The organism is Ligilactobacillus faecis (genome assembly GCF_029889745.1).
Taxonomy (GTDB): Bacteria; Bacillota; Bacilli; order Lactobacillales; family Lactobacillaceae; genus Ligilactobacillus; species Ligilactobacillus faecis.
Map to the genome: position 1 here is coordinate 1,867,124 of NZ_CP123639.1, position 57,671 is coordinate 1,924,794.

At 40.2% G+C, this 57,671-nt stretch carries 55 protein-coding genes and 2 pseudogenes (2 of these 57 running past the window's edge); 52 read left to right on the forward strand and 5 right to left on the reverse strand.

Going from position 1 to position 57,671, the window contains the following annotated elements; all coding sequences use genetic code 11:
* The 5 genes in view from dapD to QFX10_RS08550 are tightly spaced (at most 13 nt apart) and all read left to right on the forward strand, a layout consistent with a single transcriptional unit that may run on beyond the window.
* Nucleotides 1-157, forward strand: partial view of a 2,3,4,5-tetrahydropyridine-2,6-dicarboxylate N-acetyltransferase gene (gene dapD / locus QFX10_RS08530; RefSeq protein WP_280605811.1) — the final stretch only. 554 nt of this gene lie to the left of the window's left edge; only the last 157 of its 711 coding nucleotides appear in the window; the start codon falls outside the window, past its left edge; the stop codon is at nt 155-157.
* A gap of 4 nt (nt 158-161) precedes the next feature.
* Nucleotides 162-1,319: an N-acetyldiaminopimelate deacetylase gene (locus QFX10_RS08535; RefSeq protein WP_280605812.1), complete on the forward strand. Its 1,158-nt coding sequence runs from the start codon at nt 162-164 to the stop codon at nt 1,317-1,319.
* A 3-nt stretch (nt 1,320-1,322) separates the two neighbouring features.
* Nucleotides 1,323-2,240: a 4-hydroxy-tetrahydrodipicolinate synthase gene (gene dapA, locus QFX10_RS08540; RefSeq protein ID WP_280605813.1), complete on the forward strand. Its 918-nt coding sequence runs from the start codon at nt 1,323-1,325 to the stop codon at nt 2,238-2,240.
* A 1-nt stretch (nt 2,241) separates the two neighbouring features.
* The gene (dapB, locus tag QFX10_RS08545) at nt 2,242-3,021 is read left to right on the forward strand and encodes a 4-hydroxy-tetrahydrodipicolinate reductase (RefSeq protein ID WP_280605814.1); all 780 of its coding nucleotides are present in this window, start codon (nt 2,242-2,244) and stop codon (nt 3,019-3,021) included.
* A 13-nt stretch (nt 3,022-3,034) separates the two neighbouring features.
* Nucleotides 3,035-4,111, forward strand: coding sequence for an aspartate-semialdehyde dehydrogenase (locus QFX10_RS08550; protein WP_280605815.1), 1,077 nt, complete (start codon nt 3,035-3,037; stop codon nt 4,109-4,111).
* A 52-nt stretch (nt 4,112-4,163) separates the two neighbouring features.
* Here QFX10_RS08550 and QFX10_RS08555 read toward each other — a convergent pair whose 3' ends face one another.
* The gene (locus tag QFX10_RS08555) at nt 4,164-4,514 is read right to left on the reverse strand and encodes a hypothetical protein (protein WP_280605816.1); all 351 of its coding nucleotides are present in this window, start codon (nt 4,512-4,514) and stop codon (nt 4,164-4,166) included.
* An 18-nt stretch (nt 4,515-4,532) separates the two neighbouring features.
* Nucleotides 4,533-5,492, reverse strand: a complete 960-nt coding sequence (locus QFX10_RS08560) for a nucleoside hydrolase (RefSeq protein WP_280605817.1) — start codon at nt 5,490-5,492, stop codon at nt 4,533-4,535.
* Between the two features lie 566 nt (nt 5,493-6,058).
* Between QFX10_RS08560 and QFX10_RS08565 the strand changes: the two genes are divergently transcribed.
* From QFX10_RS08565 to fabI, 20 genes are all read left to right on the forward strand, one after another.
* Nucleotides 6,059-6,547 (forward strand): DUF3013 family protein, encoded by a 489-nt coding sequence (locus tag QFX10_RS08565; RefSeq protein WP_280605818.1) that lies wholly within the window; start codon nt 6,059-6,061, stop codon nt 6,545-6,547.
* Between the two features lie 18 nt (nt 6,548-6,565).
* Nucleotides 6,566-7,456, forward strand: coding sequence for a 50S ribosomal protein L11 methyltransferase (gene prmA / locus QFX10_RS08570; RefSeq protein ID WP_280605819.1), 891 nt, complete (start codon nt 6,566-6,568; stop codon nt 7,454-7,456).
* A 5-nt stretch (nt 7,457-7,461) separates the two neighbouring features.
* Nucleotides 7,462-8,220: an RsmE family RNA methyltransferase gene (locus QFX10_RS08575; RefSeq protein WP_280605820.1), complete on the forward strand. Its 759-nt coding sequence runs from the start codon at nt 7,462-7,464 to the stop codon at nt 8,218-8,220.
* Nucleotides 8,221-8,256: 36 nt separating this feature from the next.
* Nucleotides 8,257-8,583, forward strand: coding sequence for a hypothetical protein (locus QFX10_RS08580; protein ID WP_280605821.1), 327 nt, complete (start codon nt 8,257-8,259; stop codon nt 8,581-8,583).
* Between the two features lie 114 nt (nt 8,584-8,697).
* Complete coding sequence (locus tag QFX10_RS08585; RefSeq protein WP_280605822.1) at nt 8,698-10,917, forward strand: RelA/SpoT family protein; 2,220 nt, start codon at nt 8,698-8,700, stop codon at nt 10,915-10,917.
* An 18-nt stretch (nt 10,918-10,935) separates the two neighbouring features.
* Nucleotides 10,936-11,382: a D-aminoacyl-tRNA deacylase gene (gene dtd, locus QFX10_RS08590; RefSeq protein ID WP_280605823.1), complete on the forward strand. Its 447-nt coding sequence runs from the start codon at nt 10,936-10,938 to the stop codon at nt 11,380-11,382.
* Between the two features lie 13 nt (nt 11,383-11,395).
* A complete protein-coding gene (locus QFX10_RS08595) occupies nt 11,396-12,010 on the forward strand; it encodes an HAD-IA family hydrolase (RefSeq protein WP_280605824.1) in 615 nt (204 codons plus the stop codon).
* A 366-nt stretch (nt 12,011-12,376) separates the two neighbouring features.
* Complete coding sequence (gene fabZ, locus QFX10_RS08600; protein ID WP_280607268.1) at nt 12,377-12,814, forward strand: 3-hydroxyacyl-ACP dehydratase FabZ; 438 nt, start codon at nt 12,377-12,379, stop codon at nt 12,812-12,814.
* 78 nt (nt 12,815-12,892) lie between these two features.
* Entirely contained in the window at nt 12,893-13,339 is a 447-nt protein-coding gene (locus tag QFX10_RS08605) for a MarR family winged helix-turn-helix transcriptional regulator (RefSeq protein ID WP_280607269.1), read from the forward strand.
* A 14-nt stretch (nt 13,340-13,353) separates the two neighbouring features.
* Nucleotides 13,354-14,334, forward strand: a complete 981-nt coding sequence (locus QFX10_RS08610) for a beta-ketoacyl-ACP synthase III (RefSeq protein WP_280605825.1) — start codon at nt 13,354-13,356, stop codon at nt 14,332-14,334.
* Between the two features lie 120 nt (nt 14,335-14,454).
* A complete protein-coding gene (locus QFX10_RS08615) occupies nt 14,455-14,706 on the forward strand; it encodes an acyl carrier protein (protein WP_280605826.1) in 252 nt (83 codons plus the stop codon).
* Entirely contained in the window at nt 14,703-15,632 is a 930-nt protein-coding gene (locus QFX10_RS08620; RefSeq protein WP_280605827.1) for an ACP S-malonyltransferase, read from the forward strand. Before QFX10_RS08615 ends, QFX10_RS08620 begins: the two co-directional genes overlap by 4 nt.
* Nucleotides 15,633-15,634: 2 nt before the next feature.
* Nucleotides 15,635-16,366, forward strand: a complete 732-nt coding sequence (gene fabG / locus QFX10_RS08625) for a 3-oxoacyl-ACP reductase FabG (protein ID WP_280605828.1) — start codon at nt 15,635-15,637, stop codon at nt 16,364-16,366.
* Between the two features lie 18 nt (nt 16,367-16,384).
* Nucleotides 16,385-17,620: a beta-ketoacyl-ACP synthase II gene (gene fabF, locus QFX10_RS08630; RefSeq protein WP_280605829.1), complete on the forward strand. Its 1,236-nt coding sequence runs from the start codon at nt 16,385-16,387 to the stop codon at nt 17,618-17,620.
* Nucleotides 17,621-18,037, forward strand: coding sequence for an acetyl-CoA carboxylase biotin carboxyl carrier protein (locus QFX10_RS08635; RefSeq protein WP_280605830.1), 417 nt, complete (start codon nt 17,621-17,623; stop codon nt 18,035-18,037). It begins immediately after the preceding gene.
* A complete protein-coding gene (locus tag QFX10_RS08640; protein WP_280605831.1) occupies nt 18,030-18,428 on the forward strand; it encodes a hotdog family protein in 399 nt (132 codons plus the stop codon). The genes QFX10_RS08635 and QFX10_RS08640 overlap by 8 nt, the downstream gene beginning before the upstream one ends.
* Nucleotides 18,429-18,439: 11 nt before the next feature.
* Entirely contained in the window at nt 18,440-19,810 is a 1,371-nt protein-coding gene (accC, locus tag QFX10_RS08645; protein ID WP_280605832.1) for an acetyl-CoA carboxylase biotin carboxylase subunit, read from the forward strand.
* Entirely contained in the window at nt 19,807-20,661 is an 855-nt protein-coding gene (locus tag QFX10_RS08650) for an acetyl-CoA carboxylase carboxyltransferase subunit beta (protein WP_280605833.1), read from the forward strand. Before accC ends, QFX10_RS08650 begins: the two co-directional genes overlap by 4 nt.
* Nucleotides 20,654-21,427: an acetyl-CoA carboxylase carboxyltransferase subunit alpha gene (locus QFX10_RS08655; protein ID WP_280605834.1), complete on the forward strand. Its 774-nt coding sequence runs from the start codon at nt 20,654-20,656 to the stop codon at nt 21,425-21,427. Before QFX10_RS08650 ends, QFX10_RS08655 begins: the two co-directional genes overlap by 8 nt.
* Before the next feature lie 16 nt (nt 21,428-21,443).
* On the forward strand, nt 21,444-22,208 hold the full coding sequence (gene fabI / locus QFX10_RS08660; protein WP_280605835.1) for an enoyl-ACP reductase FabI: 765 nt from the start codon (nt 21,444-21,446) through the stop codon (nt 22,206-22,208).
* Between the two features lie 65 nt (nt 22,209-22,273).
* Here the strand turns inward: fabI and QFX10_RS08665 are convergent, their stop codons facing one another.
* A complete protein-coding gene (locus tag QFX10_RS08665; RefSeq protein WP_280605836.1) occupies nt 22,274-23,146 on the reverse strand; it encodes an N-acetylmuramoyl-L-alanine amidase family protein in 873 nt (290 codons plus the stop codon).
* A gap of 198 nt (nt 23,147-23,344) precedes the next feature.
* On the opposite strand from QFX10_RS08665, the gene pyrH reads away from it, so the two are divergent.
* From pyrH to QFX10_RS08700, 7 genes are all read left to right on the forward strand, one after another.
* On the forward strand, nt 23,345-24,067 hold the full coding sequence (gene pyrH / locus QFX10_RS08670; RefSeq protein ID WP_280605837.1) for a UMP kinase: 723 nt from the start codon (nt 23,345-23,347) through the stop codon (nt 24,065-24,067).
* A gap of 6 nt (nt 24,068-24,073) precedes the next feature.
* Nucleotides 24,074-24,637, forward strand: a complete 564-nt coding sequence (frr, locus tag QFX10_RS08675) for a ribosome recycling factor (protein WP_280605838.1) — start codon at nt 24,074-24,076, stop codon at nt 24,635-24,637.
* 118 nt (nt 24,638-24,755) lie between these two features.
* The gene (gene uppS / locus QFX10_RS08680; protein WP_280605839.1) at nt 24,756-25,529 is read left to right on the forward strand and encodes an undecaprenyl pyrophosphate synthase; all 774 of its coding nucleotides are present in this window, start codon (nt 24,756-24,758) and stop codon (nt 25,527-25,529) included.
* 60 nt (nt 25,530-25,589) lie between these two features.
* Complete coding sequence (locus QFX10_RS08685) at nt 25,590-26,390, forward strand: phosphatidate cytidylyltransferase (protein ID WP_280605840.1); 801 nt, start codon at nt 25,590-25,592, stop codon at nt 26,388-26,390.
* A gap of 32 nt (nt 26,391-26,422) precedes the next feature.
* Nucleotides 26,423-27,703 (forward strand): RIP metalloprotease RseP, encoded by a 1,281-nt coding sequence (rseP, locus tag QFX10_RS08690; protein ID WP_280605841.1) that lies wholly within the window; start codon nt 26,423-26,425, stop codon nt 27,701-27,703.
* A gap of 22 nt (nt 27,704-27,725) precedes the next feature.
* Complete coding sequence (locus tag QFX10_RS08695) at nt 27,726-29,432, forward strand: proline--tRNA ligase (protein WP_280605842.1); 1,707 nt, start codon at nt 27,726-27,728, stop codon at nt 29,430-29,432.
* A gap of 76 nt (nt 29,433-29,508) precedes the next feature.
* The gene (locus QFX10_RS08700) at nt 29,509-33,852 is read left to right on the forward strand and encodes a PolC-type DNA polymerase III (protein ID WP_280605843.1); all 4,344 of its coding nucleotides are present in this window, start codon (nt 29,509-29,511) and stop codon (nt 33,850-33,852) included.
* Nucleotides 33,853-33,982: 130 nt separating this feature from the next.
* Here QFX10_RS08700 and QFX10_RS08705 read toward each other — a convergent pair.
* Nucleotides 33,983-35,398: pseudogene (locus QFX10_RS08705) on the reverse strand (IS1182 family transposase).
* Nucleotides 35,399-35,643: 245 nt separating this feature from the next.
* Between QFX10_RS08705 and QFX10_RS08710 the strand changes: the two are divergent.
* The 14 genes and pseudogenes from QFX10_RS08710 to QFX10_RS08775 form a co-directional block, all read left to right on the forward strand.
* A pseudogene (locus QFX10_RS08710) lies at nt 35,644-35,901 on the forward strand (YjcQ family protein); the annotation flags it as partial.
* A 256-nt stretch (nt 35,902-36,157) separates the two neighbouring features.
* On the forward strand, nt 36,158-36,769 hold the full coding sequence (locus tag QFX10_RS08715) for an IS607 family transposase (protein WP_280605844.1): 612 nt from the start codon (nt 36,158-36,160) through the stop codon (nt 36,767-36,769).
* 406 nt (nt 36,770-37,175) lie between these two features.
* Complete coding sequence (locus tag QFX10_RS08720; protein ID WP_280605845.1) at nt 37,176-38,081, forward strand: RluA family pseudouridine synthase; 906 nt, start codon at nt 37,176-37,178, stop codon at nt 38,079-38,081.
* 148 nt (nt 38,082-38,229) lie between these two features.
* Complete coding sequence (gene pyrR, locus QFX10_RS08725; RefSeq protein ID WP_280605846.1) at nt 38,230-38,772, forward strand: bifunctional pyr operon transcriptional regulator/uracil phosphoribosyltransferase PyrR; 543 nt, start codon at nt 38,230-38,232, stop codon at nt 38,770-38,772.
* 149 nt (nt 38,773-38,921) lie between these two features.
* On the forward strand, nt 38,922-40,205 hold the full coding sequence (locus QFX10_RS08730) for a solute carrier family 23 protein (RefSeq protein ID WP_280605847.1): 1,284 nt from the start codon (nt 38,922-38,924) through the stop codon (nt 40,203-40,205).
* Between the two features lie 16 nt (nt 40,206-40,221).
* Entirely contained in the window at nt 40,222-41,154 is a 933-nt protein-coding gene (locus tag QFX10_RS08735; RefSeq protein ID WP_280605848.1) for an aspartate carbamoyltransferase catalytic subunit, read from the forward strand.
* Nucleotides 41,151-42,443 (forward strand): dihydroorotase, encoded by a 1,293-nt coding sequence (gene pyrC, locus QFX10_RS08740; protein ID WP_280605849.1) that lies wholly within the window; start codon nt 41,151-41,153, stop codon nt 42,441-42,443. The genes QFX10_RS08735 and pyrC overlap by 4 nt, the downstream gene beginning before the upstream one ends.
* Nucleotides 42,440-43,525, forward strand: a complete 1,086-nt coding sequence (locus tag QFX10_RS08745; protein WP_280605850.1) for a carbamoyl phosphate synthase small subunit — start codon at nt 42,440-42,442, stop codon at nt 43,523-43,525. The genes pyrC and QFX10_RS08745 overlap by 4 nt, the downstream gene beginning before the upstream one ends.
* Nucleotides 43,518-46,700, forward strand: coding sequence for a carbamoyl-phosphate synthase large subunit (carB, locus tag QFX10_RS08750; RefSeq protein WP_280605851.1), 3,183 nt, complete (start codon nt 43,518-43,520; stop codon nt 46,698-46,700). The genes QFX10_RS08745 and carB overlap by 8 nt, the downstream gene beginning before the upstream one ends.
* Before the next feature lie 39 nt (nt 46,701-46,739).
* Nucleotides 46,740-47,678 carry a dihydroorotate dehydrogenase gene (locus QFX10_RS08755; protein ID WP_280605852.1) on the forward strand — a complete coding sequence of 313 codons (939 nt, stop codon included), beginning with the start codon at nt 46,740-46,742 and terminating at the stop codon, nt 47,676-47,678.
* The gene (gene pyrF / locus QFX10_RS08760) at nt 47,668-48,384 is read left to right on the forward strand and encodes an orotidine-5'-phosphate decarboxylase (protein WP_280605853.1); all 717 of its coding nucleotides are present in this window, start codon (nt 47,668-47,670) and stop codon (nt 48,382-48,384) included. Before QFX10_RS08755 ends, pyrF begins: the two co-directional genes overlap by 11 nt.
* Nucleotides 48,385-48,399: 15 nt before the next feature.
* On the forward strand, nt 48,400-49,014 hold the full coding sequence (pyrE, locus tag QFX10_RS08765; protein WP_280605854.1) for an orotate phosphoribosyltransferase: 615 nt from the start codon (nt 48,400-48,402) through the stop codon (nt 49,012-49,014).
* Nucleotides 49,015-49,131: 117 nt separating this feature from the next.
* Nucleotides 49,132-50,064 carry an LCP family glycopolymer transferase gene (locus tag QFX10_RS08770; RefSeq protein WP_280605855.1) on the forward strand — a complete coding sequence of 311 codons (933 nt, stop codon included), beginning with the start codon at nt 49,132-49,134 and terminating at the stop codon, nt 50,062-50,064.
* Nucleotides 50,065-50,567: 503 nt separating this feature from the next.
* Nucleotides 50,568-51,518 carry a LysR family transcriptional regulator gene (locus tag QFX10_RS08775; RefSeq protein WP_280605856.1) on the forward strand — a complete coding sequence of 317 codons (951 nt, stop codon included), beginning with the start codon at nt 50,568-50,570 and terminating at the stop codon, nt 51,516-51,518.
* Between the two features lie 168 nt (nt 51,519-51,686).
* On the opposite strand, the gene QFX10_RS08780 is transcribed toward QFX10_RS08775, so the two are convergent.
* Nucleotides 51,687-52,310 carry an MgtC/SapB family protein gene (locus QFX10_RS08780; protein ID WP_437178590.1) on the reverse strand — a complete coding sequence of 208 codons (624 nt, stop codon included), beginning with the start codon at nt 52,308-52,310 and terminating at the stop codon, nt 51,687-51,689.
* 274 nt (nt 52,311-52,584) lie between these two features.
* Between QFX10_RS08780 and QFX10_RS08785 the strand changes: the two genes are divergently transcribed.
* The 6 genes from QFX10_RS08785 to QFX10_RS08810 all read left to right on the forward strand — a co-directional run.
* Complete coding sequence (locus tag QFX10_RS08785; RefSeq protein ID WP_280605857.1) at nt 52,585-53,514, forward strand: manganese-dependent inorganic pyrophosphatase; 930 nt, start codon at nt 52,585-52,587, stop codon at nt 53,512-53,514.
* A gap of 96 nt (nt 53,515-53,610) precedes the next feature.
* On the forward strand, nt 53,611-54,372 hold the full coding sequence (locus QFX10_RS08790) for a DeoR/GlpR family DNA-binding transcription regulator (RefSeq protein WP_280605858.1): 762 nt from the start codon (nt 53,611-53,613) through the stop codon (nt 54,370-54,372).
* A gap of 133 nt (nt 54,373-54,505) precedes the next feature.
* Complete coding sequence (locus QFX10_RS08795; protein WP_280605859.1) at nt 54,506-55,048, forward strand: biotin transporter BioY; 543 nt, start codon at nt 54,506-54,508, stop codon at nt 55,046-55,048.
* Between the two features lie 163 nt (nt 55,049-55,211).
* Nucleotides 55,212-56,372 (forward strand): pyridoxal phosphate-dependent aminotransferase, encoded by a 1,161-nt coding sequence (locus tag QFX10_RS08800; RefSeq protein WP_280605860.1) that lies wholly within the window; start codon nt 55,212-55,214, stop codon nt 56,370-56,372.
* 71 nt (nt 56,373-56,443) lie between these two features.
* Nucleotides 56,444-57,223 carry a glutamate racemase gene (gene murI, locus QFX10_RS08805; RefSeq protein WP_280605861.1) on the forward strand — a complete coding sequence of 260 codons (780 nt, stop codon included), beginning with the start codon at nt 56,444-56,446 and terminating at the stop codon, nt 57,221-57,223.
* A gap of 54 nt (nt 57,224-57,277) precedes the next feature.
* On the forward strand, nt 57,278-57,671 hold the 5' end (the start) of the coding sequence (locus QFX10_RS08810; RefSeq protein ID WP_280605862.1) for a DMT family transporter. It continues 512 nt past the right edge of the window; 394 of the gene's 906 nt are visible here — the first part of the coding sequence; the start codon lies at nt 57,278-57,280; the stop codon falls past the right edge of the window.

A 57,671-nucleotide genomic window follows, 5' to 3' on the forward strand; every position in this document is an offset into this window, starting at 1 on the left:
AGTCGGCAAAGGTGCTGTCGTAGCCGCAGGTGCGATCGTAACTAAAGACGTCGAACCTTATAGTGTCGTAGCTGGGGTGCCGGCGACCTTTGTCAAATATACTGATGAAAAGATAAAGGAAAAGACTGGTCTTGAAGAAGATTTGAGAAAGTTGTGAGTCGATGGGATTAACAGAAAAACAGCTAAGGCAGATCTATCAAGATCTTCATCAAATACCAGAATTAGCGCTAGAAGAGTATCAGACAAAAGCTTATTTAACTAAAGTCATTCGCTCATTTGACCAAAGCTTTTTAGAGATCTATGAGCCAGAAGTTTTGCCAACCGCGCTTTTAGTTTTAGTCAAAGGGTTTGATCCTGAAAGGACGATCGGCTACCGGGCCGATATCGATGCTTTACCAGTTGAAGAAAAAACAGGATTAGCGTATGCGTCGCTTCATCCAGGGGTAATGCATGCTTGTGGTCACGATGTGCATATGACAGTTGCTTTAGGACTTTTAGCGCATTTTGCAGAAAAAAGACCTAAAGATAATATGCTTTTCTTTTTTCAACCAGCAGAAGAAAGTAAAAATGGGGGTAAACTAGCTTATGAAGCTGGCATTTTTCAAGGTAAGTGGCGACCTGATGAATTTTATGGTCTACATGATGCGCCTGAACTACCAGCTGGTGCGATCGGGTGCAATTTAGGCACGCTTTTTGCAGGCACGACTGAAGTTGATATCACTTTGACTGGCAAAGGTGGTCATGCAGCCTATCCACAAAAGGCAAATGATATGGTCGTTTGTGCAAGTGAATTGATCGTGGCTGCGCAAACGATCGTAGCTAGAAATGTTGATCCGACCCAAGGGGGGGTCTTGACTTTTGGGGAACTAAAAGCTGGAACGATCAGAAATGTGATCGCTGGTGAAGCTCAGATCAAAGGTACGATCAGAGGAATGACCCAAGAGATGATCACCTTGCTACAAAGACGTTTAAAAATTTTAGCTGAAGGGATCGCGCAAAGTTTTGAAGCTAAATTAGACCTGCGGCTTGAACAAGGAGGCTATTTACCCGTTGAAAATGATGAGAAATTGACGCGCTTTTTGATCGAATATGCTAAAAAAACACCAACACTCGAATTTATTGAGACAACACCCAAAATGACAGGCGAGGATTTTGGCTACCTACTTTCTAAGATCCCTGGAACGATGTTTTGGTTAGGTGTAAATGCGAAAGCTTCGTTACATAGTGCGCATTTAGCCCCAGACCAAACCGCGCTAGCTAAAGGCGTCATTGCGATCAGTGGCTTTTTAGAAGCAAGAATGCAAGCAAAGGAAGTGTAACAGTTGGAATTAAATCAAGCAGAGATCATCACCGCCTTAGTGACACCATTTGACAGTCAAAATCACCTTGATCTAACAGTTTTAAAACATTTGACCAAACATTTAGTTCAAACTGGGAGCCAAGGATTTGTGATCGGAGGAACGACAGGTGAGACCCCAACGTTGACGCATGCAGAGAAGTTGACGTTGTATCAAAAGTTTAGTCAGTTTGTACCTGCAGATCTACCAGTGATCGCGGGCTGTGGTACTAACAATACGCAAGCGACCCTGGAATTTATCAATGAAGTTGCCCAGATCGAACGGATCGATTACGCTTTAGTCGTTGTGCCTTACTATAATAAGCCAGACCAAGATGGTATGAAAGCGCACTTTGAGTATTTGAATGAACATAGTAAATTACCGATCATTATTTATAATATTCCAGGACGAACAGGCGTTAAGATGGAAAAAGAAACGATCGTGGAACTTGCTCAACTTGAAAAGATCGTCGGGATCAAGCAATGTGGTCCGTTAGAAGATCTACGTTATATTTTAGAGAAGACAGAAGACTTTGTAGTTTTTACTGGTGAAGATGCTCAGGCATTAGCGGCTAAAGAATTAGGTGCAACAGGAGTTATTTCAGTAGCAGCCCATATTTATGGTAAAGAGATGACTAAGATGTATCGCTTATTGGCAACAGGTGAAGTCGCTAAAGCAAAAAGCTTACAAGAAAAGCTCTTACCTAAGATGCAAGCGTTGTTCATGTACCCTTCTCCTAGCCCAGTCAAAGCTGTTTTAAAAGCCCAAGGTTTTGCCGTTGGCGGGTTACGTTTGCCGTTACTAGCTTTAAACAAAGAAAAGAAAGCAAATTTAGCACAAGCTTTAGGCTTAGCTAAAGATGCGTTAGAACATGAATTATCATTAGAATTAGAGGTAAAGTGAAATGGTCAAGATCTTAGTTGCCGGTTTTTCTGGTTCGATGGGTCAACAAGTTTTGCAGTTGATCGAAAAAACACCTGAATTTGAATTAGTTGCAGTTTATGCGCCACAAGCATCTGAAAAAGATCGAGCTCGTTATAATTTAAAAGAGACAGTCAAGATCTATTCGCATTTAGAGGAGATCGAGCGTCAAGCCGATGTCTGGGTCGATTTTACGACACCAACGGCAGTTTATGAAAATGTTTCATTTGCTTTGGAACACGGGATGGCACCGGTTGTCGGAACGACTGGTCTGACTGATGAGCAAGTCCAGACACTACAGGCATTAGCTCAGACTAAAGGTCTTGGTGGATTGATCGCGCCTAACTTTGGGATGTCTGCGGTCCTTTTGATGAAGTTTGCAAAAGAAGCTGCGAAATATTTCCCTGATGTTGAGATCATCGAAATGCACCATGCAGATAAAAAGGATGCTCCTTCAGGGACGGCATTGAGTACTGCTAAAGAGATCGCTAAAAATCGTCTTCCCCACCATCAAGGGGCGCCGACCGAAGTCGAAACACTTGCCAATGTACGCGGGGGAGATTATCAAGGGATCAAGCTCCACTCAGTTCGTTTACCAGGATACGTTGCTCACGAGCAAGTTTTGTTTGGTGGGAAAGGTGAAGCTTTGACGATCCGACAAGATTCATTTGAGCGCAGTTCATTTATGGGTGGTGTCAAAGTAGCTTTGGAAAAAGTTTTAGAGTTAGATCAGCTTGTAGTTGGTTTAGAAAATATTTTGTAAAAGAGGAAAAAAGATGAGAGAATATACAGTTGCGATCTTAGGAGCGACCGGTGCAGTCGGGACTCGCTTATTAGAACAGTTAGAAAAATCAACGATCCCAGTCAAAGAGCTTAAATTACTGGCTTCAAAACGTTCAGTCGGAAAAAAATTGCGTTTCAAAGGTCAACAGATCGCAGTTTCTGAAGCAACACCAGATGCATTTACTGGTGTTGACCTAGTTTTAGCTTCGGCTGGCGGAGCTGTTTCGAAGCGCCTTTTACCCGAAGCAGTCAAACGTGGTGCTGTTTGTGTTGATAATACGAGTGCTTTTCGCATGGAAAAAGAAGTTCCGTTAGTCGTACCAGAAGTTAATGAAGAAGCTTTGAAAGAGCATCGTGGGATCATTGCTAACCCAAATTGTTCAACGATCCAGATGGTCGTAGCGTTAGAACCGATCCGTCAAAAATATGGACTCAAACAAGTGATTGTTTCAACTTATCAAGCAGCTTCAGGTGCAGGACAATCGGCTTTAGAGGCGATGAAAACAGAAGCCCGTAACTATCTTTCTGGTCAAGAGATGCACGGAGAAGTCTTTCCTGTCAAAAGTGAACCAAAGCATTATCCGCTAGCTTTCAATCTCTTACCGCAGATCGATGTTTTTGAAGAAGATGGATATACTCACGAAGAGTGGAAGATGATCCACGAAACGAAAAAGATCATGTCAGGTGAGATGAATGATCCAACATTAAAGGTAACTGCGACATGTGTCCGTGTTCCAGTTGTGATCGGGCACGGAGAATCAGTTTATTTTACAACAAAAACGCCTGATGTGACTGTTAAAGATCTGCGTGCGCTTTTAGAAGTAGCTCCAGGAGTGGTGGTCCAAGATGATCCCAAACAACAACTCTATCCGCAACCGTTGACGGCAGAAGGCTCACGGGCAACTTATGTTGGTCGTTTACGGGCTGATCATGAAAATCCCGGAAGTTTTAATATGTGGGTCGTTTCCGATAACTTGCTGAAAGGAGCAGCCTGGAATACAGTTCAGATCGCTGAACGTTTAGTTGCAAATGAACTAGTCTCTGTTCCAGAAGATCCATATTTAGGTTGAGAAATACGCCAAATAAGACACCTAGACCGAATTAGTCTAGGTGTCTTATTTTTTAAGTTCTAAAAACAAAAAGTCCCGCAAAGACCCCAGTAACTAAACTTACTGTACAAAGTGCTAAACTGACCCACGGATTAGCGATCAAATAGCGAAAATTACGTGCAGCCATGAAAAAGATCAAGATTGAACTGATCAAAAAAAGTAAATAGATCACTTTTAAAGGGGCAAAGATAAATAAAGTAAAGAGTGCACAGAGTAAAAGTAAATTCCGAAAGTTTTTATACCAAAGGAGCGTCCCAAAAAAGGCTTGTTGATATGAAAAACTTCGATCGCGGGGCAAAGCACTAAATTTTACGATAACTAAAAGCAACCAAAAAATATAAAGTGAGATACCAAGGATCACCATCAGCTTCACCTCGATGCACTAGTGTTCACTGAATAATTTTGTCAAGCGTTCCATAAAGCGTGCTACAAAACGTTCTTTATCAACATTGACAGCTGCTTTAGTCGTCAATGCAGGTTCGTTGATCCGTGTTTCATCGCCGATCGTCCGACCAGCATAAGGTCCTTCGGTATCGACTTTCATATTTAAGTCAAGCGTTGTCACCAAGGTTGGATCGATCGCAGCAGCTACGGCTAAAGGATCGTGAAGCGCACATCCAGCAAGGTGAGCATTAGCGACTTTATAAGCATTGATATAGTAGTCAGTCAAATCAGCATATTTTTCACCTGAAAGTGTCTTTAAGTCACGCCATTGTTGAGTTTCTTTAGGTGTAAGTAAAGTCCTTGTCGTAACGTCTAAGCCGATCATCGTCAATGGTAGTTTGCTACGGAAAACTTCATCGGCAGCTTCAGGATCTTGATTGATATTGGCTTCGGTCACTGGTGAAACGTTACCTGGGACAGTCAAAGCGCCACCCATCAAGGTGACTTTTCCGATCAGATCAACGATCGTTGGATCTTTTTTGATCGCAGCGGCTAAGTTTGTCAATGGACCAGTTGGAACGATCACAAGATCTTTACCATATTTGTGTGCAGCTTCGATCAAGAAATCAACACCTGGAAGTGTTTCGGGCGTACGGTCAGCTTTTTTGAGTTCAACTTCACCGATCCCGTTTTTCCCGTGGATCAAAGCGCTGATCGGCATAACTTCAAAGTTATCTTTAGTTGAAGCATGGGAAAGACCCGTATAAACCGGAACATCAGGGCGACCTAGCAACTCAAGTAAGTCAAGACTATTTTGGACTCCATCTTCAACAAGGATATTTCCGTAAGAACCAACGATCCCGATCAGATCGCATTCTTCTGATGCAAGTGCATAGGCGATCGCTAACGCGTCATCGATCCCAGTATCAAGATCAAGGATCATTTTACATTTTGCCATATTAAAACCATTTACTATATAAAATGTGAACAAACATAGTAGGTCGTGTTTGTGAAAGTGATATAGCTTTTCCTTCCTTAAATAGTATTTACTACTGTCAACATAGCTAGAGATGGCGTTAAAGGTATTTTCTTTAAGCTTGACGCTACTAGATCACCAGCTAACTTTAGAATTTCTGGGAGACTTTTGTTTTGTGTGAAATTCTTTATTTGATAAAATGTTGGATCTTCCTAGTATCGGCTCCACATTTTGCCTTTCTAGCAGACACTATAGGATATTTGGCGCAGTGACCATAGTAATAGCTATTTAGTTGAAAGTTAGTAATTCATACTTTTAGTTTATCAGAAATTGTTGATTTTGTACTTATTTATCGGTAAAAAATTAATAAAATATTGATAAAAAACATAAATCATCCGTAAAAACTGCGATGACAAAAAATTACTTTAGGCAACAGTTAGCTTTTTTCAAGAAAAACGTATGCTATAATGGATAATAATGATTTTTAAATTAAATTTAAGATAACGACCAAATGAGCTCAGCTAAAAATGCTGTTGAAGGTGGAATATATGGAAAAAATAGATCTTTTGACTTTTCTAGAAGATGAAAGCGAACAATTAGATTTTGACGGTCAAGTCGAAGTCTTTTGGGATAAAAAGCATAAACTTTTTGAGATCGAATTGACTTTTTATGCTGAAAATAAAAGTGGCCAAGTGATCGAAGATGTCGCTGGGGTCAGTTCAGAAGAACCGATCATCTCATTTAGTGATAGTATTTTATTATATTCAAAAGAGACTCCGGTCGAGTTTGAGGCTACAGACTATTTAGTTTGTTTACCGTATGCTGGTAAAAAAGGTTGGACTTTAGCAGAAGGTAAAGCGTTCTTTAGTTATTTACAAGTTGTTTTAGATAATGGAAGTTCTGATCTTTTAGATTTCTTAAATGATTCAATGACAGATGTTTTTGAACTCACCTGGTCAAATGTTGAATTTGAAAAATTTATTTTAGATGCTAAAAAACATACGCCTAACGGGCAGTTACCTTATCCAAAATTTTAATGAATGGATGTGAAACGATTGGATTGGATAAAATTAGCGATCACAACGACAAATGAAGCAAGCGAAGCAGTGATCAACCTTTTGCTTGAAAACGGAGCTGGTGGAGTCCAGATCGAAGACGAACAAGATCTTGATAATATAGTTTTAGCTACTTATTTTCAAGCAGACAGTCCATTGAATGAATTGACAAGTGAACTCGAACAAAAGATCAAGGATCTAAGTCGATTTGGACTTGAACCAGGACAAGCCAAAGTTGAATTAGCTACGTTAGATGACGCTAACTGGATCGATGTTTGGAAAAAATATTATCATCCAGTACGGTTAACACGTTATTTGACGATCGTACCAAGTTGGGAAGAGTATACACCGGTTGACCAAGATGAAAAAGTTATCGTATTAGATCCCGGAAGAGCATTTGGAACAGGGACACATCCAACGACCCGATTAGCTTTACAAGCGTTAGAAACTGTCATTCGTGGAGGCGAAACGTTGATCGATGTTGGAACTGGTTCTGGTGTTTTAAGTATTGCAGCGCGTTATTTAGGAGTCGGACCGATCTTTGCTTACGATGTAGATGAAGTCGCTGTTTCAGCAGCAAAAGAGAATTTTGAGTTGAATCAGATGACAAAAGATATCGTCTTAGCCCCTAACGATCTTTTAAGCGGGATCGATCAAAAAGTCGATCTGATCACGGCTAATATTTTGGCAGAGATCATTGAGCCTTTGATCCCACAGGCAGTGACTTGCTTACGTCCTGGGGGGATCTTTATCACTTCAGGGATCATCAAAGATAAAAAAGATCAGATCGTAACTAAATTAACAGCGCATGGGTTTGTGGTCGACCAGATCTTGAATATGAAAGATTGGTATGCAGTTATCAGCCATGTTCCAGGTGAAGATGAGGATTAAAAGAAATGCAACGTTATTTTGAAACTGAACTTTTAGATGTCAAAAATTTTGAATTACCAAAAGAGATCTATAAACATGCGATCGTAGTGATGCGAGCTAAAGTCGGTGATCACTTTGAACTTGTCACTGCTGATCAAAAAGTTCATCTGATGGAAGTGACTGCGATCACTAAAACCGCGGCTACAGCTAAAGAAGTTGAAGTATTTGAACAACTGACAGAACTTCCAGTCGAAACGACGATCGTTTGTGGTCTTTCCAAAGGTGATAAAGCTGAATTTATCGTTCAAAAAGGTACGGAATTAGGTGCGGATCACTTCGTCTTCTTTAAAGGTGAATACTCTGTTGCTAAGTGGGATGATAAAAAGCAAAAGAAAAAGCTTGCTCGTTTAGAAAAGATCGCTTTAGCAGCAGCCGAACAATCACATCGGACAACGATCCCGACAGTAGCGTATCTTTCTAGTCTCCAAGAGCTAACATTAGCTGCAGATGAAAAAGGCCTGATCGCTTACGAAGAGGCGGCTAAAGAAGGCGAAAAGGGAGCTTTAGTGACACTCTTAAAAGAAATCAAAGTAGCGCCCAAAGAAACTAAACGCCCTAAACTGCAAGTGATCTTTGGACCTGAAGGTGGTTTAGCTTTTCAAGAAGTAACAGCGTTAGAAGAAAGAGGCTATATCCGTGCGGGGCTTGGACCACGGATCATGCGAGCTGAAACGGCTCCTCTTTATCTATTGTCTTCACTTTCATTTGCGCTAGAACTAAGGTAAAATATAATTAATAATTTGATGAAGTAGGTAATATTGATGCAAGCAAGTAAATTATCATTTCAACGTATTGTTTGGTATTTAGCCTTTGCGCTACTGTTTAGCTTTGTGATCCCGATCTTTTTTAATTGGTTTGGGGTCGATGAGATCACGATGATGGAGATCATTTTATTTGGGATAAATGTCGTCTATGTGATCGCAACGGGGATCTACGCTGGTAAACGAGCTGAAAAATTATGGCTATTAGCTCTATTTCCAGTTTGTTATGCGATCGGCTGTGACTTTTTCTTTGATAGTCACGCGATCTATTTTGCCGTAGTATATTTGATGCTGGCTGGCTTTTCCTACGGTATGGTCAGGGATTAACAACATATTGTAGCTAAGACAGTAGGCACTTTTTGCGAAGGTAAAAAGTGCCTCTTGCATCTTTATGGATAAAAAAATAGGAAAGGAAATGCTGTTTTTAACAGTGGTGCGAGTATGGAAAAAGACGTGATCTGGAGCGCAGAAGATGTGATCAATAAGTGTAAAGAGTATATGAATGAAGAACATGTAGCGATCGTGCAAAAAGCCTGCGATTTTGCTACTTATGTTCACCGTGAACAATTTAGGAAGTCAGGTGAACCTTATATCGTTCATCCGATCCAAGTGGCTGCGATCTTAGCTGAATTGAAGATGGATCCAGAAACTGTTAGTGCGGGCTTTTTACATGATGTTGTCGAAGATACACCAGTTATTTTAGCTGATATTGGGGAATTATTTGGAAAAGACATCGAAGTGATCGTTGATGGGGTGACCAAACTCAGTAAGATCCGGTATAAATCTCACCGTGAGCAGTTAGCTGAAAATCACCGTAAATTATTACTTGCGATGTCAAAAGATCTGCGAGTGATCATTGTTAAATTGGCTGACCGTTTGCATAATATGCGCACTTTGAAGCACTTACGTCCAGATAAGCAACGACGGATCGCAAATGAGACTTTAGAGATCTATGCTCCATTAGCAGATCGTTTGGGGATCAGTACGATCAAATGGGAATTAGAAGATACTTCTTTACGCTATTTGAACCCACAACAATACTATCGGATCGTCCATTTAATGAACTCAAGACGTGATGAACGCTTGCAATACATCAACCAAGCGATCCAAGAGATCAAAGATGCGATCGCTGATCTAAAACTTGATTGCGAGATCTATGGTCGACCAAAACATATCTATTCTATTTACCGCAAGATGCGCGATCAACATAAACAATTTAATCAGATCTATGATCTTTTAGCGATCCGTGTGATCGTTAAGTCGATCAAAGATTGTTATGCTGTTTTGGGGGCGATCCATACAAAATGGACACCGATGCCAGGGCGTTTCAAAGACTATATCGCGATGCCAAAAGCTAATATGTATCAGTCTTTGCACACAACTTTGATCGGTCCGAAGGGGACCCCCTTTGAAGTCCAGATCAGAACAGAAGAGATGCATCGTGTGGCTGAATATGGTATTGCAGCTCACTGGGCTTATAAAGAAGGGAAAACAGATGGTGTCAAGGCAACATCGACTGGTGAAAAGTTAAATTTATTCAAAGAGATCATTGAATTGCAAAATGAAGCTAGTGATGCTAATGATTTTATGGAAAGTGTCAAAGGAGATCTCTTTTCAGATCGAGTCTATGTTTTCACTCCTAAAGGTGATGTTTTCGAATTACCTAAGGGCGCTGGTCCATTAGATATGGCGTATTCGATCCACACTGAGATCGGAAATCATACGACAGGAGCTAAAGTCAATGGTAAGATCGTCCCGCTTGATTATCAAGTGAAAAATGGTGATATCGTTGACATTTTGACCTCGCAAAATTCAGCTGGACCTAGCCGTGATTGGCTTGACTTAGTGCATACGAATAAGGCACGAAATAAAGTCAAACGCTTTTTCAAACAGCAAGATCGTTTACAAAATATCGATCGTGGGAAAGATATTCTAGAGACAGCTCTTTTAGAAGATGGCTACGCTGTTCATCAAGTTTTGACGGCTAAAAATATCGACCGCGTCTTAGAAAGAAGGCATATTTCGACTGAAGATGATATGTATGCTGCGATCGGCTTTGGTGAGTTACAACCAGCTGGGATCGTCAATATCTTGACGCAAGATATTCGCGAAGAGCAGGAGTTAAAACGTAAACAACAACAAGAAAAAGAACTGTTGGAAGATCATAAAGGGATCAAGAATGTTTCTGCTGATAAAAAGAAAAAACATGAAGAAGGCGTTTTGATCGAGGGGATCGATAATCTCTTAGTGCGCATGAGCCATTGTTGCAGTCCGATCCCTGGGGATGATATCGTCGGTTATATCACCAAAGGTCGTGGTGTCTCAGTTCATCGGATCGATTGTCCAAACGTTAAAAATGCTGAAAAAAATGGGACGCGGTTGATCGACGTTAGTTGGAATGTTTTACCAGATGCAAGAACACATTATGATACTGACCTTGAGATCCAAGGCTATAATCGTTCAGGTCTATTGAATGACGTCTTGCAAGCGATCAACAATACGACTAAACAGTTGAATTCGATCAATGGACGGATCGACCATAATAAGATGGCCACGATCGATGTGACTGTCGGGATCCGAGATAAAGTTCATCTACAACGTGTAATGGATGGGATCAAACGTGTGCCTGATGTTTATGTTGTGAAAAGAACGATCCACTAAAAGAGGTAAGGGAAAAGTATGCGCGTAATATTACAGAGAAGTAAAAATGCTAAAGTTTCGATCGCAGGCGAAGTCGTAGGGCAGATCGATCATGGACTCGTTTTGTTAGTCGGCTTTACAGCGACTGATAGTCGTGATGAGATCGAATATTTAGTTAAAAAGATCGTAAATTGTCGGATCTTTAGCGACGAAGATGGAAAACTCAATTTAAATGTCAAGCAAGTTCAAGGTGAGATCCTCTCAGTCTCGCAATTTACCTTATACGCAGACACTAAAAAAGGAAATCGTCCAAGCTTTAGCAAAGCCCAAGCTCCTGAGCAAGCTCAAGCGAACTATGAACTCTTTAACGAAATGCTAGCTCAAACAGGAGTATCTGTAAAAACAGGTAGTTTTGGTGCTGATATGCAAGTAGAGTTGGTCAATGATGGTCCTGTAACGATCATTTTTGATACTGATAATAAGTAAAGTAGGCAAAAGCATGAAATATCAAAATTATTTTTTTGACTTTGATGGAACGTTATATGATACGTATCCTGGAATGGTCAAGGCTTTTTGTGAAGCTTTTTCAAAGCAAGGCAAAAAGCTTGATCCAAAAGAAGTTTATCAAGTGATGCGAAGTAGATCGGTACGTGAAGCTTATCGGCGTTATACTACACCTGAATTAGATGAGGCAAAGCTTCATGCTGATTACAAAAACTTTGAAGCTCGCTATCAAAAAGAAGCTCACCCTTTTTCTGGAGCTCAAAAGCTTCTGGAAAAGATCAAGGCAAGCGGTGGGCAAAGTTTCTTATTGACTCACCGAGATAAAAGTTCACTTGCACTTTTAAAGCGTGATGGCTTAGTTGGTTTTTTCTGTGATTTTTCAACGGCAGATGATGGTTTTAAAAGAAAGCCAGATCCAGAAGCCTTAAATTATCTTGTCTCAAAATATGGACTAGTGACAAGTGAAAGTGTCATGGTCGGAGATCGAAGTTTAGATATCGAAGCAGGACACAATGCGTTGATGGCAGGGGTCTTATTTGATCCTGATAAAAAGATCCCTGCAACTTTAGAAGTTGAACAACGAGTGCAAAATTTAATTGAGATCATGTAGTAAAAAGGGGCGAGGAAATTTATCCTCGCTCTTTTTTTGTGAATAAATTTTGATAATCAAAATAATTTTGAAATTTAATGATCCATTTTTGATAGTTATTAACTAATTTTTATATAAAAAATATTTATAAATATTGTCGATCATTTTCTAGAATTAGACCTTGGTCTACAGGTTTTGACAGCGTTTATTTCATGATATCAAAGTATTTTAAGGTCAGTTGATAAAATATACAAAATTTGATATTTCTTAGAAGAACTGCGCTAAAATTGAGTTGACAGTTAAAAATAAATATAATATTATTTTGTCATCGAATAGTTTGATATTCGAAATACTTTTTTAGAGTGGGGTGATAATTTGGGAAAAATAATGGATGCACAAACTATTATGGAGTTGATCCCTAATCGTTATCCACTTTGTTATATCGATTATGTTGAAGAACTCGTCGTAGGTGAAAAGGTGATCGCAGTCAAAAACGTAACGATCAATGAGCCATTTTTCCAAGGACATTTTCCTAAAAATCCAGTGATGCCAGGGGTCTTGATCATTGAAACGCTTGCGCAAGCAGCTTCGATCATGATCTTAAAAGATCCCGCTTTTCAAGGTAAGACGGCCTATCTTGGGGCGATCCATAATGCGCGTTTTCGTAAGATCGTCCGTCCAGGTGATGTCTTACGTTTAGAAGTAACACTGACTAAGCAAAAAGAAAATATGGGTCTAGTAGATGCCAAAGCTTTTGTAGGGACAAAGAAAGTCTGTACTGCCGAATTGATGTTTATCGTTGGAAACGGAGAAAATAGAATCTAATGGTAATTGCCAATAATATTTGGTATTATTTTGATATCCAAACTATATGGACTTCAAAATAATAAGGCAGGGATCATGATGGATAATACGAGTAAATATATCAATGACGCATTGGTCAAAGTTTATAGCGATATTTTGTGGATCGAAGAGCGAGAACTAAAAAAAAGTCGTTTCCGAGATCTTACGATCAAGGAAATGCATGCGATCAATGCGATCTCAATGTATAATCACAAAACAGCTTCAGAAGTCGCAAAAGAATTACATTTGACGCCTGGTTCATTGACAGCGACAGTCGATCGACTAGTGAAAAAAGGTTACGTTGAACGACTACGTGGAAATGATGACCGCCGGATCATCCGGTTAGGTCTAACTAAAAAAGGGCGTTTGATGTACCGGGCCCATGATGCTTTTCACCATAAGATGGTCGAAAGTTTTTTACATGGCATGTCACTAAATGAAGTTAAGATCGTTGAAAAAGCGATCAGAAACTTAGAAGAATTTTTAGAAGATCATACTAAAGATTAGAGGCTAAAAAGACGATGGAAGAGTTAAAGATCATCCAAACAGCCGGTTTTATTCCTGAAAAAGAAGTTAAAAATGCTGACCTAGCGCAAATAATGTCAACTTCAGATGAGTGGATCCAAACGCGTACAGGGATCAAAAAGCGGCATATCAGTTTGCAAGCCAACACTTCGGACCTATGCATTAAAGTGGCGCAAAAATTGCTTGAAAAAAGCCAGATCTCAGCTCAGATGCTTGATCTGATCATTGTAGCTACGATGTCGCCTGATAGCACCACACCAGCGACAGCTGCTATCGTTCAAGGTGCACTCAATGCCAAAAATGCTTATGCTTTTGATATTTCAGCAGCTTGCGCTGGATTTGTGTATGGATTGAAGACAGCTGCTAATTTTTTGAAAGATCCGAAAATAAAATATGTTTTATTGATCGGAGGCGAAGTTTTATCAAAGTTAGTCGCTTGGGATGACCGTTCTACGGCTGTTCTTTTTGGCGATGGCGCGGCGGGAGCTTTGCTAGCTATTGATCAGCAAACAGAAAGCGGGATCTTAGGCAGTGATCTTAAAACTTTCGGGCAGTTTAACACAAGTTTGACGGCTGCTAAAACACAGCCACTAAGTGAATTTCCGCCCAAAACAAATGAAAAGCGGTATACACCTTTTATGATGGATGGACGTGCAGTTTATAATTTTGCAACTGAGCAAGTGCCACGTTCATTACGTGACGCTTGTCAAGATGCAGGTCTCTCACTAGCTGAGATCGATCTTTTTCTGTTACATCAAGCAAATGAACGGATCATTAAGAGCATAGCCAAAAGATTAGACTTGCCGCTCGCAAAATTTCCGTTAGGGCTAGCTGAACTTGGAAATACTTCGGCAGCAAGTATTCCACTTTTGCTTGATGACTTGATCCAGAGTAAGAAGGTCACACGCGGGCAAACATTAGCTCTTTGTGGTTTTGGTGGTGGATTGACTATCGGTACACTGATCATCAAATTTTGAGCTAGCAGACATAAGCGACTAAAAAGCTTATGTTCTCAGTAGTTGAGTAAGCGCTATCTTTTTAGGGATATACCAATATATGAAAGGAAAGCTACGGTAAGCGTAGTCAAGGAAAGATAAATGACACAAGAAGAAATTTTAACAAAGATCCAAACGATCGTAAGTGAACAATTAGATGTAGATGCTGCAAAGATCGTTTTGACAGCTAATATCAAAGAAGATCTTGATGCTGATAGTTTAGATGTCTTTGAGATCATGAACGAATTAGAAGATGAATTAGAGATCCAGCTTGAGGCAGACGAAAAGATCCAAACGATCCAAGATGTCGTCGATCATGTTAGTGCACAACTTGCTGCAAATGATGAAGCATGAAAAAAGCACTGGTCTTATATAGTGGGCAGGGTTCCCAATTTGCTGGACTTGGACTTGATTTTTATGCGACTTATCCAGCATTTAAAAAAAGCATCGATACTGCAACAGAAGTGACAGGGCTAGAAGTGTTAAAGATCTTGGAGCATTGTCAGCAGGCCGCGACAAAAGAGCTCCAAGTCGCTTTGACTGCTTACTCTATTGGTGTTTATAACTGTTTATGTCACGAACATGTAGTAAAGGTCAAAGGAGCTTTAGGGTTATCGTTAGGTGAATATCCGGCTTTGATCACAAGTGGTGCGTTAGATTTTTATGCGGGATTGAAACTCGTACAAAAGCGTGCAAAATTGATGCATAAAGAAGCAAAAGTTCATACCGGCGCATTGTTAGCCGTATTAGCACCAGATCTGCAAGAGATAAAAAGACTTTTGCAAAAATATAATACACCAAATGAAAAGATCTGGTTTGCAAATTATAATGCACCCAAACAGGTCGTTTTAGGTGGTGGCAAGAAGGATCTGGTGCAATTTCAACAAGAGCTAAAAGAGCTAGGTAAAAAAGCGATAATGTTGAATGTGGCAGGTGCTTTTCATACGCCATTATTTGCCCAAACAAGTAATGCGTTAAAAGCAGAAATGGCACAATGTACTTTTCAAGAACCATGTTTTCCTGTCTTTAGTAATACGACAGGGTCTGCATTTACGAAAGAAAACATACCTGAAATATTGGTTCAGCAAGTGATGCAACCGACTTATTTTGAAAAATGTCTATACAAAATGCTTGCACAAGAAAAGCCCGATATTTTACTTGAGATCGGACCTGGGAATACACTAAGCAAATTTGCACGGCAGTTGAGTGGAGCACCAAAATGTTATCGTTTAGATACTGTCCGTGCTTATCAGCAAACTTTAACAGAGTTGAAAGGATAGCTATGGAACTAAAAGGAAAAAATGTGTTTGTCTCTGGTTCCTCACGCGGGATCGGGGCCCAGATCGCATATGAATTCGCATTAAAGGGAGCAAATGTTATTTTGAACGCTCGAAAAGAGATCGAGCTTGAACTGTTGGAAAAGATCAAAGCAACAGGAGTCAAATGTGAGATCGTCTTAGGAGATATCGCTAGCACAGCTGATGTTACGCGCATGGTCCAAGAAGCTACCGAAAAATTGGGTCAGATCGATATTTTAGTAAATAATGCTGGGATGACTCGTGATAATTTATTGATCAGGACTACTGACAAAGACTTTGATGAAGTCGTAGCGATCGATCTTGGAGGAACGTTTAAGATGACGAAAGCTTTTTTACAAAAGATGATGAAAAAAAGAGCAGGCGTGATCATCAATCTTTCTTCAGTCGTTGGGCTCTATGGAAATGTTGGTCAAGCTAGTTATGCAGCTAGTAAGGCTGGGATCATCGGGCTGACTAAGACGACTGCTAAAGAAGGAGCTTTGCGTAATATTCGTTGCAATGCGATCGCTCCTGGGATGATCACGACCCAAATGACAGCTGAACTAGATGATAAAACTAAAAAAGCGATCCAAGAAAAAATTTTATTGAAGCGGTTTGGAACACCCACAGAGATCGCTAAAACAGCACTTTTTTTAGCAGAAAATGATTATATTACTGGTCAAGTCATCACAGTTGATGGTGGTCTAGCGTTTTAATGAAAAGGAGTTGTCGATATGACAAGAGTTGTCGTGACAGGGATGGGAGCTGTGATGCCGTTAGGAAATGATCTAAAAGAATTTCGCCAAAATCTCTTTGCAGGACATTTAGGGATCGGACCGATCACTAAATTTGATGCGACTACAACGGGGATCACCAATGCTGGTGAAGTTAAAAATTTTGATGTGAGCGTACGTCTAGGAAAAAAAGCAGCTAAGCGCATGGATCTATTTTCGCAATATGCAGTTGATAGCGCTTTACAAGCAGTCGAGCAAGCGCAGATCACCCCTGAAAATACTGCTGCTAAAGATCTGGGGGTCATCTTTAGTTCAGGGATCGGAGGTTTGACGACGATCCAAGAACAAGTTATTAAAATGCAACAAAAAGGCCCCCGTAAAGTGACACCGCTTTTTGTTCCTACAGCGATCATCAATATGGCGGCTGGCAATATCGCTTTGAGGATCGGAGCCAAAAATATTTGTACAGCGGTAGTTACTGCTTGTGCTTCAGGGACAAATGCGATCGGTGAGGCATATCGTCAGATCAAAGAAGGTCGTGCTCAAGTGATGGTCACTGGGGGAGCTGAAGCTTCGATCAATGAGATCGGGATCGCTGGTTTTGCGGCTTTGACAGCTTTGTCACCTGAGATCGATCCTGCTAAAGCTTCGTTACCATTTGATAAAAAACGCTCTGGATTTGTGATGGGTGAAGGAAGTGGAGCTTTAGTGCTTGAGAGTTTGGAACACGCTAAAAAAAGGGGAGCTTCGATCTTAGGGGAGATCGTTGGCTATGGGAGCAATTGTGATGCTTATCATATCACTGCGCCTGATCCAAATGGAACTGGAGCCATCGAAGCGATGCGGCAAGCTTTAGCTGAAGCAAACCTTGAGCCAGAAAAGATCGATCATATCAACGCGCATGGAACAGCCACTAAAGCAAATGATACTGCCGAAGCTCAAGCGATCGCCAAAGTTTTTGGGGAAAATTCAGTTCTAGTTAGCAGCACAAAAGCGATGACGGGCCATTTACTTGGCGCAAGTGGTGCAGTTGAAGCGATCGCAGTTTTATTGAGTCTAGCTGCAGGGCAACTTCCGCTCAACCTAGGTCTAAAAGAGCAAGACCCAGAATGCCCAGTTACCCTTGTTACTAAAGAAAATAAAACGCCGTCACGTCTTGAGTACGCTTTGAGTAATTCACTAGGCTTTGGAGGGCATAATGCTGTTTTAGCTTTTAAAAAGTGGGGTGAAGATTAAGTGGAGTTTAAAGAACTCGAACGATTATTGAATAACTTTGAAGCTTCTGAACTAAATGAATTGGAAGTAAAAACTGAAGATCTACAATTATATCTAAGTAAGGCGTCCAAAAGAGTGCCGTCAAAAGATGTAGGGCTAAAGCAAGTGCCACCTGAGAAAAATACTGGTCTTTTTTTACGTGCTCCTGTAGTGGGCAGTGTTTACCTTCAAGCTAAGCCAGGCCAAAAGCCTTACGTGGCAGTCGGGACTAAAGTCGAAAAGGGAGATGTTGTTTGTATCATCGAAGCGATGAAAACAATGACTGAAGTTAGAAGTGATCAAGCTGGGGTCATCCAAGAAGTTTTAGTTACAAACGAAGACTTGGTCGAATATGATCAACCACTCTTCAAACTTAGTAAGGAAGATGCAAATGAGTAATGAGTCACGTCCTACCTCACTTTTACCTCATCGGGCACCCTTTTTATTTTTAGAAAAAATAGTTGCCTTAGATCCTGGAAAAAGCGCGCAAGCTCTGCATTATGTGGCTGAAGGTTCTGACAATGAGGTGTTTCCAGAAGTTTTAGTTATCGAAGCTTTAGCTCAAACAGGGGCCTGTGCCTTATTGGCTCAAAAAGAGCTTCGGCAAAAGACAGCCTATTTTGGCGGGATCAAGCAAGCTTCTTTCAAAGGACAAGTAGTGTCTGGGGATATATTAGAACTCAGTGTGACATTGATAAAATGCAAGCAAAATATCGGACTAGGAAAAGGGATCGCTAAAGTCAACGGACAAGTGGTCTGTCAAGCAGAATTGACATTTATTCTTGGATAAGAGGTGAGAAAATGTTTTCTAAAGTTTTAGTTGCCAATCGTGGAGAGATCGCTGTACGGATCATTCGTTCTTTAAAAGAATTAGGGATCAAGACAGTCGCGATCTATTCGACGGCAGACCGTGAAAGTCTGCATGTCAAATTAGCTGATCAGGCAGTTTGCGTTGGTTCAGCGCGCCCAAAAGATTCATATTTAAAGATGAAAAACATTTTGAGTGCAGCACTTTTGACGGGTGCCCAAGCGATCCATCCTGGGTTTGGCTTTTTAGCTGAAAATAGTCGCTTCGTGAGTCTATGTGAACTATGTGGGTTAGTCTTTATCGGTCCACGTTCAGAGACGATCGAATTGATGGGCAATAAAGCTAATGCGCGCGCACAAATGCAAGCTAATCAGATCCCAGTGATCCCTGGTAGTCAAGGTTTTTTAAAAGATATCACTGAAGCACGTCAAGTGGCAAAAGAAGTTGGTTATCCAGTGTTATTAAAAGCAGCCGCTGGTGGAGGTGGACGTGGGATCAGGCGTGTCACCTCTGCTAAAGAACTCGAAAAAGCCTTTGACGAAGCTAAGCGAGAAGCTAAACTTGCTTTTGGTGATGATCGAATGTATCTTGAAAAGATCATGCAAAATGTCAAGCATATCGAAGTCCAAGTTTTTTGTGATCACCAAGGGGACGCGGTTTATTTTCCAGAACGTGATTGCTCTTTGCAACGCAATAAGCAAAAAATGATCGAAGAAAGTCCGTGTAGTTTATTGACAGCTACTCAGCGAAAAAAATTGGGTACTTTAGCAGTCAAAGCTGCTAAGGCGATCAACTATTTGAATACTGGGACTTTAGAATTTTTGATGGATGAAGAAAATAATTTTTACTTCATGGAGATGAATACGCGGATCCAAGTCGAACATACAGTGACGGAGATGGTGACTGGGATCGATCTTGTCAAAGCTCAAGTCAAAGTCGCTGCTGGAGAGCTTTTGCCATTTAGCCAAGAAGATATCAAACTTTTAGGCGTGGCGCTTGAATGTCGGATCAACGCCGAAGATCCAACTAAAAATTTTACCCCAGCTGTAGGAACGATCGATTTTTTATATTTTCCAGTGGGAAATTTAGGGATGCGGATCGATTCAGATCTTTATCCCGGCTTAAAGATCTCACCTTTTTATGATTCGATGATCGCAAAAGTGATCGTTTTGGGGAAAGATCGTTTTGAGGCGCTTGAAAAATTAAAACGTGCCTTAAATGAGCTTGTGATCAAAGGCCTCACCACAAATCAGGCTTTGTATCTACAGATCCTCCAAGATCAAAAATTTTTAACGGGGACCTTTCAAACTGACTATTTAGAAAAAGTTCTCTTACCCCGATGGCAAGCAGGTGAAAGAAAATGAGTCCTTTTTTAGAAAATGAGCAAAACGTGAAAAAACATCAAAAAGCGTTAAAAGAAGCCGAAGACAAAGTCCCTGCCGGTCTGTGGAAAGTTTGTCCTCAATGTGGGACTGAGAGTTTTTGGCAAGATCTGGGGCGGTATAATGCATGTCCTAAGTGTGCTTATGGATTCCGACTCAAGGCCCGTGCCCGGCTAACTTGGCTAGTTGATTCTTTTTTGGAAATGGATCAAGAATTAGTGACAGATGATCCCTTGGATTTTCCAAACTATCAAGCTAAATTAGTAAAAGCACAGCAAGAGACACAGTTGAATGATTCGATCTTGACAGGGATCGCTACGATCGGAACTGAAAAATTTGCTTTAGGGATCATGGAACCTAACTTCATCATGGGTTCACTTGGAAAAGTAACAGGTGAAAAATTGGCGCGGCTTTTTGAAAGAGCACGGCAAGAAAATTTACCAGTTGTTGTTTTTACAGCTTCAGGTGGCGCGCGAATGCAAGAAGGGATCGCTTCTTTGATGCAGATGGCTAAAGTTTCGAATGCGATCGCCCAACACGCAGCTGCAGGTCTCTTTTATCTCTCAGTCTTATGTGATCCAACGACTGGTGGCGTTTTAGCTAGCTTTGCTTCTCAAGCAGATATCATTTTGGCCGAGCCTCATGCACTTATAGGCTTTACAGGTCGCCGCGTGATCGAGCAGACTTTGCACCAAAAGATCGCACCTGATCTTCAGCAGGCAGAAACAGTTTTAAGAAATGGTTTTATCGATGCGATCGTTGAACGTAAACACGAAAAACAACTTTTACAGAAGTTGTTGAAGTTACACACTGGGGGGAAGGTCAATGGATAAAAGAAGTGCAGCCCAGATCGTAGCGGCAGCGCGAGCAAAGGGGAAACTCACACCAGGGATCATTATCAATAGTCTTTTTTCAGATTTTTTCGAATTGCATGGTGATCGAGCAACTGGTGATGATCTTGCCTTACGTACTGGGATCGCTTATTTTGAGGAGTTACCGGTGACGATTGTTTTAAGTGATAAAGGTACAGATTTAAAAGACCAGCAAGAAAAACATTTTGGTTCGCCTCTACCGGCAGGTTATCGTAAAGTTTTACGAGTTGCTAAGCAAGCAGAAAAATTTAACCGACCGTTACTGGCTTTTGTCAATACTGCCGGCGCTTATCCTGGCAAAGAAGCTGAGGAAAAAGGGCAAGGGGAAGCTTTAGCGCGTTGCTTGCTTGAGTTGAGTCAAATAAAAGTCCCTTTTATTACTTTTATTTATGGTGAAGGTGGTAGTGGGGGCGCATTGGCGCTAGCGTGTGGTGATCGAGTCTATATGACGACGGATAGTATTTACTCGATCTTGTCACCTGAAGGTTTTGCGACGATCTTATGGAAAGATCGTACTCAAGCTGATAAAGCCGCGCAGATCATGCGTTTGACACCGGAAGAATTGGTTAAACAACAAGTGATCGAAGGGGTAGTCTTAGAAACAAATTCTCACCAAAAAACACTGGCGAGTTTTAAAAAGATATTACACAAAGAATTGATAACTTTAAGGAAATTAACACCAGAACGTTTGCTGGACGAACGTTATCAACGTTTTCGCAAATTTTAGCTCAAGGGGGAATACGATGGAAGGATTATTAGCTGGTAAAACGATCTTAGTTATGGGCGTTGCCAACCGGCGCTCGCTTGCTTGGGGATGTGCTCAAGTGATGGAAGCTCATGGAGCCAAGCTCATTTATACTTATCAAAATGAACGGTTAAAAAAGAGTCTACATAAGTTGATCGGTCCAAAAGCACATGCGATCGAATGCGATGTAGCAAGTGATCAAAGTTTAGCTCAAGCATTTACAACGATAAAGCAAGAGTATGGCAAATTAGATGGGATCTTACACGCGATCGCCTACGCTCCAAAAGAAGAGTTGACGGGAAAAGTCACAAATACAACACGAGCGGGTTTTGCGGTGACGCTTGATGTCTCGGCTTATTCTTTTTTAGCCGTCGCTAAAAAAGCTGCAGAGCTTGAGTTATTAGCTACGTCAGCTAGTTTAGTCACCTTAACGTATATGGGAGCAACACGGGCGATCCCAAACTACAATACGATGGGGATCGCTAAAGCAGCACTTGAAGCTAGTGTACGTTATTTAGCGCGTGATCTAGGGGAAAGTGGTGTGCGTGTCAATGCGATCTCAGCTGGAGCGATCAAAACTTTAGCGGTCACTGGGATCAAAGAGCATGCCAAATTACTGGCACTTTCAAAAGAACGAACAGTCGATCAAAAAGAAGTTACGACAAAAGAAGTTGGTGGCGCGTGCACTTTTTTGATGAGTGCTTTAGCTAGTGGGGTCACAGGAGAATGTCTTTATGTTGATAAAGGCGTTCATTTGATCTAAAAGGCAAAAGAAAGCTCCCTCTAAGATCTTTGAGTTGATCTTAGAGGGAGCTTGTTAGTTTTATCTTACGGCCGTTCTCCAGTCATTTTTTGGTTACTGAAATATTTTTCAAGGCCAGTATAAACATCATCGATCACGGTGTCTTTATAGCTGTTTGAGCTGATCTGTTCAAAATCACGATCTGAGTTAATGTAGCCCATCTCAAGTAAAACCGCAGGCTCATTGATATCACGAACAACTAAAAAGTTGCCAACTTCAACACCACGATTCTCAAGCCCGATCGCGCCAAACTCTTTATTTAAAGTTTGAGCGAGTTTAAGTGAGTTTTTATGGTAATAATAGGTGGTGAAGCCTGAAGCCGTATTTTCAGTTGGTGATGAATCAAAGTGGAAACTGATAAAGGCGTCAGCATGGACTTGATCAGCTAAGGCTGGGCGCTTGCTCAATGAGATGAATGAGTCATCGCTACGTGTCAAGTAGACTTTGGCTTTAGCTTTGCGTAATTTAGCAGCTAAGGCTTTGGCATACGCCAAAGTATAAGCCTTTTCTTCTTTTTTCTCTTGGTTCGAAGTTGCGCCTGAATCATATCCACCATGTCCAGGATCGATCACGATCGTAGCTTCGGATAGATCATTGACTGGCAGTTTATAATCATCGGAGATCATCCAATCAGCGATCCAACCTGTCTGATCGTCATCTGTTTTAACGTAGAGCCAGTGATATTTACTTTTCAAAACAGTCAAGCGTTGATTTTTTTTAAGTGGACTTAAAGAGCGGTATTCAACTCCAGGTCCTTTTTTTAGCGTGGCAGAAGTCGTTTGAACACTTAACTGGCCAAAATATTTATAAGTGCGGTAACCTAAAATAGAACTGAGCAACAAAAGTAGTACTAAAAGAACTTTGAAGTTGGTCGGCAGTTTACCACGGGCTTGCGCCATATCTTATCACCTCAAATTAACAACTAGGGATATTATACCAAAAAAGTAGTGCTAGATACAGATTAATGGTCACAAGTCAAGTTTAGCCTAAGTAGAAAAAGTGTTGGCAAAATACTAGATAGAATGATATGATTTATTCAAATGGCTTTCGTTATAACAAACGAATTTTAGTAAATTTATTTAGGAGGATCAAGCGTAATGTCTGACATTAAATATAAGCGCGTTGTGATGAAACTTAGTGGAGAGGCGTTGGCAGGTGAGCTAGGTCAAGGGATCAACCCACCAGAGATCCGGAAAGTAGCTGAAGAGATCAAAGAAGTCCATGACTTAGGCGTTGAGATCGCGATCGTTGTCGGTGGTGGCAATATGTGGCGTGGTGAATCTGGTGCGCAAATGGGTATGGAACGTGCTCAAGCTGATTACATCGGCATGCTTGGAACAGTTATGAATGCCTTGGCTTTGCAAGATAACTTAGAATCGATCGGTGTACCTACTCGAGTTCAAACTGCGATCGAGATGCGACAAGTAGCAGAACCTTATATCCGGCGCAAAGCAATGCGTCATTTAGAAAAAGGACGGATCGTGATCTTTGCTGCTGGTACAGGTTCACCATATTTTTCAACTGATACGACTTCCGCTTTACGAGCTTCTGAGATCAATGCTGATGTGATCTTGATGGCTAAAAACGGGGTAGATGGGATCTACTCAGCTGATCCAAAAAAAGATACGTCAGCAACTAAATATGATCGTTTGACGCATATGGAGATCATCAACAAAGGTCTCCAAGTCATGGATACGACAGCTTCGTCACTTTCAATGGACAATAACATCCCACTTGTTGTTTTCAACATGAATGAACGTGGGAATATCAAGCGCGTCGTTTTAGGTGAAACGATCGGAACAACAGTTGAAGGGAAGTAATAGAAAATGAAAATTACAGATCCAATGATCTTACCATATCAAGAAAAGATGACTAAAGCAGAAGAAGCTTTACAACGTGAATTAGGTACGATCCGAGCAGGGGTAGCTAATGCAAGTTTACTCAACCGTATCAGTGTGGAGTATTATGGCGCACCTACACCTTTGAATCAAATGGCGCAGATCACCGTTCCAGAGGCACGTGTGTTATTGATCACACCATATGATAAATCTTCACTAAAAGACATCGAGCATGCATTATTAGCTTCTGATCTTGGGATCGCACCGATCAACGATGGCTCTGTGATCCGTTTAGTCGTACCTCAATTGACAGAAGAACGTCGAAAAGAATTGGCTAAGCAAGTTAAAGCGACATCTGAAAAAGGCAAAGTTGCTGTTAGAAACGTTCGTCGTGAAATGATGGATGCTTTGAAAAAAGCTCAAAAAAATGGTGAGCTAACTGAAGATCAACTACACGATCTTGAAGATGTTGCACAAAAAGTGACAGATAACTCGATCAAAAATATTGAAAATATTACAGCGGAAAAGGAAAAAGAAGTTCTTGCTGGTTAAGCAAACTTTAGAACTGCTGACATAACGGGGCAAGGGCTCGTCGAAACAGGCGCTTACTGGTCGACGAATAGTTGTCCCGTTATTCTATATCAATCGTGATTATTAAGTAGGTGTAAAGATGTTTTCTGATCTTTTTAAAACAAAGCGTCATAATGACCAAGATCATCTGGATAAAACAAAGATCCCAGCGCATATTGCGATCATTATGGATGGAAATGGACGTTGGGCCAAAAAAAGAGGCCTTCCACGCGTAGCCGGACATAAACAAGGGATGGAAACTGTCAAAGAGATCACTAAAGCCGCTAGTGACCTTGGCGTTAAGGTCTTGACACTATACGCTTTTTCAACTGAAAATTGGAAGCGTCCGACCGATGAAGTCGGATTTTTGATGGATCTTCCAGTCAAATTTTTTAATACGTTCGTACCTGAGTTGATCGAAAAAAATGTGCGTGTCAATGTGATGGGATATATCGATGCTTTACCAAAGGCAACTAAAAAAGCTGTTTTTGATGCGATCGAACAAACAAAAGATAATACTGGGATGGTCTTGAATTTTGCTTTGAATTACGGAAGTCGAGCCGAGATCACAAGTGCGATCAAAGAGATCGTTTGTGCAGTTCAAAAAGGCGAACTGACTGAAGCTCAGATCACCGAAGAGATCGTCTCTAAACAGCTGATGACAGCGCCGTTAGCTCCGTATGATGAGCCTGAACTTTTGATCCGGACAAGTGGTGAAGAACGGATCTCTAACTTTTTACTTTGGCAGATCGCATATAGTGAATTAGTCTTTACTGATGTCTTATGGCCTGATTTTTCAGAAAAAGACTTAAAAGAAAGTATCTTGTGCTTTCAACAGCGCGATCGACGCTTTGGTGGCTTGAAAAATAAATAATTATCAACTATTAGGAAAGGAACTTTAGTATAGAATAACTTACTAAAGTAGGAAAATAAGATGAAACAACGTGTTGTAACTGCGGTCGTGGCTTTACTAGTCTTTTTGCCACTCTTATATTTTGGAGGACTTCCTTTTGACATTTTAGTAGTCGCAATGGCACTTATTGCGATGGCAGAATTTTTGATCATGAAAAAGAAATTGTTAGTTTCTTTTGAAGCACTGCTTTCGTTTTTAGCGATCATAAGTGTGCTAGTTCCGGTTTTTTGGGCCGGTTTTTTGACTCAAGATACGTTAGGTGGAAGTTTTTATTTTGTGGCGCTGTTGATGCTTTTGTATACTGTGCTCTCCAAAAATCGTTTTTCGTTTGATGATGCAGGAGTTTTATTATTAGGCGCACTTTATGCAGGTCTAGGCTTTCGCTTTATGATCTTAGCACGCGCTGAAAGTCTTTGGATGATGCTTTATGCGCTTTTGATCGTTTGGGTCACTGACAGTGGTGCTTATTTGATCGGACGTAAATTAGGTAAAAATAAATTGGCTCCGCATATCAGCCCTAACAAAACGTGGGAAGGATCAGTTGGAGGCACATTGAGTGCGGTAGTTTTAGTAGGTATCTATCTTTTCTTTGTGCAAAATTATGTTCCCCAAGCTTTTGCGTACAATTATCAAACGATGCTACTACTGACAGCTCTCTTTTCGATCGGAGGTCAGTTGGGGGATCTGATCGAATCAGCTTTTAAACGTTACTATGGTGTTAAAGATTCAGGTAAGATCTTACCTGGACATGGTGGGATCTTAGATCGGTTTGATTCCTTGCTCTTTGTTTTACCTTTGATGCATTTTACTGGCTTGATCTAAGCGTTTATTTTGAGATAAGGGAGTGATCCTCTATGATAACGACAATCATTACGTTTATTATCGTTTTTGGACTGCTAGTTTTTGTTCATGAATTTGGACACTATTACTTTGCAAAAAGATCGGGGATCTTAGTCCGTGAATTTGCGATCGGAATGGGTCCAAAGATCTTTAGTTACCGTAAAAATGGGACAACTTATACGATCCGGATCTTACCTCTAGGTGGTTATGTCAGCATGGCAGGGCTTGAGGAAGACACAGAAGAATTGCAAAAAGGGATGCCCGTTAGTTTGATCTTAGATGCCAATGGAAGTGTAAGTAAGATCAATACAAGTCAAAAAGTAACTTTAGAGGCTGGGATCCCTGTTGAATTGCTCGATTGGGATCTAAGTACACCAGATGATCTTTGGATCGAAGGCTATGAAAATGGTGAAGAAGATCAAGTTAAACGCTTTAAAGTTGCTCATGATGCATTGCTTATTGGTAAAGATGGGTTAGCTTTGCAGATAGCTCCAGCTGACGTCAGATTTCAAGCTGCTTCTTTGCCTGCTAGAATGATGACAAATTTTGCTGGACCGATGAATAACTTTATTTTAGCGATCATTTTATTTGCGTTGATCGCTTTATTACAAGGTGGCGTCAAACAAGCAACAAACACGATCGGACAAGTCCAAGAAAATTCGATCGCTAAAAAAGCTGGCCTCAAAGCGGGTGATACGATCACCGCGATCAATGGCGAAAAAACGTCAACTTGGCAAGATGTTGCAACAAAGATCCAACCAGCAGCAAGTAAAGAGCTCAAATTGACAGTCAAACGAGCAGATCAGACTAAAACAGTTTCTGTTACACCTAAAACTAAAACTGTCAATGGACAAAAGGTCGGACAGATTGGTATAATTGCTAAGGAAAAAATCGATCGCTCTCCGTTAGCGATCGTAACCTATGGTTTTACGCAAACTTGGTTTGTTATAAAACAGATCGGAAACGCGCTCGTTTCAATGTTCCATGGTTTTAGCTTAAATGATCTAGGTGGACCAGTGGCGATGTTTTCTTTGACGTCACAAGCTTCTGAATCTGGGATCGTGAGTGTGATCACTTTGACGGCTTTGCTTTCTGTCAACTTAGGGATCTTGAATCTTTTACCGATCCCTGCTTTAGATGGTGGTAAGCTATTATTGAATATCATTGAAGCGATCCGGCGCAAACCGCTGGCGCCAGAAAAAGAAATGATCATCACGATGATCGGTTTTGCTTTCTTGATGATCTTGATGTTTTTAGTTACCTGGAACGATATTCAACGCTATTTCCTAAGATAATAATAAAAGGGGTTTATTTAGAATGAAACAATCTAAAATGTTGATTCCAACTTTAAAAGAAGTCCCAAGTGATGCTGAGGCTAAAAGTCATCAGTTGATGCTTCGGGCTGGTTATATCAAACAAGTTACCGCTGGGGTATACGCCTATTTACCTTTAGCTTATCGGGTCTTACAAAATATCGAAGCGATCATTCGCAAAGAAATGGATAAGATCGATGCAGTCGAGATGCTCGTACCAGGTGTTTTACCTGCTGAACTCTGGGAAGAATCAGGGCGTTATAAAACTTACGGGGCTAACTTATTTAAGTTAAAAGATCGACATGAACGCGACTTTATCTTAGGACCGACTCACGAAGAAACATTTACAAAGATCATTAAAGATGCGATCAAAACTTATAAAAAGTTACCATTGACAGTTTATCAGATCCAAATGAAGTATCGCGATGAAAGTCGACCACGTTTTGGGCTTTTGCGAGGACGTGAATTTTTGATGCTTGATGACTACTCTTTCCATACTGACATGGATAGCTTAGATAAAACTTACCGTGATATGGATAAAGCTTACCAACAGATCTTTGAACAAGTAGGGCTTGATTTTCGTGGGATCATTGCTGATTCTGGAGCGATGGGTGGTAAAGACTCTAAAGAATTTATGGCGATCGCTCCGATCGGTGAAGATACTGTCGTTTATTCTGATTCAAGTGATTACGCGGCTAATTTAGAAATGGCTAAAAATCTACGGATCAATAAAAAATCACATGAAAGTGTCAAAGAGTTAGAAAAAGTTGCTACGCCAAATGCCAAAACGATCGATGAAGTAGCTGCCTTTCTTGGAAGTGAACCAGAGCAAGCGATCAAAACTTTAGTCTTTATCGCCGATGAAGCACCAGTCGTTGTTTTGATGCGCGGTAATGATGAATTGAATGAAGTCAAATTAAAGAACTATCTAAACTGTGACTTTTTACGTCCAGCTGAAGATGCTGAAGCAGTCGAATACTTAGGTGCTGATTTTGGATCGCTAGGACCAGTCGGAGTTTCTAACGAGATCAAGATCGTGGCTGATCTTGATGTTGAAGGAATGGTCAATGCAAGTGTTGGTGCTAATGAAAATGGCTTCCACTATATCAATGTCAATATTGAGCGTGATTATCGTGTCGATGAGTTTGTCGATCTACGTTTAGTCAAAGAAGGTGACCTTTCTCCAGATGGTGAAGGAGTGCTCAAATTTACACGTGGGATCGAGATCGGGCATATTTTCAAGTTAGGGACTCGCTATTCTGAAAGTTTAGGTGCAACTGTACTTGATGAAAACGGGCGCGAAGTTCCGATCATCATGGGTAGTTATGGGATCGGGGTTTCACGTTTACTTTCGGCGATCGTCGAACAAAATAGTGATGACAACGGGATCATCTGGCCACGCTCGATCGCACCATTTGATATCCACGTTGTACCAGTCAATATGAAAAAAGAAGCGCAAGCTAAGCTTGGTGCTGAGATCACGACATTGCTCGAAGATGCAGGTTATAAAGTTCTTTTAGATGATCGTAAAGAACGTCCTGGAGTAAAATTTGCAGATGCTGATTTGATCGGTCTACCAGCACGGATCACAGTCGGTAAAAAAGCTGATGAAGGGATCGTTGAGATCAAATTACGTAAAACAGGCGAAACATTAGAAGTAAAAGTGGACGAGTTATTAAATTCGATCAACATTTTACTCAAAGAAAATTAAATCGATCGTAAAATAGCTAAAAGGACTGGCCTTTAATATCACCAGTCCTTTTAGTGTTCTAAAGAAAGGAAGACAAATGGAAGATAAACAAGCTTTATTTTTGCGTTTATTAGAACAGATCAAATGGCAACATTTGCCAGAAGAAGTAGAACTTTTTGAAAATGCAACAATCGAAGAAGTTAAAGTCCATGCTAGATCTGGACGCTGGGAATTTGTTTTAGGTCTAAAAGAGATCTTACCTTTTAGTACGTTTTTACGGTTCAACCATACTTTGGCGACAGCCTTTGGTCCGATCGCAACGACTGAGATGACGCTAGTTCCCGAAAAGAGAGTTTTGTCAGATAAAAATTTAGGTGATTATTGGGCTTATGTCGTCTCGACTTGTGGGGTCGATTCTCCATTCATAAAAGAAGTTTGCCAAGGTAAAGTACCTTATTTAGACGGTGAACGGGTGATGCTTTTAGCTGAAAATGAGATCATCAAAAAATTTTTGACTGAACAAGCTTTAGGACCGATCGAACAAACTTATCAAAAACTGGGATTTCCTAAATTTACCATCACAACTTTGGTCGATGAATCGCATTCTCAAGAAAAGATCGCAGAATTCAAAGAAAAAAAGGCGCTCTCAGATGCCCAACTAGCTCAACAAGCAGTTGAAGCGATCCAAAAACAAAATGAAAAACGTAAGCAAAAAAGTAAAGAAAATAAGGCAGTCACTGTCGATGGGCCCGTCCAGTTAGGCAAGAAGATCGCAGATGATACAGAGATCCGTCAACTTAAAACGATCGTTGAAGAAGAACGTTCGGTCGTGATCCAAGGATATGTCTTTGATAAAGAAGTTCGGGTCTTGAGATCAGAACGTAAATTACTGATCTTAAAAGTCACAGACTATACTTCTTCGATCGTGATCAAAAAGTTCTCACGCAATGAAGAAGATGAAGCGATGTTTGAGGCGCTAAATGTTGGTTCATGGGTCAAAGTTCGCGGAAGTGTCCAAGAAGATAATTATATGCGTGATCTAGCAATGAATGCCTATGATATCACAGAGATCGCCCATGAAAAACGAAAAGATACTGCCCCAGAAGATAAGAAAAGAGCAGAACTCCATGTTCATTCTAATATGAGTATGATGGATGCAACTAACAGTATCTCAGATTATGTCAAACAGGCTGCTTCTTGGGGGCAAAAAGCGATCGCGATCACTGATCACAGTACACTACAAGCTTTTCCAGAAGCACATAGTGCAGGAGTCAAAAATAATGTCAAGATCTTGTATGGTGTTGAAGCAAATGTCGTTGATGATAGTCAACCGATCGCTTATAACGAACAACATGTTGATCTAAAAGAAGCGACGTATGTTGTTTTTGATACCGAAACGACAGGGCTTTCTGCGCGCTATGATAAAGTGATCGAACTGGCTGCGGTCAAGATGCAAGGTGGAACGGTGATCGATCGGTTTGAGCAATTTATTGATCCAGGGCATCCGTTATCGCAAACGACGATCAAACTGACTTCGATCACAGATGATATGGTACGTGGTTCGAAATCTGAAAAAGAAGTTTTTGAGATGTTCCAAGAATTTTGTCGTGGTTGCATCATCGTAGGACATAATGCGACTTTTGATGTTGATTTTATGAATACAGGTTACGCTCGTCATGGACTATCTTTGATCAAAGAACCATGGCTAGATACATTACCGTTAGCACGGTTACTTTATCCTGAGATGCGTGGTTTCAGATTAAATACGTTAGCTAAAAAATTAAATGTCTCACTCGAACATCATCACCGCGCGATCTACGATGCTGAAGCAACAGGTTATATTTATTATGCAATGTTAAAAGATGCTAACGAGCAATATCAGATCAATTATCATGATGAATTCAATCAAAATATCAATGAAAGCGATGCGTATAAACACCAACATCCATTTCATGCTGTTTTATTGGCCAAAACGCAAGCAGGTTTGAAAAATCTCTTTAAGATCGCTTCTGAATCGATGGTCACTTATTTCCACCGGATCCCTCGAGTTCCTCGTTCGTTGTTAGATAAATATCGCGAAGGGATCATCGTGGGTTCTGGTTGTGCTGATGGTGAAGTTTTTACAGCAATGATGCAAAAAGGCTACGCTCAAGCTAGAGAAAAGGCTAAATATTATGATTACCTTGAAGTTCAACCAAAAGCTTTGTATGCACCTTTGCTTGAACAAGAGTTAGTCAAAAATGAAAGAAACTTAGAAGAGATCATCGAAAATATGGTTCAGTTAGCGGAAGAATTAGATCTTCCGCTAGCAGCAACAGGTGACGTGCATTTTATGAATAAAGAAGATGCGATCTATCGTAAGATCTTGATCCACTCTCAAGGTGGGGCCAACCCACTCAATAAATTGCAACATTTACCAGACGCACATTTTAGAACGACCGATGAGATGTTAGAAGAGTTCAGTTTTTTGGGAGAACAAAGAGCTGAAAAGATCGTCGTCACTGACCCTAATAAGATCGTTGCGCTGTGTGATGAAGTCACCCCAGTCAAAGATAAGCTCTATACGCCGAAAATGCCTGGAGCTGAAGATCAGATCCACGATCTGACTTATAACAAAGCGCATCAGTGGTATGGAGATGAATTACCGGAGATCGTGCAAGCGCGTGTCAAAAAAGAGTTAGATTCGGTCATTGGCAATGGTTTTTCGGTTATCTATTTGATCTCCCAAAAACTCGTAGCTAAATCAAATAAAGACGGATATTTAGTTGGTTCCCGGGGATCAGTTGGTTCTAGCTTAGTAGCGACTTTGACAGGGATCACAGAAGTCAATCCATTACCACCTCACTATCGCTGTCCTAATTGTAGGTGGTCGCATTTTTATGAAAAAGGCGAATACGGTTCAGGTTATGATCTACCAGATAAAGCTTGTCCAGAATGTGGTGCTGAGTTAGTTAAAGATGGGCAAGATATTCCTTTTGAAACATTCCTTGGTTTTAAAGGAAATAAAGTTCCAGATATCGATCTGAACTTTTCAGGGGATTATCAACCAGTGGCGCATAACTATACTAAAGTTTTATTTGGCGAAAATAATGTTTTTCGGGCAGGGACGATCGGAACTGTTGCTGATAAGACGGCTTATGGTTACGTCAAAGCATATGAACGTGATACAGAGCAGACGTTGCGGGGAGCTGAAGTTGATCGCTTAGCCAAAGGTGCGACTGGCGTCAAGCGCACCACAGGGCAACATCCAGCCGGGATCTTAGTTGTGCCTGATTATATGGACATCTATGATTTTACGCCGATCCAATATCCAGCTGATGATCTCAGTGCTGCTTGGAAAACGACGCACTTTGATTTCCACTCGATCCACGATAATATTTTAAAACTTGACTGTTTAGGACATGATGACCCGACGATGATCCGAATGCTCCAAGACCTCTCAGGGATCGAACCAAAGACGATCCCAACGGACGATCCAGGCGTGATGAAACTTTTCTCTGGAACTGAGATCTTAGGCGTTACTCCAGAAGCAATCCAGTCTAAGACGGGGACTCTTGGGATACCTGAATTTGGAACCCGCTTTGTGCGGGGGATGTTAGAAGAGACGCATCCTAAAACTTTTGCTGAATTAGTTAAGATCTCAGGCCTTTCGCATGGGACTGATGTCTGGTTGGGCAATGCAGAAGAATTGATCCAAAATGGAACAGTTACGATGCCTGAAGTTATCGGATGTCGTGACGATATCATGATGGACTTGATCCACATGGGCGTTGAATCGGATATGGCCTTTAAGATCATGGAACACGTGCGAAAAGGAAAAGGGATCCCAGATGAATGGCAAGCTGCAATGCGTGAAGCTAACGTGCCAGAGTGGTATATCGGTGCTTGTTTGAAGATCAAATATATGTTTCCAAAGGCTCACGCTTCAGCTTATGTTTTGATGGCTTTGCGGATCGCCTACTTTAAAGTTTACTATCCGTTAGTTTACTATGCGGCCTATTTTTCAGTACGGGCGGATGACTTTGACCTTGTTTCAATGGCTCACGGTAAAGAATCGGTCAAAGCAGCGATGAAAGAGATCAATGATAAAGGTAACGAGGCAACAGCTAAAGAGAAGAACTTGCTGACAGTATTAGAGTTAGCTAACGAAATGTTAGAGCGTGGTTTTGAGTTTAAGATGGTCGATCTTAATAAATCAGATGCTTCTGATTGGTTGATCGAAGATAAAACTTTGATCGCACCGTTTTCGGCGATCCCAGGTCTAGGTTTGAATGTTGCTAAACAGATCGTGGCGGCACGCGAAGAACAAGAATTCCTCTCCAAAGAAGATCTAGCTAAACGCGGAAAAGTGTCGGGAACGATCATCGACTTTATGACCGAAAACCATGTCTTAGATGACCTTCCTGATTCTAACCAGCTCAATTTGTTTGCTGACTTTTGATATATCAACGTTTTTGAAGGTTAGAACAATTTAATAAAAGAGATACCTGGTTTTCAAATGGGCAACAAATGGGCAAAAATAATTTAAAAGCGATACTGAAAAGAGTATCGCTTCAGAACGTAGACAAACTCTATTCAAATCGGATAGAGTTTGTTTTTTTATGTATTTTTATAACTATATACTTTGAAATATACGAATATAACAGGGTTTTTCCCCAGTATTTTTACCAATTTTTTTAGATTTAGGCACGCAAATATCAACCCAACTTTAGCTAGAATTTTATCAATTCCTACTTCTCGGGCGTATCTCAAGTTGTGATATTCTTTTGCCGAACCAAAATTTCTTTCGATCGTCTCCTTTCGCGCTTCATACTTTAATTTTGAGCCAGTTTGATGCCTGATATCCTCACATTTTTCCATACTATCTTGCCAAACATGACGAGCGATAACTCTTTGATGATTTTTACTTTGTGTACATTTGTGCAGTAAAGGACATTTTTCACAGATTGTAGGATCACTTTTATATTCACGATAACCACTTCGATTAGTTGTGGAGTACATTAAGATTTGATCGCCAGGACATAAATAACAATCATAATATTCATCATAAACAAAATCTTTGGGTCTAAGCGTACCAACTTTGCCCCTTGGGCGTTTATAAGGAAGAATGGGAATTATGCCTTGAGATAGTAAAAAGTGTGCGATCGTGGGTGTTTTATAGCCAGAATCAGCGATAATATATTGTGGGTCGTACTTCCGTACTTTTTCAAATATTTCAGGAAAAAGTTGCGTATCATGGATATTTCCCGCACCGACCACATAAGCTAAGAGCCACCCATTTTTATCACAGGCAGCTTGAACGTTATAGGCAAAAACCTGTTTGTGTTCACCCTTATGAAACCATCCACTATCAGGATCAGTTTTAGATATTTTTACTTGTCTAGTTTTTTTTTAGGTTTTTCTTCTTTTAAGGGTTTCTTTTGATGTTTAGCTCTATCTACATTTATTTCTTTTTCGAGATCTTCACTCATAAATTTTGACTTAGTTTCAATAACTTCAGTAGTATATTTACGGCTGTTAGCAGCAGCTTTCAAATGAGTTCCATCAATAAAGATATCAGTTGTGTCGATAAGATCATTTTCTAAACAGAGTTTCAAAATATGAGCAAAAATAGCTTCTATTACATGGCTTTCAGCAAATCTTCTTTTATAATTTTTACCGTAGGTAGAGAAATGAGGAACAGGATCATTTAAACCTAGTCCTAGAAACCATCGATAAGCGACATTAACTTGAATTTCTTTGATCGTTTGACGCATAGAACGAATACCAAATAGATTTTGGATCAAAGGAATCTTTATGAGTAGTACAGGGTCAAGACTAGGACGACCATTATTTTTACAATAGGAATCTTCGACAAGATCATAAATAAAAGAGAAATCAATAATTTGATCAATTTTACGGAGTAAATGATCTTTTGGGACCAAATCATCTAGAGAAGTACGAGCATATTCACAGCGTTTGAGATTGGGATCACTTTTGTGAAGCATAATGAGCACCTCCGTAACCGTTTTCTTTAATTATACAAAAAAAAGTCACCAGAGCACATACTCTGATGACTTAGTCTACATTCTGAAGCGATACTGAAAAGAGTATCGCTTTTTTGTGCTATAGAAATTTCTCAAATTGAGTGATCTTAGCTTAAGAGTCTCGATGTGTTTTTAAAGTAATCATCGTGGGGGGCTTTTTTAGTATGCGGAGGGATGAATATGAGATCTAATTCTTAAATGACTGTTACGAAACCGGTTTAGATGTTAGTATCGACAGTCTAAATGTAAATATGTTGGGCATTTCAGATCGGCAGTTCTATCAGACTATGAAAATGCGGTCTGACGATGGTTATGTCAACGATGTTAGGTTTAGGAACGCACTTGATCATTCGAGAAATAGGCACATTACCAGCCGAGACATCCAGTATCTGGAAGAAAATTCATTGATGCAAAAAGCTTACAAAGTAGCCAAAGAAGCTAGAGACTGGTTACCGCTGATATGATAAAACAAGATTTTAAAAAGGAGGGATCCACTTTGGATCAGAAGAACAAAGCGTACAAGAAACTTCACAAGAGCATGCGTCTGAACAACAAGAAAAGACATTTACTCGAGCTGAAGTTGAGCGTATCATTGTAGATCGTGTTAAGTGTAGTGAAGAGAAATTGCGCTCAAAGCGCTTTGAAAAAGGTAAGATAAACAAATAATTAGGTTAAATTGTTATTATCGCATTAAATGTAATCATATGATATAATAATGTCATGAAAGCAAATGAAGTGATGAAATTATTACAGATCAGTCGTTCTACTTTATTAAGGTGGCGAAAAGATGGTATTTTAAAAGCCACAAAGTTACCTTCTGGACAATATGATTGGGACGCTAATTCTGTATTTAAGATATTAAATAAAGGTGAAACTCGGGGTGTTTATCTTTATGCTAGAGTGTCTACACCTAAACAAAAACAAGACCTTGAAAACCAAATAGAAAACTTAAAAAGTTTTGCTATGAAGAATGGTTATCAAGTTAGCGGTCTGTATCAAGATATAGCTAGTGGCATTTCTTTTGAAAAAAGAAAGGAGTTTTTTGAATTACTTGATCTTGTAATTGAGGGTAAAGTATCAAAGATCATTATTACTTACAAAGATAGATTAAGTCGTGTTGGTTTTGACTTGTTCAAGCACTTATTTGCCAAGTATCACACTGAAATTATCGTGATGTCAGAATTGAGTGATAAAAAGACAGACCAACGAGAAATTTTTGAGGAGATCATTAGCTTGTTACACGCGTTCTCAATGAAAATGTATGCAAGTAGAAGAAAGAAACTCAAGGAAGCTTTAAAAGAGGAAGAAAGTGAAAAAGACCGTCAGAAGTAACAAGAAACGTTGCGCTATTATATTTACAATCAAGCTTTATATCCCTTTAGACAAGGCGTTTAAACAGTCATATAATTTTAGTATACTTTAATTTTTAGAAAATTAATAATTGGGACTTGCGTTATTTCAAAACAGTACTGTTTATGCGTCGCCTCCTAAAAAGCAACGCCTATTATCAAAACTAAGTGTCACACGTGAAAAATATTGGGTGTGGCACTTGCTTATTTTAGTAGGTCAGATTCTGTTATATTAGAAAGAGATCTTACTTGAAGATCCCCGATAAGTCAGTCAAATATCCAGTCATGTTCACACACCAAAGTCAAGATCGTTTCTGTATATAGGTTCTTTTAAGTGCTTTTGAATGGTATAATACTTATTTGAATAAAAAGATAGAGGATGATAATTTTTGAAGACAGCTGTGATCGAAACGCAAAGTGGTCGTTTAGATAAAGTCTTGACTAAAGTCTTTCCAGAGTATTCGCGTTCTCAGATCCAACAATTATTGGAAGCAGGCAATATTTTAGTAAATGGTGCACAGAAAAAAGGAAAGTATAAAGTCAAACAAGGTGATAAAGTTACTTTAGAAGAACCAGAATTGAAAACACTAGCTTTAGAGCCAGAAAAGATCCAACTTGATATCGTTTATGAAGATGAAGATGTGATCGTCGTCAATAAACCTCAAGGGATGGTCGTCCATCCCGCCCCAGGACACGAAGCACATACGTTAGTCAATGCTTTGTTGTATCATTGCCCCCTCTCAACGATCAATGGAACGTTGCGACCTGGGATCGTTCATCGGATCGATAAAGACACGTCTGGTTTATTGATGGTCGCTAAAAACGATCAAGCCCATCAAAGTTTAGCTAAGCAATTAAAAGAAAAAACAAATCTCCGTGAGTATTTAGCACTTGTGCATGGTCAGATCAAAGAAGATGAAGGAACGATCAATGCTCCTTTAGGTCGTAGTCCGAAAGACCGTAAAAAACAAGCAGTCATTGCCAATGGGCGGCCAGCCGTTACCCATTTTAAAGTTCTCAAGCGATATCAACATTATACTTTGATCAGTTGTCGGCTTGAAACAGGGCGGACACACCAGATCAGAGTCCATTTAAAATATATCGGTCATCCGCTTGCCGGAGATCCGCTCTATGGACCTAAAAAGACGCTTAAGGGACACGGCCAGTTTTTACATGCTGCTAAATTGGGCTTCACTCACCCGAGAACGGGAGAATTTTTAACTTTTGAAGCTAAATTACCAGAAATTTTTACAAAGCAACTAGAAGACCTTGACAAAAACGAACAAATACAGTAGATTATAAATAAATAAGGAAGTCCTTTAAGAGTAGTCCAGCGAGGCTAGCAAGGAACGGTCGTTGACACATGGAGTGTGTCTATTTAACGCTAGTCTTGAAGTATACCTTTAAGGCTAGCGTTTTTTCATATTTAAGGAGGTTTTTGCAGTGGCAAAAGAAGTGATTGACGCGATCACGATGAAACGAGCATTGACACGGATGACATATGAGATCATCGAAAAAAATAAAGGTGTTGACGGGATCGTCTTAGTGGGGATCAAAACGCGTGGGATCTATTTGGCACGTCGGATCGCTAACCGTTTGAAACAATTAGAAGACGTTGATATCCCAGTCGGAGAATTAGATATTTCGCTTTACCGTGATGACGTCCATCATGATCTTGAAACAGGACATGAACCAGTCGTTAAAGATACCCAGATCAGTTTTGACATCACTAACAAGCATGTGATCTTAGTTGATGATGTCTTATTTACAGGACGCACGATCCGAGCTGCATTGGATGCGTTGATGGATCAAGGACGTCCAAAGACGATCAACCTTGCGATCTTAGTTGATCGCGGGCATCGTGAATTACCGATCCGAGCTGATTTTGTTGGTAAAAATATCCCAACAGCTCTTAATGAAGAAGTTTCCGTCTATGTGGAAGAGATCGATGGCAAAGATGGGATCGAGTTAAAGACAATCAAATAAAATGACCATTTTAATTGACTCCAGAGAGGGCAAAAGAGGTTAAAAGACTTAAAAATGATACTTTAAGTCTACCTTTTTAGAGCCCGAAATCTAGGATTTCGGGCTTTTTTCTTAGAAAGACTAAGAAAATTTGATAAAGGAAGAAAAAGATGAAGACAAAAAATGAAGTTTTTAGAAATGAAGATGCATTATTAGATATCAACGATAAACCGAGCTTCCCACATTGGCTCGTTTTATCGATCCAACATCTCTTTACGATGTTTGGCGCAACAGTTTTAGTGCCATTATTGATCGGTTTAGATCCAAGTATCGCCTTATTTTGTTCTGGGATCGGGACTTTAGTCTATCTATTTTGTACTAAAGCTAAGATCCCAGCTTATTTAGGATCAAGTTTTGCTTTTATCATGACGATGCAAGTGTTGATGAAAAACTATGGTTATCCCGCTGTTGGCCAAGGTGCGATCGCGGCTGGTCTTGTTTATGTGATCGTCTCACTGATCGTTGGCAAATTTGGGTCCGCTTGGGTTGATCAACTTTTACCGCCGGTTGTCGTTGGACCGATCGTTATCGTGATCGGCTTATCACTAGCAACCACTGCAGCTAATGATGCGATGCTGAATAATTCGACTTATGATCTAAAATACTTCAGTGTGGCACTGCTTACCTTATTGTTGACGATCATTTTTAACATCTATTTGAAAGGTTTTCCAAGTATGATCCCAGTTTTATTAGGGATCATCTCCGGCTATATCATTGCTGTTTTGCTTGGGATCGTTGATTTTTCTGGCGTTGCCAAAGCTAAGTGGTTTAGCTTACCAGCTTTTGATGTGATGTTTATCAATTATGATTTTAAATGGTATCCAGCTGCGATCTTAGGAATGGCGCCGATCGCCTTTGTTACGATGACTGAGCATATGGGTCATATCATGGTCTTAAATAAGTTGACTAAGCGTAATTTCTTTAAAGATCCAGGTTTGAATCGCACCCTTTTAGGTGATGGACTCTCAAGTATTATCGCTGGTTTTGCAGGTGGACCGCCAACAACTTCCTACGGTGAAAACATCGGAGTCTTAGCGATGTCTAAAGTTCATTCAGTTTGGGTCATTTCAGGGGCTGCTTTCTTTGCTTTTCTCTTCAGTTTTTGTGGCAAGATCTCAGCTTTGATCCAATCGATCCCAAGTCCAGTTATCGGTGGGATCTCATTTCTACTCTTTGGCATGATCGCGTCAAACGGTCTTCAGATCTTAGTCGATAATAAAGTCAACTATGGTTTAAAACGTAATTTAGTGATCACATCAGTCATCTTAGTTGTTGGAGTTGGTGGAACTTACTTGCAACTCGGAAATTTCCAATTGACAAGTATCGCTTTAGCAACGCTTTTTGGGATCGGATTAAATTTAGTATTACCAAAATATGCTTTTAGCGAACGTTAAAGAAAGGAAATGAGCTATGAAACACTTTGTATCGGTCGATAATTTAGATGAAACAAAAGTTTTGGAACTTATCAAACGCGCCCAATATTTTAAAAATGGAGGGCAGATCAACTTAACCCGCGCTGTTTATTGTGTCAATATGTTTTTTGAAGATTCGACGCGGACGCATACGAGTTTTGAGATGGCTGAGCGTAAATTAGGTCTAAATGTGTTGAGTTTTGATCCAAAGCAAAGTTCAGTCAATAAAGGTGAGACCTTATATGATACGCTACTGACGATGGATGCGCTTGGGGTCGATCTTGCTGTGATCCGTCATTCTGAAAATGAGTATTACCAAGAACTCATCACTCCTTCAGCCGATAAAACACTAGATATCGGGATCTTAAATGGTGGTGATGGTAGTGGCCAGCACCCTTCGCAATGTTTATTAGATCTTTTAACGATCTATGAAGAATTTGGGGAATTTGCAGGTCTAAAGATCGCGATCGTTGGCGATATCACTAATTCAAGGGTCGCTAAGAGCAATATGGAATTACTGCATAGACTAGGGGCAAAGCTCTTCTTTTCTGGTCCCGAGTATTGGTATAGTGAGGCGTTTGAACGATATGGAGAATATCGGCCTTTAGATGAACTGGTCGCAGAAATCGATGTCTTAATGCTTTTACGCGTTCAGCATGAAAGGCATCAAGGTGATCAAAATGAACTGGTCTTTTCACCCCAAAAATATCATCAAGAATTTGGTTTAACAAAAGAGCGTTATCAAAAATTAAAAGCAGATGCGATCATCATGCATCCAGGACCGATCAATCGCGACGTCGAATTTGCAAGCGAGTTAGTCGAAAGTAAAAAATCGCGTTTCAAAGCTCAGATGCAAAATGGTGTCTTTATGCGAATGGCGATGTTAGAACAAGTGCTCAAAGGCCGTGGCCTCGGAGGGGAAAATAAATGAAAACTTTACTAAAAAATGGCGTTGTTTATCAAGCTGGAAAGATGCTACCAAACGATCTATTGATCGCAGATGGAGTGATCAAAGCTTTAGGGACTGATCTAAGTGAACTGGTGACTTCTGAGACAAACGTCATCGAATTAAACGGGCGTCTAGTTGCACCTGGGCTTGTTGATGTTCATGTGCACTACCGTGAACCGGGTTTTACGCATAAAGAAACGATCAAAACAGGAAGTAAAGCGGCAGCCCATGGAGGCTATACGACTGTGTGTGCGATGCCAAATCTAGACCCAGTCCCAGATACACCCGAAAGAGTCAAAAAACAAGTGGAACTAAACGAAACAGACGGTGTCATTAAGATCAAACAATATGGTGCGATCACTAAAGGACTAAAGAGTGATGAATTGCTTGATTACGCGGGGATGAAAGCTGCAGGAGCTTTTGCGTTTAGTAATGATGGTTGTGGAGTCCAAACGGCTGGAACGATGTATCAAGCGATGTTAGCTGCTAAAAAATTAGGAATGCCTTTAGTCGCTCACGTTGAAGATAACTCACTTCTTTTTGGTGGTGTGATGCATGCTGGGCAAAAAGCAAAAGAATTAGGATTACCTGGGATCTTAGGTGTCAGCGAATCATCTCAGATCGCTCGTGATCTATTACTTGCTAAAGAAACTGGTGTCCATTACCACGTGTGCCATGTTTCAACTAAAGAAAGTGTTGAATTGATCCGCTTAGCTAAAGCTCATGGGATCAATGTGACGTGTGAAGTTTCACCACATCATTTGTTACTAGATGAAGAAGATATTCCAGCGAATGATGGTTTTTACAAAATGAATCCACCGTTACGCACTAAAGGAGATCATGCTGCTTTGATCGCAGGTCTTTTAGACGGGACGATCGACATGATCGCAACTGATCATGCACCACATAGTATTGATGAAAAGACAGGTGATATGCGAACGTCTGCTTTTGGGATCACAGGCAGTGAAACAGCTTTTGCTCTTCTATACACGCATTTAGTTAAAGAACAAAAATTGTTATCTTTAGGAAAATTGATCGATCTGATGTCCAAAGCTCCAGCTGAAAAATTTGGGTTTGATGCGGGACAGATCTACGCTGGTGCTCAAGCAGACCTTGCGATCTTTGAGCTTGAAACTGAATATGAATTAAAAGAAGCAGATTATTTATCACGAGGAATAAATACACCATTTACAGGTCAAAAAGTTTTTGGCCAAACGTACTTGACTTTAGTGGATGGGAGACCAGTTTACCAAAAGGAGGGCGAAAAATGAAGCGTTATTTAGTTTTAGAAGATGGGACTATCTTTAAGGGCGATGCTTTTGGAGCAGAGCGTCAAACAACTGGTGAAGTCGTGTTTACAACAGGAATGACTGGATATCAAGAAGCAGTGACAGATCAATCATTTGCAGATCAGATCTTAGTCTTTACCAATCCTTTGATCGGTAACTATGGTGTCAATCTAGATGATTACGAATCGATCACCCCTAATTGTTATGGCGTCGTCTGTCGTGAAGTCGCTCGTGTAGCAGACAGTTGGCGTAAGCAAGATACGTTCGATAATTTTTTAAAACAAATGAATATTCCAGGGATCTGTCATATCGATACTCGAGCTTTGACGAAAAAATTACGAGAGCATGGGACGATGAAGGGGTGTTTAGTTGATTCGATCCATGATATGGAACATACGCTAGATCAATTACATGCGACTGTTTTAAATGATCGGGTCGTTGAACAAGTCTCGACGACAAAACCTTATCCTAATCCAGGCGAGAAACGCAATGTCGTTTTAGTTGATTATGGCTTAAAACACAGTATTTTACGCGAACTTTCCAAACGCGATTGTAATACGATCGTCTTACCCGCTAGTGCAACGGCCGAAGATATTTTGCGCTTAAAACCAGATGGAGTGATGCTTTCTAACGGACCTGGTGATCCAAAAGACGTTTTACATGCAGTTGAAATGGTCAAAGAGATCCAAAAGCAACTGCCACTTTTTGGGATCTGCCTAGGCCATCAGATCTTTGCTTTAGCAAATGGAGCGGATACGTATAAGATGAAATTTGGACATCGTGGTTTCAACCATCCAGTAAAAGAGATCGCAACGGGGCGGATCAATTTTACCTCTCAAAATCATGGTTATGCTGTTGACCCAGCAACTGTCGATAAAGCTGAACTGATCATCACTCATAAAGAGATCAATGATGGAACGGTCGAAGGTCTGCGCCATAAACGGTACAAAGCCTTTAGCGTCCAATTTCACCCAGATGCTGCTCCAGGCCCACATGACGCCGTCGATATTTTTGACGATTTCATGCATATGATCGATCAACGAAAGGAAGAGGAAAATGCCTAAAAGAACAGATATCAAAAAGATCATGGTCCTTGGTTCAGGACCGATCATTATCGGACAAGCAGCTGAATTTGATTATTCTGGGACACAAGCCTGCATGGCTTTAAGGGAAGAAGGTTATGAAGTCGTCTTAGTCAATTCTAACCCGGCGACGATCATGACCGATACTGATATTGCTGACCGTGTTTATATCGAGCCTTTGACGGTCGAAGCTGTTTCGCGGATCATGCGCCAAGAATATCCAGATGCACTTTTGCCAACACTTGGTGGGCAGATCGGCTTGAACTTGGCGATCGCCTTACATCAAAGCGGGATCCTAGATGAACTAGGGGTCGAACTACTTGGGACAAAACTTTCTGCGATCGATCAAGCTGAAGACCGAGAAAAATTTAAAGAATTGATGTTGAGTTTAAATGAACCGATCCCAGCTTCTAAAACAGTCAATACGGTCGAAGAAGCTTTGTCATTTGCTAACGAGATCGGTTATCCTGTGATCGTACGTCCAGCCTTTACGATGGGGGGAACAGGTGGTGGTCTATGTGATACACCAGAACAACTAACTGAGATCGCCGCTAATGGTCTGGAACTTTCACCAGCAACACAATGTTTGATCGAAAAATCGATCACAGGCTATAAAGAGATCGAATTTGAAGTGATGCGTGATTCGGCCAATAATGCAATGGTCGTATGTTCGATGGAAAACTTTGATCCAGTCGGGATCCATACGGGTGATTCGATCGTTATCGCGCCGACACAAACTTTAAGTGATCGTGAGTATCAAATGTTACGGGATTGCTCTTTGAAATTGATCCGCGCTTTGAAGATCGAGGGGGGATGTAACGTTCAATTGGCCCTCGATCCAAAGAGCTATCACTATAATGTGATCGAAGTCAATCCGCGAGTTTCACGTTCCTCAGCGCTAGCTTCTAAAGCAACAGGTTATCCGATCGCTAAAATGGCTGCTAAGATCGCAGTCGGTTTGACCTTAGATGAGATCAAAAATCCTGTTACCCAAACGACATATGCTGAATTTGAACCTGCGCTAGACTATGTTGTTGCTAAGATCCCACGGTGGCCTTTTGATAAGTTTGCCCAAGCTGATCGCAAGTTAGGGACGCAAATGAAAGCAACTGGTGAGGTGATGGCGATCGGTCGAAATTTAGAAGAAGCTTTACAAAAAGCGATCCGTTCGCTTGAGATCGATGAAAAAGATCTTTTAGTACCAAAGATAAGTCAAGTTGTAGATGAAGAGTTAGAAGAAAAACTAGTTCATGCTCAAGATGATCGCTTATTTTATTTAGCAGAAGCCTTCCGACGGGGCTACACTTTGAATGAAGTTCATGAATTTACAAAGATCAATCTATATTATTTAGATGTCGTCAAACATCTTGTTGAACTTGAAACTAAGCTCAAAGAGACGCCAAATGATATTGAAGTCTTACGAGAAGCTAAGTACTATGGTTTTAGTGATCAAACGATCGCTAAATTGTGGCAAACAAAAGAAGAGACAGTTCGAGCACTTAGAAAAAAAGAAAAGATCGTACCTGTCTATAAGATGGTCGATACTTGTGCAGCGGAATTTGAATCGCACACACCATATTTTTATAGTTCGTATGATCAAGAAAATGAAAGCAAGCGTTCAGCTAAAGAATCTGTTTTAGTGATCGGTTCAGGCCCGATCCGGATCGGTCAAGGTGTCGAGTTTGATTATGCTACAGTTCATAGCGTCAAAGCGATCCAAGCGCTAGGCTACGAGGCGATCGTGATGAATTCCAATCCTGAGACGGTTTCGACAGATTTTTCAGTTTCAGATAAGTTATACTTTGAACCACTAGAACTTGAAGATGTCTTAAATGTGATCGAATTAGAACGACCTAAAGGTGTGATCGTCCAATTTGGGGGACAAACTGCGATCAATTTAGCCGAAGGTCTAGCTCAAAATGGCGTCAATGTTTTAGGGACAAGCGTTGAAGATCTTGATCGGGCCGAAGATCGTGAACTCTTTGATCAAGTTATCAAAGAGCTTGGTCTAAAACAACCAAGTGGCAAGACAGCTACGACTGAAGCTGAAGTTGTAGCTTCAGCACATGAATTAGGCTACCCTGTCTTAGTGCGACCAAGTTATGTTTTAGGTGGACGGGCGATGGAGATTGTGAATAATGATGAAGAGTTACACGAATACTTAGCTGAGAACGCCCATTTCGCTAAAGAACATCCGATCTTAGTCGATGCTTATCTTGAAGGGTATGAATGTGAAGTTGATGCGATCTGTGATGGCAAAGATGTTTTGATCCCAGGGATCATGGAGCATATCGAACAAGCTGGGGTCCATTCAGGTGATTCGATGGCGGTTTATCCACCACAAAACTTTGATCTTTCTGTGAAAAAGCAGATCGAAGAAGCAACGAAGAAACTTGCAGTCGCGTTGAAGTGTATCGGGATCATGAATATCCAATTTATCGTCCATCAAGGTGAAGTTTATGTTTTAGAAGTGAACCCACGGGCAAGTCGCACAGTGCCATTTTTAAGTAAGATCACGGGGATCAAGATGACACAGGTAGCAACACAAGTTATTTTAGGAAAAAGCTTAAAAGAGTTAGGCTATACTTCAGGGATCTACCCAGAAAGTCAACTTGTCCATATCAAAGCCCCAGTCTTTTCTTTCAATAAGTTGACTGATGTTGATAGTTTACTTGGACCAGAGATGAAATCGACTGGCGAAGTCATGGGAACTGATCAAACTTTTGAAAAAGCCCTTTATAAAGCTTTTATCGGCGCTAATATGAAACTTCCGGCAAATGGGAACGTTTTATTTACCGTCAAAGATAAAGATAAGGAGAAAGCCTTAGCTTTAGCTAAACGCTTTGCCCGGATCGGTTATCGGATCTTTGCTACTAAAGGAACCGCCCAATTTTTAAATAATGCAGGGCTTCATGTAGTTGAAGTAGCGAAAGTTGCTGAAACGGCTGCTACCAATAATATTTTGCATGCCTTACAAAATAATGAAGTCGATATCGTGATCAACACGTTAGATCATGACCAAGAAAAACTTTCTGATGGTTTTGTGATCCGACAAACAGCCATCGAGCATAATATTGCTTTGCTCACATCATTTGATACTGTTGATGCATTGTTAAAAGCATTAGAAAACCGCTCTTACTCGACAGATGCACTTTAAATTTTACTTGAACGCAGATTTATATAGGAGGATCAATCAATGTCAAGATTAGCTGTTAATTTACCAGGTCTAAAGCTTAAAAACCCGATCATGCCTGCCAGTGGAACATTTGGCTTTGGCGATGTTTCTTCGGCTAATAAATTTGATCTTGAACGTTTAGGAGCACTTGTTGTCAAGACAACGACTAGAGAAGCACGTGACGGGAATCCCAATCCTAAGATCGCGATCTTAGATAATGGCGTGATCAATGCTGTTGGTTTACAAAATCCAGGAGTTGAAGCAGTTGTAGCTGAAAAGCTTCCTGCTTTGAAAAAGCGAGCTTCTAATTTACCGATCATTGGAAGTGTCGGTGGCTCAACTGTCGAAGAATACGTATATGTTGCTAAAAAGCTTTCAGATTCAGGGCTAGTGGCTGCTTTAGAATTAAATATCTCTTGTCCAAATGTTCATGAAGGTGGAATGGCTTTTGGAACTGATCCTAAAACAGCAGCCTTACTGACAGAAAAAGTCAAAGAAGTCTCAGATGTTCCAGTCTACGTTAAACTCTCGCCTAATGTAACTGACGTCGTTTCGATCGCTAAAGCAGTTGAAGCTGCTGGAGCTGATGGTTTGACGTTGATCAATACCTTGATGGGGATGAGCTTAGATCTAAAAACGCGTCGTTCTGTTTTAGGAAATTTGACTGGAGGATTTTCCGGTCATTCGATCAAGCCGATCGCGATCAGAATGATCTACCAAGTTTCACACGCAGTTGAGATCCCGATCATCGGTGTTGGTGGGATCAAATCCGCAAAAGATGTGATCGAGATGTATTTAGCAGGTGCGACTGCAGTTCAAGTCGGAACGGCCCATTTTTACGATCCTTTGATCTGCCCACATCTGATCGAGCAATTACCAGCGTTAATGGATGAACTTGAGATCGAAAGTCTCTCTAGCTTGATCAAAGAAGTACGGGAGGCACGAAAAAATGAAAATTAAACGTCCGATCATTGCGCTTGATTTTAATGACCGTCAAGTGATCGATAGCTTTTTAGACAAATTTCCTAAAGATGAAGCTTTATTTGTCAAGATCGGGATGGAATCGTATTACAGCAATGGACAAGATCTGATCCGAGCTGTCAAAGCGCGAGGTCATGATGTTTTTCTAGACTTAAAGTGTCATGATATCCCGCACACTGTTGAAAGAGCACTCTTTGTTTTAGGCTCTTTAGGTGTTGATCTGACGACGATCCATGCTAGTGGTGGAAGCCAGATGATGCAAGCCGCCAAAAATGGCTTACTTGAAGGGGCCGCCAAAAGTGGTCAAAAAGCTCCTAAGTTATTGGCGATCACACAATTGACTTCAAGTGACGAACGAGTAGTCAAAGATGAACAGCTCTGCCGTGTCTCGTTAGAAGAAAGTGTCAAACACTATGCTAAATTAGCGGCTAAGGCAGGTTGTGATGGTGTTGTTTGTTCTGGCTTCGAAGCCCAAATGATCAAAGAGGTAACTACAGCAGACTTTTTACGGGTCACGCCGGGGATCCGTGGAAAAGAGGATAGTGTCGACGATCAAAAACGCGTTATGACACCTCAAGCAGCCGCTAAAAATGGGGCAAGTGCGATCGTAGTCGGTCGCTCGATCACACAAGCTAAAGATCCTTATCGTGCTTACCAACAGATCAAAGCACTTTGGAATGAATAGAAAGGAATTTTAACTATGAAAGAAATCGCAAAAGACCTCTTAGAGATCAATGCTGTCAAATTATCACCTAAAGAACCTTTTACTTGGGCTAGTGGACTTAAAAGTCCGATCTATTGTGATAATCGTTTGACGATCAGTTATCCTAAGATCAGAAGAGCGATCGCTAAAGGACTCGCACAGTTGATCAAAGAAAATTTTCCGACGGTTGAAGTTATTGCTGGAACTGCAACTGCAGGGATCCCACATGCTGCTTTTATCGCAGAAGAATTGAATTTGCCGTTAGTTTATGTTCGCTCAAAACCAAAAGATCACGGCCAAGGTCGCCAGATCGAAGGTGTTTTGAAAAAAGGAGCGAAAACAGTCGTGATCGATGATCTTTTATCAACTGGAGGTAGCGTCTTAAAAGCTGTCAAAGCTGCTGAAAATGAAGATGCTGACGTTTTAGGGGTCGCAGCGATCTTTAGTTATCAACTCAAAGCTTTAGAAGAAAACTTTAATAAAGCTCGCTTACCATTCATCACATTGACAAATTATACTGAGTTGTTAAGTGCCGCTCTTGAAACAGGACATATTTCAGCTGCTGAGGAAGAAATTTTGCAAAAATGGCGTTTAGATCCAGCCGCATGGTGATTTAGGAAAAGACCAATTAAAGTGGTCTTTTTCATTTTTATTTACAAAATTTGCAACAAAGGGCAAAGCTTTGTATAATAAATGGGGTTTTATTCATTAATAAGGTGGTTAGACGATATGGCAAATGAAAACAAAAAAAAGAGTAGGAAAAAACATTCGTGGTGGAAATGGGTCTTAGGTATAGTCGTAGCATTTTTAGTGATCGATGTAGCGATCGCAGCTAAACTTTACTATGATGCCAAGAAGTCGGTATCTACTACATATAAGACAGTTAAATATAACGATAAGCGACAAGGAAAAGTCAATGTGACCAAAGGAGAACCCTTCTCAGTCCTTTTACTTGGAAGCGATACGGGCGAATATGGTCGCTCTTATCAGGGACGCTCAGATACGATCATGGTTGCAGCAGTGACTACAAAAGGAACTAAGTTAGTTAGCATCCCGCGTGACACGTTAGTGACGATCGCAGGGCATCCAGGTAACAACAAGATAAATGCAGCTTATTCTTATGATGGAGTCGCCGGTGCTTTGAACACATTACAAAACTATTTAGGAATCCCGATCGATCACTATATCGAGATCAACATGAAAGGTCTTGAACAATTATCTGAAGCGATCGGTCCTGTCAAAGTTCAAAACGACCTTGATTTTACTAATTTAGGGACTCATTTTCCTAAAGGTGAGGTAACGATCGACTCTAAAAATATTTTGGCATATACACGTATGCGTTATGAAGATCCTCGAGGAGATTACGGACGTCAATTGCGTCAAAGGTTAGTGTTGGAAGCTTTAGTTGAGAAGGCAGCTTCGATCAATAGCTTAGCTAATTATCAGAATATCTTGAATGCGATCTCGACTAATATGAAGACGGATCTGACTTTTGATGATCTAAAAGATATTATGACCAAATATTCAGGGGCTAAAAATATCGAGCAACTACAATTAAAGGGTGAGGGTCAAATGATCGATGGGGTCTCTTATGAAGTTGTTCCTCAAGAAAATCTAACTAAGATCCGCGATACTCTTAAACAAACGTTGGAAATCAATTAGTAAAAAATACAGTTGATCTTAATTTGACAAGCAGTTATTTTTTCAACCGTCTGTGTTGAAAAAACGAAAGATTGAAAGTATAATGTAACTAAGCATAAGCGGGATATTATTTTGTATGCTGTTTTGTGCTTGCGTATTTATAATAGAAAACTTTATGTGGAAGTGAAGTTTTCGTAATAAAATAGGGCAGATCGTGTGGAAGCGTTCTGCCCTATTTTTATTTTAAAGAAAATTATAAGAAAATATTTATTTATTATAAAGAACAGGCATGCGTTTTATTGTAACGTTTAAATAAATTCTAATTAAAATTATTTCCGGAAAGATTTTTGTTAGAGAAATTTAGTATATGACGCGATAAATACCAATATAAAGGAAAAATTCAATATTATGTAGGGTGAAATATTTTAACATTGCTATCATAATATAGTATACTTATTTATATAAAGATAAGATATTAGGCATCTGAATTAATAAGGTGTAATGCTAGTAGAAAGGATACTCTTATGAAGACACAACAAGAAAATATATTTTCTTCTAAAACATTGACTTATTTTTTACAGCTTGCAGAGACCATGAGCTATACTCAAGCAGCGCAGATCTTAGGGATCACCCAACCAGCTCTGACGCAACAAATAAAAAAATTAGAAAGGACCGTAGGCGCACCACTTTTTTATTCGATCGGTAAAAAGCTACATCTGTCGGACGCTGGCTATACGATGCTTGATGCGACTCATCAGATCTATGAGACTTTGAACAAAGCAGCTGATGAGATCCAACAATCGACAAGTGCAACTCAAGGGACGATCAATATCGGGATCTTAGCCTCGATCGAGGATCAAGTTTTTACAGATTTTGCGATCGATTATTATGAAAAGAATAACGGGATCAAACTATCAACACACATGTTGACACGTAAAGAGATCTGGGAACGTTTAGAAAATAATACGATCGATCTAGCAGTTATGTATTTACCCGATGAAAGTATCAAAAATTGGAAACCGTATGAAACAAAGAAGATCATCACAGAAGATCTCCTATTTTTACACAATAATGAAAGGCTTCAGAAACGCAAAAGAGTTCGTTTGAAAGATACTTTGAGCAACAAATGGGTCACTTACCCGCCTAAATATTATTTGAATGATATTATTCGTGAAGCTTATAAAAATTCAATGGTCGATCGTCCAAGTAGTGTAGCTCATTTTGCTAAACCAGAACAGATCTTTGAATTTGCTAAAAAGACTGGTTCGTATACCGCCTTACCAGCTTCATTTGTCGTTGCGCATAATCGAGAAGATTTAGGTATGGCGTTGTTTGAACCAGAGATCAAATTTGAGATGGCTTTTGTCTTTCGAAAGGGAAAAGATCAGATCCCACGGATCGATAATTTTTTAGCAACTTTTGATAGTTATTTATCTGAAAAGGATTATGTTTCACGCTTAAAAGCTTCGATCTAGCGAAAAACACTACCGTAAGTTTGTATATCAAAAAAGTTCCTAGCGCTTTTTGTTTGTTACGCTCCATTGCAAATTTGGAAAATTGATATTTTTTATAAATAAAGACATCTTCAAGTTTTCGACATACGAAATTTGAAGATGTCTTTATTTAGGAGAGCCTTACTTATTTTAGTCAACTTCTAATTCGATGATCTGGTCGTTTTTCATTAAGTATGTAAAGAGATCATTCATTTTCCTGTGTGGTTTTAAGTGGCCGTAGATACGAAAAGCGATCGCCTGACCATCATAATTATAGAGAACATGGTCAGAAGGTAGCACAAAAAATTTTTGATCAAGTTCTTTTTGAAGTTTGCAAATATCAGCGATCGAACCGGTCATGCGGATAAACAAAATGATTCGATGATGATGATTTTCAGCGATCTGATCAAATAAGCGCCCCAATAGCTCTGCGCCTAAAACAAAAAAAGTACTAATAAGCCCGATACTATATAGACCTGAACCAAAAGCAAGTCCGATCCCACCTGTGACCCAGATCCCAGCAGCTGTTGTGAGTCCATCGATGATCCGATTATGCCGATTCAAGATCGTTCCGGCTCCAAGAAAGCCGATCCCGCTGACGACTTGAGCTGCGATCCGTGATGGATCAAGACTCCAATTGCTTTTGGTCAGTGAAAGCAGGTCAAAGAAACCGTATTTTGAAACGATCATGACTAAAGCTGCGCCTAAAGCGATCAATGAGTGAGTCCGAATGCCGGCGTCTTTTACCTTGCGTTTACGCTCAAAGCCGATCATTCCTCCGCTCAAAGTAGCTAGGAGGAGGCGAAGTGTCCAATCTATTTCTGGGATGTTAACTAGGTGTGAAACTGAAAAAATAATGTTGATCCCCCCTTAAAATACTTTGTCAGGCTACCTCATCAATAGTATACAGCGCTTTTGAAACAAAGAGTAATATCTTGGATCATCATTGTTAAAGAAATGCTGTTTTGCTAGGGCAAGGCTTTATTTTACTATGTTTCTTATGGTAAGATGAGTAAGGTCAATAGAATTTTAGATGGGAGCGATAATTTTGACAAAAGAATTAGTTTTTGGGCACAAGAACCCTGATACAGACGCGATCGTAGCGGCTAAAGCTTATTCATATCTTCAAAATCAGTTAGGAAAAGAAACTGAAGCAGTTGCTTTAGGCGAACCAAATGAAGAAACAAAATTTGTTTTAGCATATTTTGATGAACCAGCCCCTCGTGTCGTGGACAACGCACGTCCTGAAGTGGAAGCTGTAATGTTAGTTGATCATAATGAAGAACAACAAAGTATTGCTGATATCAAAGAAGTGACGGTGACAAATGTTGTTGATCATCATCGGATCGCCAACTTTGCAACGGCAGCGCCTTTATACTATCATGCTGAACCGGTTGGTTGTACAAGTACGATCATTTATGGTGAATTTTTGGCACATGGGATCGAGATCCCTGCTAAGTTGGCTGGTTTGATGCTTTCAGCGATCATTTCAGATACGCTTTTATTCAAATCACCAACAACAACAGCAAAAGATGAAGTTGCGGCACAAGCTTTAGCTAAACTTGCCGGCGTTGATCTTGAAAGTTATGGACTTGAAATGCTTAAAGCAGGTACAAATTTAGCAAGTAAAACAGAAGAAGAGCTTATCACAGCTGATGCTAAGTCATTTGATATGGGTGGAAAGACAGTTCGTGTCGATCAAGTAAATACTGTTGATCTTGCAGAAGTTTTTGCACGTGAAGAAGCATTACGTCAAGCGATCACAGCACAAAGTAAGGCGGAAGGTTACGATCTATTCTTATTGATGGTCACAAATATCTTAGATTCAAATACACGTCTTTTAGTTATCGGTGAACCACAAGAAATGGTCGAAAAAGCCTTTGATAAAAAATTAGTCGATGGTAAGATGGATCTACCGGGAGTTGTTTCGCGTAAGAAACAGATCGTTCCTCAACTCGAAGCTGCTTTTAACGCTTAAGCTACCTAAAAACGAGCTGAAGTAGGTCTTGACCTATGTAAGCTCATTTTTTATTGAACGTAAAAATCGATAAATTTATTAAAAGGTGCTGAGTAGATGAGTCAAGAAAAACGGATCCAAATGATCAAACAGTTACTTGAAGAGCGCCAAGAATTATCTACAAAAGATATTATGCAAGAATTTGGGATCTCGCAAGATACAGCTCGTCGCGACATCGTTTTGCTGACTAAGCGTGGCGAAGTCAAACGGACCCACGGCGGGATCTTACCGCTTGATTTTGGACGCAGTGTCCCAAATTTTCAAAGTCGTCTAGCGCGCTTTACGAAACAAAAAACGCAGATCGCATTAGAGGCGGCAAAATATTTCAAACCACACCAAGTTTACTTTGTTGATTCTTCGACGATCCTTTTAAAAACTTGTCAAAATATCAATATGCCATTGACGATCGTAACGCACTCTTTGGATAATTGCATGGCTTTAGCCGAACATAATAAGGTCAAAGTCAAGGTTTTAAGCGGGACTTTAAACCATGAGAATCGCTATTTTTATTCAAATCTGGCGATCGAAGAATTACAAAACATCGTCTTTGATACAGCTTTTATCGCTGCATCAGGGATCGATGCTAATGGAGCCTATTTATTAGATCAAGGTGATGCTCAGATCGTGGGAATGGCAGTCAAACGTGCCCGCCAAGTGATCCTAGTTGCTGAACATCAAAAATTTGTCAATAAGTCATATTATCGGATCTGCCCGTTAGATAAGATCTCACTTTTCATCACAGATCAAGAACCGACAAAAGAACAAAGAGCGATGTTTGTAGCTGACACACAGATCGTAGTCGCAAATGAGCAGAACTAAAAAAATATACTTCGCAAAACGAAGTATATTTTTTTAAAATTTAATGTCAACCTAAATAGAGGTTTTGGTTGACAATTAAAAGAAGGCGTTTTATGATGAGAGAGTAGATTTTTGTTTTAAAGGAATTGGTGAAATGACAAAAGAAAAAATGTTTTATATATGTACGTCAGGGATCTTGCTTGCTTTTTTGATCATTTGTTCACAATTGACGATCCCTTTACCGCTGATACCGTTGACATTGCAAACGTTAGCTGTTGGTCTGATCGCAACTTTACTACCAGTGAGATATGCTTTAGAAACGATCGGAGCCTATCTTTTACTAGGAGCACTTGGATTGCCGGTTTTTGCTAATTTTAAAGGGGGACCTGCTGTTTTTCTCTCACCGACAGGCGGATATTTAGTAGGCTTTATCGTCTATATTTTAGTTACATGCGCGTTACTCAAAAATAGAAATGGGTTATTTTGGACAATGCTAGCCAATTTATGTGGGGCCTTTTTACAACTGCTTTGTGGAAGTTTAGGGCTGATGTTCTTGACAGATGTATCTTTTCTTACCGCATTTTTGACTGGGACGTTACCATTTCTTGTGCCAGGACTTATCAAAGTCTGCTTAGTTGTTTTGATCGCTAGAGCAGTTGAACCTAATTTTGCGAAATATTTAGCTGAAAGTAAATAATTTTTGGTGTAGTTTGAGCTTCTTGTTGCTTTGGCAAGAAGGTCAGACTCTTTTTTATGCTATTTACATCGCAAAATTTTGCGACGGATTTGAAAAAATATTTTAGTTATGCTTATGTTTTGCGGTATAATAAATACAATTTAAAGAAAAGGGGTCAAAAAAGATGCAAGAAAGATTCAATCGTCAGATCGAAGCGATCGCAGTCTCAGATATTCGCCAATTTGATAGTGAAGTTAGTCAGATCGAGGGGATCATCAAATTGACTTTAGGTGAGCCAGATTTTAATACTCCTGAACACGTAAAGTCTGCTGGGATCCAAGCGATCCAAGCCGATAAGTCGCATTATACGCCCAATGCTGGGATCATGGAACTTAGAGAAGCTACTGCCAAATATTTCAATGAAAAATATGCGCTTGCTTATGCACCAACGCAAGTCGTAACGACAGTTGGAGCCACAGAAGCGATCGCTGCAAGTCTGCAGACGATCTTGAATCCTGGGGACACTGTCTTGATGCCGACACCCGTTTTTCCGATCTATGCTCCGATCAGCCAGTTGAATGGGGCCAATGTATTGCAGATCGATACGAGTGCTGATGGTTTTATTTTGACGCCTGAACGTCTCAAACAAGTCTTAGCTACTGAGCAAGGACAAAAAGCCAAGGCTTTAGTTTTAGTCTATCCAAGTAATCCAACAGGAGTTACTTATACAAAAGAACAATTAGAAGCTCTAGCAAAAGTAGTTACAGAAGCTGATCTATGGGCTTTGTGTGATGAAGTTTATGCTGAATTGACTTATACTGGGACTCATCATTCGCTGGCTAGCTTTGCTCCTGAAAATACGATCGTCATCAGCGGGCTTTCAAAATCACACGCAATGACTGGTTGGCGCGTAGGTTTTATTTTAGGACCAAAAGATTTCAGTGAACAAGTAGTCAAGGCCCATCAATATATGGTCACAGCTCCAACAACTAGTGTACAGTATGCTGCTTTAGAAGCTGTAACAAATGGTAAAGATGATGCACTTGAAATGAAAAAAGAGTATCAAAAGCGCCGTGATCTTATGAAAGAAGCCTTGGAAGAATTGGGCTTTGAAGTTGCTCGCCCAGCGGGGGCATTTTATCTATTTGCTAAGATCCCTAATAAATGTGGGCTTGATTCGTGGTCTTTTGTGCGCCGATTAGCAAAAGAAAACAAAGTTGCTTTGATCCCAGGTGTTTCTTTTGGCCAAGGGGGCGAAGGGTATGTTCGACTGAGCTATGCTGCTTCAGAAGAAGATCTCCGTGAAGCAAGCAAAAGGATCAAAGCATTTATGCAAAAATTCTAGGCTCTTGCTTTAGCAATAAAAAGTGATAGAATAATTAATTGTGAAACTGTTTGAGAGATGAGGAACAAAAGATGGTAAGTGAAAAGACGGAGCGCCCGATCGGTGTTTTTGATTCTGGTCTTGGTGGGATCAGCGTTTTACGTGAGCTTTATCAGATCATGCCAAATGAAGATTATATCTTCTTTGGGGATTCAAAAAATGCACCGTATGGAACAAAAAGCGTTGAACAAGTTTGCAGTTTGAGTGAAAAGATCGTGCAAGATCTCATAAAAAGGGATGTCAAAGCGATCGTGATCGCATGTAATACAGCAACGAGTGCTGCGGCAAGCTATTTACGCCAAAAGTATCCAGACCTTCCGATCGTAGGGTTAGAACCTGCCGTCAAACCGGCAGTCTTACACCGCTCTGATTCACGGGTCTTAGTGATGGCGACGCCTTTGACCTTAAAAGAAGAGAAATTCAATAAGTTGATGCAACGTTTTACCGATCAAGCTGAGATCATTAAACTTCCAGCACCTAAGTTAGTTGAATTTGTTGAGAAAGGTGAACTTTCTTCGCCTGAACTCTTTGTTTATTTAGAAGAGATCTTAGCTCCTTACAAGCAAAAAGTCGATGCTGTTGTTTTAGGATGTACTCATTTCCCATTTGCTAAAGAAGCGATCCAAACTGTTATCGGATCAGATGTCTATATTGTTGATGGTGGTGCTGGGGCAGCCCGTGAATTACGCCACTTATTAGAACTTAATGGTCTACGAAGAAAAACGTTGACGCAAGGAAAGATAACTTTTGAAAACAGTAAAAAAACAAAAGCTGAACTTGAATTGAGTCAAAGATTAATGGAAAGTAAATAACAATAAAGGTAATAAAGGTGCGATAGGCACCTTTATTTATGTGGTGAGAATTTTATGGCAAATGAGAAAAAGAAACTATGGATCTTCTTGACGATCCTAGCAACATTTTTGTGGGGCATTTCCGGAATATTTGCGAAGTTGCTCTTTATGCTCGAACCGCGGGTAACGCCTCTTTTACTGAGTCAGATCCGCATGATCATTGGTGGGCTTGTGTTACTGAGTTTAGCGGGTTTAAAACATGAACGCCCTTTTCATATATGGAAAACAAAGAAAAGTGCCCTGACTTTGATCGCCTATGGTCTTTTAGGGATCATTCCAGTTCAATTTTGCTATTTTATGGCGATCAAATTAGGTGATGCTTCGATCGCAACGATCTTACAATTTTTAGGTCCTTTTTTTATTATTTTTTATTTAGTTATCGTAGAACATCAAGCTCCACGAAGGATCG

Bases quoted from the DNA above. Each gene is read 5' to 3' on its own strand.
- accC (WP_280605832.1), top strand. From the start codon at position 18,440: ATGTTTTCTAAAGTTTTAGTTGCCAATCGTGGAGAGATCGCTGTACGG.
- fabI (WP_280605835.1), top strand. From the start codon at position 21,444: ATGGAAGGATTATTAGCTGGTAAAACGATCTTAGTTATGGGCGTTGCC.
- QFX10_RS08700 (WP_280605843.1), top strand. From the start codon at position 29,509: ATGGAAGATAAACAAGCTTTATTTTTGCGTTTATTAGAACAGATCAAA.
- QFX10_RS08615 (WP_280605826.1), top strand. From the start codon at position 14,455: ATGACACAAGAAGAAATTTTAACAAAGATCCAAACGATCGTAAGTGAA.
- QFX10_RS08650 (WP_280605833.1), top strand. From the start codon at position 19,807: ATGAGTCCTTTTTTAGAAAATGAGCAAAACGTGAAAAAACATCAAAAA.
- fabF (WP_280605829.1), top strand. From the start codon at position 16,385: ATGACAAGAGTTGTCGTGACAGGGATGGGAGCTGTGATGCCGTTAGGA.
- QFX10_RS08715 (WP_280605844.1), top strand. From the start codon at position 36,158: ATGAAAGCAAATGAAGTGATGAAATTATTACAGATCAGTCGTTCTACT.
- QFX10_RS08585 (WP_280605822.1), top strand. From the start codon at position 8,698: ATGGAAAAAGACGTGATCTGGAGCGCAGAAGATGTGATCAATAAGTGT.
- QFX10_RS08730 (WP_280605847.1), top strand. From the start codon at position 38,922: ATGAAGACAAAAAATGAAGTTTTTAGAAATGAAGATGCATTATTAGAT.
- QFX10_RS08595 (WP_280605824.1), top strand. From the start codon at position 11,396: ATGAAATATCAAAATTATTTTTTTGACTTTGATGGAACGTTATATGAT.
- frr (WP_280605838.1), top strand. From the start codon at position 24,074: ATGAAAATTACAGATCCAATGATCTTACCATATCAAGAAAAGATGACT.
- fabG (WP_280605828.1), top strand. From the start codon at position 15,635: ATGGAACTAAAAGGAAAAAATGTGTTTGTCTCTGGTTCCTCACGCGGG.
- QFX10_RS08640 (WP_280605831.1), top strand. From the start codon at position 18,030: ATGAGTAATGAGTCACGTCCTACCTCACTTTTACCTCATCGGGCACCC.
- dtd (WP_280605823.1), top strand. From the start codon at position 10,936: ATGCGCGTAATATTACAGAGAAGTAAAAATGCTAAAGTTTCGATCGCA.
- QFX10_RS08755 (WP_280605852.1), top strand. From the start codon at position 46,740: ATGTCAAGATTAGCTGTTAATTTACCAGGTCTAAAGCTTAAAAACCCG.
- pyrC (WP_280605849.1), top strand. From the start codon at position 41,151: ATGAAAACTTTACTAAAAAATGGCGTTGTTTATCAAGCTGGAAAGATG.
- QFX10_RS08695 (WP_280605842.1), top strand. From the start codon at position 27,726: ATGAAACAATCTAAAATGTTGATTCCAACTTTAAAAGAAGTCCCAAGT.
- murI (WP_280605861.1), top strand. From the start codon at position 56,444: ATGGTAAGTGAAAAGACGGAGCGCCCGATCGGTGTTTTTGATTCTGGT.
- QFX10_RS08560 (WP_280605817.1), bottom strand. From the start codon at position 5,492: ATGGCAAAATGTAAAATGATCCTTGATCTTGATACTGGGATCGATGAC.
- QFX10_RS08800 (WP_280605860.1), top strand. From the start codon at position 55,212: ATGCAAGAAAGATTCAATCGTCAGATCGAAGCGATCGCAGTCTCAGAT.
- uppS (WP_280605839.1), top strand. From the start codon at position 24,756: ATGTTTTCTGATCTTTTTAAAACAAAGCGTCATAATGACCAAGATCAT.
- QFX10_RS08575 (WP_280605820.1), top strand. From the start codon at position 7,462: ATGCAACGTTATTTTGAAACTGAACTTTTAGATGTCAAAAATTTTGAA.
- QFX10_RS08685 (WP_280605840.1), top strand. From the start codon at position 25,590: ATGAAACAACGTGTTGTAACTGCGGTCGTGGCTTTACTAGTCTTTTTG.
- fabZ (WP_280607268.1), top strand. From the start codon at position 12,377: ATGGATGCACAAACTATTATGGAGTTGATCCCTAATCGTTATCCACTT.
- QFX10_RS08655 (WP_280605834.1), top strand. From the start codon at position 20,654: ATGGATAAAAGAAGTGCAGCCCAGATCGTAGCGGCAGCGCGAGCAAAG.
- pyrE (WP_280605854.1), top strand. From the start codon at position 48,400: ATGAAAGAAATCGCAAAAGACCTCTTAGAGATCAATGCTGTCAAATTA.
- QFX10_RS08795 (WP_280605859.1), top strand. From the start codon at position 54,506: ATGACAAAAGAAAAAATGTTTTATATATGTACGTCAGGGATCTTGCTT.
- QFX10_RS08775 (WP_280605856.1), top strand. From the start codon at position 50,568: ATGAAGACACAACAAGAAAATATATTTTCTTCTAAAACATTGACTTAT.
- QFX10_RS08780 (WP_437178590.1), bottom strand. From the start codon at position 52,310: ATGATCGGCTTTGAGCGTAAACGCAAGGTAAAAGACGCCGGCATTCGG.
- QFX10_RS08580 (WP_280605821.1), top strand. From the start codon at position 8,257: ATGCAAGCAAGTAAATTATCATTTCAACGTATTGTTTGGTATTTAGCC.
- QFX10_RS08790 (WP_280605858.1), top strand. From the start codon at position 53,611: ATGAGTCAAGAAAAACGGATCCAAATGATCAAACAGTTACTTGAAGAG.
- pyrH (WP_280605837.1), top strand. From the start codon at position 23,345: ATGTCTGACATTAAATATAAGCGCGTTGTGATGAAACTTAGTGGAGAG.
- QFX10_RS08620 (WP_280605827.1), top strand. From the start codon at position 14,703: ATGAAAAAAGCACTGGTCTTATATAGTGGGCAGGGTTCCCAATTTGCT.
- carB (WP_280605851.1), top strand. From the start codon at position 43,518: ATGCCTAAAAGAACAGATATCAAAAAGATCATGGTCCTTGGTTCAGGA.
- QFX10_RS08555 (WP_280605816.1), bottom strand. From the start codon at position 4,514: ATGGTGATCCTTGGTATCTCACTTTATATTTTTTGGTTGCTTTTAGTT.
- QFX10_RS08745 (WP_280605850.1), top strand. From the start codon at position 42,440: ATGAAGCGTTATTTAGTTTTAGAAGATGGGACTATCTTTAAGGGCGAT.
- QFX10_RS08735 (WP_280605848.1), top strand. From the start codon at position 40,222: ATGAAACACTTTGTATCGGTCGATAATTTAGATGAAACAAAAGTTTTG.
- pyrF (WP_280605853.1), top strand. From the start codon at position 47,668: ATGAAAATTAAACGTCCGATCATTGCGCTTGATTTTAATGACCGTCAA.
- QFX10_RS08610 (WP_280605825.1), top strand. From the start codon at position 13,354: ATGGAAGAGTTAAAGATCATCCAAACAGCCGGTTTTATTCCTGAAAAA.
- QFX10_RS08565 (WP_280605818.1), top strand. From the start codon at position 6,059: ATGGAAAAAATAGATCTTTTGACTTTTCTAGAAGATGAAAGCGAACAA.
- QFX10_RS08770 (WP_280605855.1), top strand. From the start codon at position 49,132: ATGGCAAATGAAAACAAAAAAAAGAGTAGGAAAAAACATTCGTGGTGG.
- QFX10_RS08605 (WP_280607269.1), top strand. From the start codon at position 12,893: ATGGATAATACGAGTAAATATATCAATGACGCATTGGTCAAAGTTTAT.
- QFX10_RS08535 (WP_280605812.1), top strand. From the start codon at position 162: ATGGGATTAACAGAAAAACAGCTAAGGCAGATCTATCAAGATCTTCAT.
- rseP (WP_280605841.1), top strand. From the start codon at position 26,423: ATGATAACGACAATCATTACGTTTATTATCGTTTTTGGACTGCTAGTT.
- QFX10_RS08550 (WP_280605815.1), top strand. From the start codon at position 3,035: ATGAGAGAATATACAGTTGCGATCTTAGGAGCGACCGGTGCAGTCGGG.
- QFX10_RS08665 (WP_280605836.1), bottom strand. From the start codon at position 23,146: ATGGCGCAAGCCCGTGGTAAACTGCCGACCAACTTCAAAGTTCTTTTA.
- dapB (WP_280605814.1), top strand. From the start codon at position 2,242: ATGGTCAAGATCTTAGTTGCCGGTTTTTCTGGTTCGATGGGTCAACAA.